Here is a 56812-nt window from a genome sequence, read left to right as displayed (position 1 = left end):
GGTCCTTGCCGGTACCGGCGAGCTTGATGTCGTCGATGCTCGAGGCGTTCATGTACGGCGCGGGGCCACCGAGCGACGCGGGTGGCACGCCGGTGCCGATGTTGAGCGCCTGGGTGGGGGAGTCCGAGCCGTCAGGCAGGCCGATCAGCCGGTTCAGCCAGCCGGTCCGGGTCGACGACCCGGGCGCGGCGTCCTCGAGCTCCTCCATCGCGGAGAAGTGCGAGCGGTTGGGGGCCGGCAAGCCGGAGGCGTGGACCCAACCCAGCTTGCCGGAGCTCCAGAGCGGCATGAGCGGCGCCAGCGCCGGGTGCATGCCGAAGAAGCCGTCCGCACCGATCAGCGACGCCTGCGGGATCGCGATCTTGGGACGGGCCTCGTAGTAGACGGGGTCGCCGTGGGGGACCACCAGGCTCATGCCGTCGGCTGCGCCCCGGAGGGACAGCACGACGAGGACGCCGCGGGCCGTTCGTCCCGGGACGGCGGCGGCGGTGCTCATCACGGCCTCGCCGATCACGGTGGTGGAGCCGGCGACGAGGGCGCCCTTCAGCAGGCTGCGCCGCGAGGCCGAGAGACGCGCGTACTCGTCGCAGCAGGCGTCCTGGCCCGGCCCGTTGTCCATGAGGGTCACCCGGGTCACCGCTGGAAGAACTCAGGAGAGTCCAGGATGGTCGTCAGCAGGGTCGAGATGCCGTAGAGGCGGACGGGGTGCCTCCGGTCGATCGCCTCGTCGGCGTCGTACCCGACCGCCGTGCAGGCGGCCTTCACGAGCACGGGAGTGGCGTGCTGGTGGAGGAGCTGCTGGCAGAGGTGGTCGACGAGCTGGTCGAGGCGCAGCGTCTTCTGCGGGACCCACGACTTGAGGGCGCGGTACACCACGCCCTGGGAGGCGGTGGGCCACCAGCCACCGGCCATCGAGTGGTGCAGGTCGAAGCTGGCGATCATCCGCGAGGGCGTGCACCAGGGGTCGTTCACCAGGGGAGCGCCGTCGGGGCGCGGCCACATGAACGGCATCAGGCCGAGGCTGTCGGTCTGCCAGAGGATCGTGTTCGCGGCCGAGGCCGGGCCCGTCGGGCGGCGTACCTGCGCACCGAGCGTCCGCCAGACGGCCACCACCTCCTCGGTGGCGTCGCGGACCTTGGTGCCGGCGGCGCGGGCGAACTCGGGGGAGGCGACCAGCGCACGCAGCACCGGGACGATCGCGGTGTCGTTGGCCAGGTAGACCTGGGCGAGCCGCGCGACGAGGGCGGCGGACGCGTCGTCGCGGACGAACTTGAGCACGAGCTTGGTCGCGATCCGCCGCGCGGTCATCGGGTGGTGGGCCAGGTAGGAGACGTAGCGACGGGTCAGGTCGCGGCCGTCGGCGTCGCCGTTCGGGTCGGTGAACGCCATCACCCGCACCGGGCCGAGCGAGTGGTCGCCGGGGATGTACGACGCGTTCCAGGTGGGCGTCCTGTTGCCCTGCTGGGTGTCCACGCGCCAGCCGGTGAGGATCCGCGCCGACTCCTTCACGTCGTCCTCGGTGTAGTTGCCGAGGCCGACCGTGTGCAGCTCGAGCAGCTCGCGGCCGAGGTTCTCGTTGGGGTGCTCGGCGGTGGAGTTCGCGTTGTCGAGGTACACCAGCATCGCGGGGTGCGTGATCGCGGAGAACAGGATGTCCTCGTACCGGCCGAACGCGTTCGAGCGGATCGTCTCGCCGTAGGAGCGGCGGAACAGGTACGACGGCTCGCCGTTGAGCGGGATGTTCAGGTGGTTCTCCCAGAACTCCGTCATCAGCTCCAGGACCTGGCGGTTGGAGTAGATGCGGCGCAGCAGCACGTAGCGCTGGTAGTCCTGGCACACGCCGAAGGCGCGCATCATGCCCATCTTGTCCGCGGCCCACATGTCCTGCGGGGACTGGCTCAGCGAGGGCCACCACGTCGGCAGCTGGTCGGCCCACGCGTCCGGGACCGCGGTCGGGGTGAGCTGACGCTCCCACCAGGCACGAGCGCCGCCGGCCGCCCGGACCTGGCTCGCGAGGGCGGGCGTGACGCCGTAGCTGAACCGCGAGACGAGGTGGCGGTCCCGGCCCTTGAGGAGCGGCTGGCCCTGGTACTTCTGCGGCTTCTTCTTGCCGCGGGCCTGCGCGGGGGCAGCCACCAGCGCCACGCCTGTTCCGGCGACAGCGGCGGCTGACGCCACGAGCGCGCGACGGGATGCCTCGGGTTGGCCGAGTGCCATGAGCTCGCCTTTCGGGGGGCTGCGAGTTCAGTGATGGGGGGTTGTGGGGCCACGGTAGGAGGCCTAGACCGGCATTTGTCAGGGATTTGCCGAAATTTGTCCAAGCGCCGCGTCAGCGGCGAGGGCGTGGATGTCGACCGGCGCCGGGTCAGGACTCCAGCCAGGCCGGTCCGTCGCCGCCGACGACGCCCTGCAGGTGTCGCGCGACGAAGGTCGCGTTCGCCTGCAGCACCTCGAGAGGCACGGCGGGGAGGTTCTCCTCCCAGTCCAGCAACGGTGACCCGCGCATCTGCAGGATCCGCGCCGGCCGGCCGAAGAAGAACAGGTGCAGGTGCGCGCCCCCGTCGCCGTACTTGGCGACCTGCGACCGGCCGACGCTCGGCAGCTGCTCGATCGCGTGGCTGAGCGCGACGGTGAGCCGGCCCAGCTCGGACGCCAGGTCGTCGGGCAGGTCGCCGAGGTCGTGGTGGTCCCGCGGCCCGAGGCTGAGGGAGATGGGCAGCCGCATCGACGTGTTGAGGGACAGCGTCCAGCGCTCGTTGCTCCACACCCGCCGCGCCTCGTTGGCCGGGTCGGGCTCGTGGGCGCACCAGCAGTCGTGCGGGTCCTCGCCGCGCCGTGGCGGCTCGGCGTCGGCGAGCGGCTCCAGCGGCTTGATGCGCAGCGAGTCCAGCTCGAACGGGAAGATGTCCCACCCCGGCATGTCGTCGACCGCCACGGCCAGCCGCCGCTCGCCGTCGGTCGCCGCCTCGATCCGCGCGTAGTACTCCTCCGCCGTCTCCGGCGCGTCGGGTGCGCTCATCTGGTCATCGTGTCAGACGGGTTTTCGGGATAGTCCGGTGCGAATGGGTCGTGATTCCAGCTCGGAGACGACCCAAACGCACCGGACTATCCCTCCACGACGGCTTTCAGTCGGGCGACGGAGAGGGCCATGTCGGACTCGAGGGCGTCGGTGTGGCGGGCGATGCCGCCGAGGAAGACGCGGGCGTAGAGGCGGGCGGTGAGGGTGACCCGGCGGGGTACGGGACGGCGGTGCACGACCAGCGTCCCCGTACCTTCCGGCTCGAGCTCCCAGACCCACCGGGCACCGCTGGTGGCCGTGTCCCAGGCGACGACCCGCTCGGGCACCACCTCGGCGACGACGCTGCGGGTCGGCCACACGGCGTACCCGCGGCGGTTCAGGCCGAGGTACCACTGCCCGCGTCGCAGGCCGCCGGGCTTGAGCGGCACCATGCGCACGAGCTCCGGGGAGAGCTCGGGCATCCGGCGTACGTCGGCCAGCACGGCCCACACCTCGCCCGGCGTCGCTTCCACGTGCGCCGACGCGACGAGCTCGCGGTCAACGCTCATCGACGATCCGCTTCATCTTCCCGGTGGAACGCGCGACCGAACCCGGGGCCAGCACCTCGAACCTCACCGAGGCACCCGTCGTGGCCTTGGCCCGCTCGGCGATCCGCTCGGCGATGACGAGCGCCTCGGAGTCGGAGAGGGAGGATCGGCTCTCCACCCGGATCGTGAGCTCGTCGAGCCGCGAGGGCCGGGTCAGCACGCACTGGAAGTGCGGCGACAGCTCGGCCTCCGCGAGGATCAGCTCCTCGAACTGGGTCGGGAACAGGTTCACGCCACGGATGATCATCATGTCGTCGCTGCGGCCGGTGATCTTCTCCATCCGCCGCATCGTCCGCGCCGTACCGGGAAGCAGCCGGGTCAGGTCGCGCGTGCGGTAGCGCACGACCGGCATCGCCTCCTTGGTCAGCGAGGTGAACACCAGCTCGCCGAGCTCGCCGTCCGGCAGCACCGCACCGGTCTCCGGGTCGACGACCTCCGGAAAGAAGTGGTCCTCCCAGACGTGCAGCCCGTCCTTGGTCTCGACGCACTCCTGCGCCACTCCGGGTCCGATCACCTCGGACAGCCCGTAGATGTCGACGGCGTGCATGCCGGCGCGCTCCTCGATCTCGCGGCGCATGTCGGCGGTCCACGGCTCGGCGCCGAAGATGCCGACCTTCAGCGACGACGCCGCCGGGTCGAGGCCCTGGCGCTCCATCTCGTCGAGGATCGCGAGCATGTACGACGGCGTCACCATGATCACCTCGGGCTCGAAGTCCCGGATGAGCGTGACCTGCCGCTCGGTCATCCCGCCGGACACCGGCACCACCGTGCAGCCGAGTCGTTCGGCGCCGTAGTGGGCGCCCAGGCCGCCGGTGAAGAGCCCGTAGCCGTACGCCACGTGGCAGACCATCCCGGGACGCCCACCGGCTGCGCGGATCGACCGGGCCATCACGTCGGCCCAGGTGTCGATGTCGTTGCGCGTGTACCCGACCACGGTCGGCCGGCCCGTCGTACCGGACGACGCGTGCACCCGCACGACCTCGGAGCGCGGCACCGCGAACATCCCGAACGGGTAGTTGTCGCGCAGGTCCGCCTTCGAGGTGAACGGGAACCGCGCGAGGTCCTCCAGCGACCGCACGTCGCCGGGGTGCACGCCGGCCTCGTCGAACGCGCGACGGTAGTGCGGCACGTGCTCGTAGGCGCGTGACAGCGACGACCGCAGACGAGAGAGCTGGAGGGCGGCGAGCTCGTCGCGGGACGCCGTCTCGATCGGCTCCAGGTCACCGGGCCGGGGCGCGAGGTCGGCCAAGCGGGCAGTCGGCTCCATGGCTGCAGTCAACCCGTCAGCGCAACCCGTCGACAGCCCGGGCGACCGCCCGTGCCCGCGCGGCCGGCGTGGTGGTCTTGAGGATCGGCAGGAACACCAGGTACCGCTCGCTCCTGCTCAGGGCCTCGAACGCCGCGGCGGCCGGCGGGTCGGCGGCGAGGGCCGCCGCGAGGTCCTCGGGCACTGCGGCGGTGCTCTGCCGCTCGTACGCCGCGTCCCACCGGCCGTCGGCCCGCGCGGCCTCGACCTCGGCCAGGCCCGACGGGCGCATCCGTCCCTCGGCGGTGAGCCGGGCGACCTTCTCGACGTTCACCTGGGACCACGACGAGCGGGCGCGGCGCGGGCAGTAGCGCTGGAGGAACGACACGTCGTCCAGTCCCTTCCGCTGCCCGTCGATCCACCCGAAGCACAGCGCGCCGTCGAGGGCGTCGCCGATCGAGATGGTCGCCAGCCCGGAGTGCCTCTTGGCGATCCGCAGCCACGCCTCGGACGCCGTGCGGTGGTGGGCCTCCAGCCAGGCCTCCCACGCGGCGACGTCCGGGAGGTCCAGGACGTCATCTCGAAGGGCCACGGCCCGACACTAAGGTGCCGGTGTGAGCGACCTCCCGGAAGGCCCGCTGCGTCTGGGGCCCCTCCTGCGTTTCGTGGACGACACCTCCGCGACCATCTGGGTCGAGACCGCCGAGGCCGCCAGGGTCACCGTCGAGGCCGGCGACGTGACGGCCACTGCACGTACCTTCGCCGCGCACGGCCACCACTACGCCCTGGTGGAGGTGACCGGCCTGCCGCCCGGGACCAAGACGCCGTACCGCGTGCACGTCGACGGCGAGCCGGTCTGGCCGCCCGACGAGCCGGAGTTCGCCGACTTCCCGCCGTCGGTGGTCCCGACGCTGGAGCCGGGCAAGCCGCTGCGGGTCGGCTTCGGGTCCTGCCGGGTGAGCGTGTCGCACGACGAGGAGAGCAACGCCCGGTTCGGCATCGACGCGCTGCGCGCCTACGCGCTGCGGATGGCCGGCCTCACCGGCGAGCCCGACCGCTGGCCCGACGTGGTGGTGTTCCTCGGCGACCAGGTCTACGCCGACGACACCAGCCCGAGGATGAAGGAGTTCATCGCCTCGCGCCGCGACCCCGAGCAGCCGCCCTGGAGCGAGCTGAAGGACTACCAGGAGTACGCCCACCTCTACCGGCTGGCGTGGAGCGACCCGGCCAACCGCTGGCTGCTGTCCACGCTGCCGAGCGCGATGATCTTCGACGACCACGACATCCGCGACGACTGGAACACCAGCTGGACCTGGCGCCAGGAGATGGAGGCCACCAGCTGGTGGCACGAGCGCGTGGTGGCCGGCCTCGGGTCGTACTGGGTCTACCAGCACCTCGGGAACCTCGGGGCCGAGGACCGCGCCGACGACAAGCTGTGGAGCCGGATCGCGGCGTACGACGGGGACGACGAGCTCGACGTGACCGCCGAGCTCGACGAGCTGGCCGACCGCGCCGACCAGGAGCCCACCTCGTACCGGTGGAGCTACTCCCGCGACTTCGGCACCCAGGCCCGCCTCGTGGTCGTGGACTCGCGGGCCGCTCGCGTGCTCGAGCCGGACCATCGCTCGATGCTCGACGACGACGAGATGGCCTGGCTCGACGAGCGGATGCGCGGCGACGTCGACCACCTGCTCGTGGGCACGTCGCTGCCGCTGCTGATGACGCCCAAGCTGCACCACGTCGAGGCGTTCGGCGAGGCGCTGGCCCAGGGCGCGTGGGGCCGGCTGGGCAGCAAGGCCGGGGAGTGGCTGCGCCAGACCGCGGACCTCGAGCACTGGGCGGCGTTCCAGGGCGGGTTCGTGCAGGTGGCCGGGATGGTCGTGGAGGTGGCCTCGGGGGCGCGAGGGCGGGCTCCACGGTCGGTCACGTTCATGTCCGGCGACGTGCACCACAGCTACGTGGCCGAGGCGTGGGCCGACCCGGCGTCGGGCAAGCGGCTGACCAGCGCGGTCGTGCAGGCCACCTGCTCCCCGATCCGCAACCCGCTGCCCCGGATCATGCAGGTGGCGTTCAAGGTGGCGGCGCTCGGGAAGGCACGGCCCACCGGACGGCTGCTCGGCGGCAAGGTGCCGCGCTCGCCGTTGCGGTGGAAGGTCGCGCAGGGACCCTGGTACGACAACAACCTGGCGGTGCTCGAGCTCCAGGAGCACCGGCTGCACTTCTGGTGGTCACGCGGCGAGGTCAACGACGGCGACCACGACCGACCCAAGCTGCACCGGGTGGCGACGGTCGACGTCGCCACCCCGTGACCGCGGGTCAGACGGGCTGCGCCTGCGGCAGGTGGTCCTCCGGGTGCCCCTCGACGTGCAGCTCCGGGAGCCGCCGGCCCAGCCACTCCGGCATCCACCAGTTGGCCCGGCCCAGCAGGTGCATGACCGCAGGGACGAGCAGCATCCGCACGACGGTCGCGTCGATGAAGATCGCCGCCGCCATGCCCACGCCGATGACCTTGAGGATCACGTCGGGGGAGGGGACGAACGCCGCGAACACCGCGACCATGATCGCCGCCGCCGCGGTGATCACCCGGCCGGTGCCGGCGAGACCGCCGAGGATGGCCTGCTCGTTGTCGCCGGTACGCAGCCAGCCCTCGCGCATCCGGCTGACCAGGAACACCTCGTAGTCCATCGACAGCCCGAACAGCACCGCGAACATCAGCACCGGCACGAAGGACGGCAGCGGCGTGTGCGTGTCGATGCCGACCAGCTGGCCGACCCAGCCGCCCTGGAGGACGAGGGCCACGACGCCGTACGCCGCGGCGACCGACAGCAGGTTCATCACGGCCGCCTTGACGGCGACCGCCAGCGACCGGAACGACGCGATGAGCAGCAGCATCGAGAGCAGGACGACGCCACCGATCAGCAGCGGGAGCCGCTTGGTGATGTTGTCCGTGCTGTCGATCGAGGTCGCCGTCACGCCGCCGACGTACACGGACACGTCGCCGCCGGCCGTGGCCTGCGGGAGCACGTCGTCGCGCAGGGTGCGGATGAGGTCCTCGGACTCCTGGTCCTGCGGGCCGGTCGCCGGCACCACCGTCATCACCGCCGCGTCGCCGGTCTCGTTGAGCGTGGCCGGCGCGACGGCGACGACGCCGGGCGTGGCCGACACCGCCTGGGAGACCCCGTCCAGCGCACTGGCGTCGGAACCGGGAGGCAGCTCGGCGACGAGCAGCAGCGGACCGTTCATGCCGGGGCCGAAGCCGTCGGCGAGCATGTCGTAGGCCTGGCGGGTGCTGGTCTCCTCGCGGTTGTTGCCGGCGTCGGGGAACCCGAACTGGACACCGAGGAACGGCGCGGCCAGGGCGAGCAGCGCGGCGGTGCCGACGACGGCGGCCGCGATGCGGTGCCGGTCGACCAGGCGGCTCCAGCCCAGCCAGGCACGCGACGGCTCGACGTGGCCGCCGGCCGCGACGGTGATCTGGTGCCCCCCGCCCATGAACCGGCCGAGCGGGAGCCGCAGCCGGTCGATGTGCTTGCCCAGGTAGCCGAGGAGGGCGGGGAAGAGCGTGACGCTGGCGAGCATCACGATCAGCACGCCCAGGATGGTGACGACGGCGGCGCCGCGCATGAAGGACAGACCCATGGCGAACAGGCCGAGCATGCTGATCACCACGGTGGTGCCGGCGACCATCACCGAGCGGCCTGCGGTGTCGAGCGTGGCGACCGTGGCGGCCTCGGGGTCGAGGCCGGCGGCGCGCCACTCACGGAACCGGGTGACCATCAGTAGCGCGTAGTCGATCCCGATGCCGATGCCCATCATCGTGGCCAGCGAGGTCGACCAGTCCGGGGCGTCGACGAGGGAGATGACGACCGTCGTCAGCGTGCTGCTGACCGCGAGCCCGGCGACGGCGACGACGATCGGCAGCCCGGCGGCCACCACGGAGCCGAACATCAGGAGCAGGATGATGGCGGCCGCGGCCAGGCCGAGGCCCTCGGAACCGATCTCGCCCTGCTCGGCCTGCTGGACCGACTGACCGCCGAGGGCGACGTGGAAGCCGCCGGTCGACGCGGCGTTCGCGATGTCGAGCATCTGCTGGCTGTCGTCGATCGGCATGTCGACGGGGTTCTCGACGTCGAGGCGCAGGTGCGCGACGAGCGTCGTACCGTCCTGGCTGATGCCCGCCGGGTCCTGGAACGGGTCGGAGACCCCGGCCACGTGCGGGACCTTCGCCAGCTCGGCGAGGACGTCCTGGACCTCGGACTGCTTGCCCTGCACGCCACCGTCCGCGCGCACCACCACGTCGACGGTGTCACCGGCCTGCGTGGGGAACCGCTGCTCGAGCAGGGTCTGCGCCTGCTTGGAGTCCGACCCCGGCGCGGAGTAGTCGGCCTTGAACTCGCCGCCGAACGCCGAAGCCAGCCCGACGGCGACGCCGAGCGCGAGCAGCCAGGCCACGACGGTGCGGCCGCGACGGCGGAAGGTGACGCGGGCCAGGCGGCCGAGAGGGCCGATGCGGGGAGTGGTGGCGGCGGGCTCCTGGTGCCGGCCGGGTGACAGGACGGTCATCGCGGTTCTCCTCGGAAGTCAGTTATGGTGCATAACGAACACGATGTGCCGTCACTTGTCAAGTGACTTCACTTGTGTGACGATGCGTTACGCAATCGTCATCCAGTCGTACCCCGGTCCGGGGGAGGAGCACCCGTGAGCATCGCCGAGAGTGGGTCTCTCACCCGCCGTGAGCGCCAGCGCGCCGCGACCGTCGAGGAGATCAAGGAGGTCGCGCGCGGGCTGATGCGCGACCACGGTGCCTCCGAGGTGCGGTTCACCGACATCGCCAAGGAGATGGGGATGACGCCGCCGGCTCTGTACCGGTACTACGCCGACCGCGACGAGCTGCTCACCGACCTGATCGCCGACGGGTACCGCGACCTGGGGCGCACCGTCGCCGCGGCCCGCGAGACCGTCGACCAGGACGACGTGGCCGGACGATGGATCGTGGTGGGGAAGGCCTACCGCGACTGGGCGCGGTCCGAACCGGCCCAGTTCGCGCTGATCCTGGGCATGCCGCTGCCGGGTTACGTCGCCCCGGAGGACGGCCCCACGACCGACGCGGCCAAGGACGCGATGGGGCAGCTGGCCCAGCTGTTCCTGCGCGCGGCCGAGCTTGGCGTGCTCTCCGAGCCGCTCGTGCGCGAGGTGGCCGACGAGCTCGTCGCCCACTTCGAGGAGAAGGACGAGCTGGTCGGCGACGCCATCCCCGCGGCCACTCACCAGGCGATGCTGCACGCCTGGGCGACGCTCCACGGCGTCACCTGCCTCGACGTGTACGGCCAGTTCGACTGGATGGGCGAGGCCGCGCGGGACGCGCTGTTCGAGTCGACGTTGCGCAGTGCCGCGCTGGCCGCGGGCTTCCCCGTCTCCTGACGCGGGAGCATGATCGGCGGGTGCTGAAGACGGCCGCCGTGTGCTCGGTCTTGCTCGGCCTGGGCTTCGGCATCCCGTGCCTGTTCGGGCTGCTGCACTTCGCGCGCACCCACCAGGTGTGGACGTTCCTCGGCTTCCCGACGTACGGCGGTGGGCCGTTCGAGTCGTGGGGCTTCCCGACGTCGGTGCCGCTGCTGGCGGGGTACCTGCTGGTGTGCCTGCTGGAGGTGGCGGTCGGCGTGGCCCTGTGGTTCGGCGCGCCGCACGCCGCGGCGTACTCGCTCGCCCTGCTGCCGTTGGAGGCGGTGTTCTGGGTCGGGTTCGCGCTGCCCCTCGGCCCGCCGTTGGGCATCGCCCGGGTCGTGCTGGCGCTGCTGGCGTGAGCCGGGTTCAGCCCTGGTAGTGCTCCACGGTGCCCGCGTCGCGGACCTCGGCGCCCTCGGGGTCCTGCCCGAACTCGCGACGCGCGCGGCGCTGGCGCAGCAGGTCCCAGCACTGGTCGAGCTCGACCTCGATGCGGGCCAGGTCGGCGTGCTCGTCCTCGCTGCTGATCTCGCCGGCGCCGAGCTTCTGGCGCAGGTCGTGCTCCTGGTCGATGAGTCCCTTGATCCGGGCCTGGATGTCCTCGTCGCTCACGACGCCCACGATAGGCCCGGCGCGCAGGCGCGTCGTGGCCCAGACCACGAGCCCGGCGGCCGCGAGGAGGTAGGCGTTGCCGACGAGGTGCTGCGCGAGGTCCCAGTCGTGCTCGCGACCGTCGCCCCACGGTGGCCAGAGGATCGGCCGGGCCACGAACACCACGGCCCAGGCCAGGGCGACCGCGCGGCTGTGTCGCCAGATGGCCACTGTCAGCGGCACCGCCCACACCCAGTGGTGCGACCACGACACCGGCGAGGCCACCAGCATGGCGAGACCGGCCAGGCCGGTGCCCAGGAGGCGGTCACCCCGTCGCCACCACAGGGCTGCGACCACGAGGACGGCGAGGGCCAGGGGACCGGCGACGAGGACCCAGAGCGCGACCGGCGGTGGCTCGCCGAGGAGCCGGCTGAGTACGCCGTACACCGACTGGTTGTGCGTCAGCTCCGGCGGTCCGACGCGGGTGCCGTCCAGCAGGCGGTGGCTCCAGTACGCCGCCGACTGGCCGGGCATGACCACGAAGCCGAGCGCGACGGTCGCCGCGAAGGTCGCGGCGGTCCGCAGTGCGGCGTCGCGACGTCCGACCATCACGAGGAGGACGACGAACACGAGCGGGGTGAGCTTCACGCCGGCCGCCAGGCCGACCAGCACCCCGGACGCCTTGCGCTCGGGACGCGCGAGGTCGACCAGGACGGCCAGCATCAGCAGCAGGTTGACCTGGCCGAACCTCAGGTCCTGCCACACCGGCTCCATCGCCAGCGCTGCCACCACGAGGACGGGCATCGCCACCACTCGGGCCAGGGCCCCGACGCTGGCCGCCGTCACCAGGGCTCCGGCGAGCGGGAGGCTCACCAGGGCGAGAGGGACCATCACGAGCGCGCCGAACGGCGGGTACGTGAAGGGCAGCCCGGACAGCGGGTCTCGGACGCCGTACAGCGGAAGGCCGTCCAGCGCGGCGCGTCCGCCGTACCGGTACGGCGCGAGGTCGGTCAGGGTGCCGGCGTACGCCGCTCCCACCAGGCCGGCCGCGAGCACCAGCCCGAGGACGACGAGGCCAGCCCGGCGGGTCATCCCACCACTGTGACAACCTCGCGCGAGCGGGACCACTGGACCTTCGGGCGAGCTGCGCCGCCGCGGCTAGCATCCGCGCATGCCTGCGCACGTGCCTGCGTACCTCGACCTGGCCGACCCGGCGTTCGACGTGACGTCCGCGGCGGTGCACGAGGCCCGCGAGCAGGACTGGTACGCCGAGACGCCGTACGGCTGGGCGGTGCTGAGGTACGAGCAGGGCACGGCGGTGCTCAAGGACCGTCGCTTCCAGCAGGGCAACGCCCGGTGGCCGGCGCAGAACGGCGTGCACGACGGGCCATTCGTCGCGTGGTGGGCCGAGACGCTGCTCAGCCTCGAGGGAGCGGACCACCTCCGGCTGCGCCGGTTGCTCGGCCCGGCGTTCCGGAGCCGGGCGATCGAGGCGATGCGGCCGCAGTTCCAGCAGCTCGCCGGGGAGCTGGTCGACGCGTTCGCGGGGCGAGGGACGTGCGAGTTCGTGTCGGAGTTCGCCGAGCCGTACGCCGCCCGGGTGCTGTGCCTGCTGCTCGGGCTGCCCGAGTCGGAGTGGCCGCAGGTCGCGCACTGGGCCGACGACCTGGGGAAGTCCTTCGGGATCCAGCTGAAGCGCGACCTGCCGCGCATCGAGGCCGCGCTGGCGGGCCTGACCGGGTACGTCGAGGAGGTGGTCGCCGACCGGCGTACCTCTCCTCGGGACGACCTGGTCAGCACCCTCGTCCTCGCGCACGACCAGGACGACGCCCTCTCGCAGCGCGAGCTGGTCGTGGGACTGGTGTTCCTGGCGTTCGCCGGCATGGAGACGACCCGCAACCAGCTCGGCCTGGCCCTGCAGACGTTCCTGCGGCACCCCGACCAGTGGGCGCTGCTCGCGGCGCGACCCGAGCTCGGCGCGGCGGCGGTCGAGGAGGTGATGCGGGTCAACCCGACGGTCACCTGGGTGACCCGCGAGGCGGTTGAGGACGTCGACCTGTTCGGACTCCACGTCCCCGCCGGCGGCATCGTGCAGGTGCTCTCGCACGCGTCCGGCACCGACCCGCGGGCCATGGGGGAGCAGCCCGGGTTCGACATCACGGCGGCCGACCGGCCGCCGCACAGCGGGTTCGGAGGAGGCGTGCACCACTGCCTCGGGCACTTCGTGGCCCGGACCGACATGAGCGTCGCCCTGCCGCTGCTGGCCCGACGGATGCCGGAGGTCGAGGCCGACGGTCCCGGCGAGTGGCTCCCGGTGTCGGGCAACACCGGTCCGGTCCGGTTCCCGCTCCGGTTTCGAGCGAACGACCGCGACGAGGCCGTCGATGACGCATGATGCGCGGCATGCGTGCACTCTCGGGGGCCCTGCTCACCCTGGTCTGTGCCCTGGGCCTCTCCGGGTGCGGTGACCAGACGTCGTCCTCGTCGGCCTCGTCGCCGGACATCACGTCGAACGCCACGTCGAACGCCACGCCTGGCACGAACCCGTCCCCGGCGACGGCGACGACCGCCTCGTCGGGCGCCGTGGAGCCCGAGGAGAGCCCGACACCGTCCGGTTCCGGGTCGCCTCCCGAGCCGGTGTCGACGGAGGTCGTGGAGGCCACGCCCGCGACCCTGGACGGCTACCGCGCCCTCGCGACCGGTCTCACGGCGTTCTTCGTCAGGGCCGAGCAGGTGGAGAAGAGCCACCCCGGGGCGGACCCGCAGAGCGCCGACGAGGTCGACGAGCTGCTGGGGGACGTGTACCCCGACGGCGTCGACCTGGTGGTCTTCTCTCCGGCACAGGACGCACTCACCGTCTGCCTGACCGGGCCCGCGGACACCTTCATGGTGCTGGCCGGGCACGGCGACGGCATCCGGCAGACCCTCGGCCCGGGCGACTGCGAGAACGCCGGGCAGGTCCGCACGCTCGACGACGGTGACGTCGTCGTCGACATCGACTTCGGGTTCGACGACGCCGACGACGGCCAGCCCCGGGCCTACTACAGGCCCCGCGTGGTGAAGGGCCAGAACCTCGCCGACCAGATCCCGGACCTCGACGCCTTCCTGGACGTGCTCAACCGGGCCGCCGACGGCTAGGTCTGCCAGGCTGGCCGCGTGGAGATCTTCGAGGCCGCCGGCCGCTGGTTCACCCCCGACGACACCGGGGCGTCGTACGAGGAGCACCTGAGCGTCCCGGACCTGAGCCTGGGCACGTACTGCCTGGCCGCCGGCGCCACCGACACCCAGACGCCTCACGACGAGGACGAGGTGTACGTCGTGACCTCGGGCCGCGCGAAGTTCACCGGCGGCGACCGGACGGTCGACGTCTCGGCCGGCTCGACGTTCTTCGTGCCGGCTCGCGAGGAGCACCGGTTCCACGACATCACCGAGGACCTGACGGTGCTGGTGTTCTTCGGGCCTGCGGAGGGCACCCGCTCCTCCTGAGTCCCGCCTGGCCGATTCGCCGATAACTGACATTATGTCAAGTTACGCAGAGCCGCCCTCTCCCCGGATCCACGAGTAACCACCCCTTCTGATGACCAACCACCCGTCATGAGGGGTGGGGAGTCACGATCTGGGGTGGTTACCCGTCAACGGGTCAGTGCCAGTCGCTGATCTGGACGTCGTGCGGGTGTGGAGCACCGGTGCCGGTCTCGACGAGCTCCTTGAGGCTCATCAGGAACTGGCCCCACTTGGTGCTGCAGTGGTTCATGAACTCGACCGGCTCGCGCCAGCCCTCGTGCTTGAACAGCACGATCGTGTAGTCGCCGTCCTGGCGCAGGTCGAAGTCGACGGTGGTGCCGAGCCACTCCTCGGGGCCGTCGGCGACCCGCCAGGTGACCTTCTCGTGGGGCCGCACGTCGACGACCTCCATGTCGAAGCCCCCGACGCCCGGGAACCGGAACTCGATCACGCCACCGGCGTCGGTCTTCCCCGTCGTCGACGTGGTCCACCAGCCGGCGAGCCCGTCGATGGTCGTGAGCGCGTCGTACACCTTCTCCGGCGTCGGCGTCCGCACGCCGATCCGGTGCAGGATGTCAGCCATTGTCCTTCTCCTTCGTGTGCGTGTTCTTCTCGATCGATTCCGCGAGCTTCTTGATGCGCTGGAGGCGGGCGTCCCAGGCGGAACCCACGGACTCCAGCTGGGCGGCGGCCCTGGCGAGCTGCGCCTCGTCGACGCGGTACCGCTTCTCCCGCCCGGCGGCCGTGCCGTGCACGAGGCCGACCCGGTCCAGGACGGTCAGGTGCTTGGCCACCGCCTGCCGGGTGACCGGCACGCGGGCGGCGAGCGTCGTGGCGGTGCCTCCCCCGTCGGCCAGCAGGATGTCGAGCAGCGCCCGGCGCGTCGGGTCCCCGATGGCGGACCAGAGGTCGTCGTCGGCGGTCATGACGCGTCCAAGGAAGCGGCGTACGTCGCCAGCCGCGGCAGGAAGTGGTCCCACCCGGTCTCGTGCTCGCGGTACTGCTGCTCCAGCACGGCGACCTCCCAGCCCATCTCGCGGAACCCGGTCTCGGTCATCCGCAGCCGGGTCCCCCCGCCCTCCGGGGTCAGCGCGAAGGTGACGAGCAGCGAGTTGCCCTCGACCCCGGTCTCCCCGGGCGCCTGGGTCCAGCGGAAGGTGAACGACCGCGGCCGGTCCACCTCCAGCACGGTCAGCGCGACCACTCCTCCCCCGGCCTCCGGGTCGCCGAACACGATCTGACCGGTCGCGCCGGGCGTGACGTCGTACGACGCCTCGTCGGGCCACCACTCCCGGACGTGCTTCGGGTCGCTGACGACGTCGAACACCGTCTCGGGCGTCGCGTCGACGTAGATCTCCCTCTCGAGGGTGCCCAGCTCGACGGCCTGGTCCATGAGGTCCTCCTGTTATGCAACGTTTGGTTGCACAAGAGGCTAGCCGCACCCCCAGAGAAATGCAACCTTTGGTTGCAACAAGGTCAGGACTCCCCCACGACGGCGATCGCGAAGCCGTCCCAGCCCTTCACACCGACGGTCTGGAGGACCGTCCCCGAGAGTCTCGGATCGGCGGCCACCATGTCGGTGAACGCCCGGACCCCGGCCACCCGTGGGTCGTCGCTCCCGGCGTCCGCGACGGCGCCGTTGCGCACGACGTTGTCGCACACGATGACGGTCCCTGGCCGGCTGAGCCGCAGGGCAAGGGCGAGGTACGTCGGGTTGCTCGGCTTGTCGGCGTCGATGAAGACCAGGTCGAAGGGCTCGGCTCCGGCGTCCACGAGCGCCTCCGCGGAGACCGCTGCCGGACCCACGACCAGGTCCACGACGTCCGAGACGCCGGCGCGCACGAAGTTCTCCCGGGCGACCTCGGCGGTCGGCTCGTCGATCTCGAGGGTCACGACGCATCCGTCCTGCCCGACGGCCCGGGCCAGCCAGATCGTCGAGTACCCGGCGAGGGTGCCGAACTCGAGCACCCTCCGGGCCCCGCACATCCGGGCCACCAGCGCCAGGAACGCACCCTGGTTGGGGGCGACGTCGGCCATCGGCAGGACGGTCCGGACCGAGCTCTCCCGCGCTGCCCGCAGGGCATCGTCCTCGTCGACGAGCAGTCCGGTGAAGTACTCGTCGACCGCGCGCCAGCCCTCCATGGACAATGAGCGTGCCATGGCCACCCAGTTCCCCGCCCTCACCGAGCGCCACGAGAAGTTCATCGCCAAGCAGCAGATGTTCTTCGTGGCCACCGCGGCCCGCGACGGTCGCGTGAACCTCTCCCCGAAGGGCCTGGACGCGTTCCGGGTCCTCGGCCCCCACCGCGTCGTCTGGCTCAACGGCACCGGCAGCGGCAACGAGACCGCCGCCCATGTGCTCGACTCGCCGCGGATGACCGTCATGTTCTGCTCGTTCGCGCGCGAGCCGCAGATCCTGCGCTTGTACGGCGAGGCGCGAGCGGTGCACCCGCGCGACGCCGAGTGGGACGAGCTCGCCGGTCTGTTCCCGCCGATCCGCGGCGCACGCAACATCTTCGTCCTCGACGTCGACCTGGTGCAGACGTCGTGCGGCTACGGCGTCCCGCTCTACCAGCCCGCCGGTCAGCGCACGCTGATGGACGGCTGGGCGGAGAAGAAGGGCGACGACGGCATCGCCGCCTACTGGCAGGAGAAGAACCTGCTCAGCCTCGACGGCCGGCCGACCGGTCTGGAGACCTCCTAGAAGACCCGCCACGCTCCCAGGCACGGCTCAGCCTGCGAACGTCACCTCGGCGGCGTCGCGGACGGCGGCGACGCGACCCGGGGCGCTCTGCTCCTGCCAGTAGAGGTTGGTGTGGGCGATGACCTGGCCGGGCGGCGGTGCGCCGTAGTCGGAGAGGTCCTCGGTGGTGTGCGCGTCGCCCACCAGGGTCACGTCGTAGCCCCGGGTGAAGGCCCCGTGGATGGTGGAGCGGATGCAGGCGTCGGTCTGGGCGCCGGCGACGACGACGTGCCCGATGCCCGCGGCCGCCAGGACGTCCTCGAGGTCGGTGCCCTCGAAGGAGTCGCCGAACCGCTTGTGCACCACCGGCTCGGACTCGCCCTGCGGCAGCTCCGGGACGTAGGCCCACTTCTCGCTGCCCATCGGCAGGTTGTCGGCGTTGTGCTGCACCCACACGACCGGCACGCCGTCCGCCCGGGCCCGGTCCACCAGGCCGGCCACGTTGGCCACGACCTCGTCGCGGTTGAAGGCGTCCTCGACGACGCCGTTCTGCACGTCGATGACCAGCAGCGCCGTGTGCGGGCGGTCGGTGAAGGTGCTCATGACACACACGCTAGGCACGACCATCGACAGCTACCTTGAGCCCATGTCGTCCGGCCCGCGCACGCCGTACCTCGTGGTGGACGTGCCGCGGATGGAGGCGAACATCTCCCGGACCGCCACGGCGGCGGCCTCGGCCGGTGTGCTGCTGCGTCCGCACGTGAAGACCCACAAGTGCGTGGAGATCGCGACCCGGCAGCTGGAGGCGGGCGCGACGGGCATCACGGTCGCGACCGTCGGGGAGGCCGAGGTCTTCGTCGACCACGGCTTCGACGACGTGTTCGTCGCCTACCCGCTGTGGCCGGACGAGCACCGAGGCGCCCGGCTCCGGGCGCTCGCGGAGCGGGCCACGCTCGCCGTGGGCGTCGACGGCGTGGAGTCCGCCGAGCGCCTCGGCCGGCTGGTGCCCGGGCTCGCGGTCCTGGTCGAGGTCGACAGCGGGCAGCACCGAAGCGGCGGCCCGCCCGGTCAGGCGGGCACCGTCGCGGCCGCTGCCGCGCGGAGCGGGCTCGACGTGCGCGGGGCGTTCACCTTCCCCGGTCACGGGTACGACCCCGTCGGCCGCGAGTCCGCGGCGCGCGACGAGGCCGCGGCCCTGGAGGCGGCGGCCCGGTCCATGCGGGCAGAGGGTGTGGAGCCTCGGGTCCTCAGCGGCGGCTCGACGCCGACCCTCGAGGGCGGCCTGCAGGCCGGGGTCGCGACCGAGCTGCGTCCAGGGGTGTACGCGCTGAACGACGCGCAGCAGTGGGAGCTCGGCGTAGCGAGTCCCGACGAGCTGGCGATCACCTGTCGCGCCACCGTGGTCAGCAACGCCGGCGGCCGGTGGGTGCTCGACTCCGGAGCCAAGGCGCTCGGCGCCGACCGCGCGGCGTACAACACCGGCTTCGGGCGGCTGCTCGACCGGCCAGGCGCCCGGATCGTGCAGCTCTCGGAGCACCACGCGGTCGTGGAGGGGTACGCCGACCCGCCGCCGCTGGGCGGCGAGGTGCGCGTGGTGCCCAACCACGTGTGCGTCGCGGTGAACCTGGCCGACACACTGTGGGCCGACCACGGAACCGGCGAGCTGGAGCCCTGGGCCGTCGCCGCTCGCGGCCGCAACTCCTGAAACCCTCTCAGGAACCCCACGGACCCCGCCCGTACCATGCACGCCATGCCGAATCCCCTGTCCCTGCTACCCGCTGCTCTCGCGGTCGCCGCCCTCGCCCTGACCTCGTGCGGTGGCGACGACGGGTCCACGGCGGTCGACGCGGGCTCGGACGTCTCCACGACCTCCTGCGACTACCCGTCCGACGGCCAGCCCGCCGCGAAGCAGGTCGACCCGCCGTCGAGCACGGCGCCCGACACCGGCGACGTGGACGTCACGATCTCCACGTCGGTCGGCGACCTGAAGGCGACGCTGGGTCGCGACACGACGCCCTGCACCGTGAACTCGTTCCTCTCCCTGGCCGACCAGGGGTACTTCGACGACACCCCGTGCCACCGGCTGACGACCGCGGGCATCTTCGTGCTCCAGTGCGGCGACCCGACCGGCGTCGGCAACGGCGGTCCCGGCTACTCCTTCGCCGACGAGCTCGACGGCACCGAGACCTACCCCACCGGTACGCTGGCCATGGCCAACGCCGGGCCGGACACCAACGGCAGCCAGTTCTTCATCGTGTACGCCGACTCGTCGCTGCCGGCCAGCTACACGGTGTTCGGGCACGTCGACGACGCGGCCGTGAAGACCGTCGAGGACGTCGCGAAGAAGGGCGTCGTCGGCGGCCAGGGCGACGGCGCCCCGAAGGAGGCCGTCACGATCTCGTCGGTCAGCGCCGACTGATCTCCAGGGCGGAGAGGTCCTCCTCGACGTACTCGACCGGCTCACCGAGCGCGACCGTCCGGCCGACGGTGCAGAGCCGGTCGCGGGTCTGCTGGATCGCCCGCGGCAGCATCTCCCGCGCGTGGTCACCGTCCGGGCCGTCCGGGAACCGGACGTCCACGTGGATGGTGAGCCCCACCAGGTGGCTGCCGCTCTCGTCGCGGACCTTGTGACCCGTCGTGCGCAGGTCGAACGTCGTCGCGTCGACGCGCTTGCCGGTGATCAGGTCGATGTCGACGGCCGCGCAGCCGGCCAGGGCGGCGAGCAGCAGCTCGACCGGCGTGAAGTCGGGGTCGTCCCCCGACCCCACGGGCAGCACTCCCCCGCGCCGGTTGGTCGCCTTGTAGCGCTCCTTGCCCATGCGCGTCAGGTCGACGTGGCGCAGGGTCGGGTCCGGGCTCTGGTCCGGGGTCTCGTCCGCCGAGGAGGTCATGGCGTCAGCGTGCCAGACGGCCGGCGAAGGTCAGCGTGCGCGCAGCATCCTGCGCGAACGGCGCTCCTGAGCGAGCGCGATCTCCGCCGACCTCACCACTGCGGGGTCCTGGTCGGAGTGGATCATGCCGGCGGCGATCCCACGGGCCAGGTACAGCTGCGAGGTCATCGGTATCCCATCCTTAGGTAATGAACATTATCGCGGTCACGACCCTTACATTCTACGGATGTCGAAGGTCCCTTCCAAGTCACCGCGGGCGTGATCCCGAGCACCTGTCGGGGACCGGCGGACGGTGCGAGGATCGGGGGCATGACGACGCGGACGAGGGAGATCCACCTGGCCGCCAGGCCGGTCGGCTGGCCGACCCACGACGACTTCCGCACGGTGGAGACCGAGCTGCCCGATCCCGGGGACGGGCAGGTGCTCGTGCGCAACACGTTCCTGTCGGTGGACCCCTACATGCGCGGCCGGATGGACGACCGCCGGTCCTACGTCCCGCCGTTCCGGCTGGACGCCCCGATGGACGGCGGCGCGGTGGGCGAGGTGCTGGAGTCGGGCGACCGGTCCGTGCCCGTCGGGGCGACCGTGCTGCACCAGGCGGGTTGGCGCGAGCACGCACTTCTGCCCGCGGCCCAGGTCCGGGTCGTCGACACCGGCTCCGTGCCCGCCTCGGCGTACCTCGGTGCCCTCGGGATGCCGGGCATGACGGCGTACGTCGGCCTCACCCGCATCGCCCCGGTCAAGGAGGGCGAGACCGTGTTCGTCTCCGGAGCGGCCGGGGCTGTGGGCTCGGCGGCCGGCCAGATGGCCCGGTTGCTCGGCGCGAGCAAGGTGGTGGGGTCCGCGGGCTCGCCCGACAAGGTCGCCTGGGTCACCGGTGAGCTGGGGTTCGACGCGGCCTTCGACTACCACGACGGTCCGGTGTCCCAGCTGCTGGCCGAGCACGCGCCGGTCGACGTGTACTTCGACAACGTCGGCGGCGAGCACCTCGAGGCGGCCATCACGGCGATGGCGGACTTCGGCCGGGTAGCGGCCTGCGGGGCCATCGCGACGTACAACGAGACCGATCCCTCCCCCGGTCCGCGCAACATGTTCCTGGTCGTCACCAAGCGGCTGAGCATCCGCGGGTTCATCGTGATGGACCACGGCGACGTCGCTTCGGAGTTCTACCGGACCGCCGGTGCCTGGCTCGCCGACGGCCGGCTGAAGTACCGGGAGACCGTGGTCGACGGGCTCGACGGGGCCGTCGAGGCGTTCCTCGACCTGCACCGCGGGACCAACACGGGCAAGATGCTGGTGCGGCTCTGAGGGTCCGATGACGCGCACCGACCCCAGGCCCAACCCCCTCCGAGTGGGGTATGGACGTGGGGTCAGCGAAGGGTAGATTGACCCCGGACAGCACTCGGACGGGGGAATCCCGATGCGCGATCGTCGCGCGGACCCGGTGCGCTGTCTCCTCCCGACACGGTGAAGACCCAGGCCCGCCGACGTGCGTCGGTAGGCCGTGCGGACGCCGCCGTTCGCGGCCACACCCCCTCCGCTGCGAACGGCGGCCCCCGGAGCGGAGCCCTCGCAGGCGACCACCACACCGGTCCGGCCACGCGGTGGGCCAAGATGGTCACGTGCCGCACCGCCGGGTCGCCGTTGCCGCCACCGGACAGCAAGCGCTGGACGCCGGGCTGGCCGTCGCGGCCGACGGTGGGAACGCCGTCGACGCCGCCCTCGTGACCGCCTTCGTCGCGCTCGCCACCGAGCCCGGCATGGTGAGCTTCGGCGGCGGGGCGTTCGTGAACGTCTGGCCGGTCGGCGGTGATCCCGTGGTGGTGGACGGCAACGTCGAGATGCCGGGCCGCGGTGCGGATCCCGCCCGCTTCGGCCGGGGCGTGCGCGAGGTCGTCACCGCGTACGGCGGCGGGGTGACGATGCACGCGGGGCACGGCTCGGTGGCCACGCCAGGCATCGTGCCGGCGTTCGCGGTCGCGGCCGAGCGGTACGCCGCGCTCCCCTGGACCCGCTTGGTCGAGCCGGCCGCGGAGGCAGCCGGCTCCTACCCGATGGGGGCGGCGGCGTCGAGGTACCTGGCGTTCGTGGCCGACACGCTCTTCGCCGAGGACGAGGAGGCGCGAGCCCTGGTGACCGGGGAGGGTGGCGCGCAGCTCTCCGGCGGGGAGGAGCGGGCGAATCCGGCGCTGGCCGAGGTGCTGGGCCGGCTGGCGGCCGAGGGCCCGGACCTGTTCTCCACCGGGGACGTCGGGCAGGCACTGGCGGCAACGATGGCCGAGCACGACGGGCTCGTCACGGCGGCCGACCTCGCGTCGTACCAGCCGATCGTCCGCCCCGCCCACCTGACGCGGGCCGGTGGCTGGGACGTCGCGGTGAACCCGCCGCCCGCCGTCGGCGGGCCGATGTTGGCCGTCATGCTCGGCGAGCTGGCCAAGAGGCACGGAGCCAGCGGCGACTGGACGTGGGACGACGTCATCGAGATCCAGCGCGCGGTGCTGTCGTACCGCACCTCGGTCCACGACTTCTCCCGCGACCTGGAGGCCGACGGCGTCGACCTGCTCGCCCGGGTGGACGAGCATGGGCTGACGGCCATGCACGGGTCGTCGTCGACGGCCAACGTGTCGGCCGTCGACTCCGACGGCAACGCGTGCACGATCACCATGAGCAGCGGCTACAGCGCCGGGCTGGTCGTGCCGGGCACGGGCATCCTGCTGAACAACGCCCTCGGCGAGGTGGAGCTGAACCGCCTGGGCATCCACGCCCTCGAGCCGGGCACCCGGCTCGCCTCGAACATGGCGCCGACGACGGCGCGCACCGAGGCCGGGAGGGTGCTCGCGATCGGCTCCCCCGGGGCGGACCGGATCACGACCGCGCTGATGCTGGTGCTCGGCCAGGGCTGCCTGCACGACCGCGACCTGCGCGCGTCGATCGCCTCACCGCGCGTGCACCTGCGGCAGGTCGACGACGGGTTCGTGGTCGAGCACGAGCGGGACGAGGAGGTCGCGGCGGCTGTCGCCCGGTCCGGGCTGCCGAGCCACGAGTACGCCGAGCCGCACATGTACTTCGGTGGCGTCGGCGCGGCCGCCGTCGCACCGTCCGGGGACCTGGTGGCCGCCGGGGACGCCCGCCGCGAGGCCGCGACGGGCGTCTCCCAGTGATCTGACGGACGTCCCGTTACTGCACGAACACCTTCACCCGGAGGCTGCCCGAGATGACGCGGTCCGCGGGAGCGGTCTTCTTCGACAGGTCGATCGAGCCGGTCGGCGCGAAGAACGACAGGTCACCGCGGACCTGGTCGGTCCGGACCATGTTCCGCAGCAGCTTCTTGATCCCGGCCAGCGTGGTCGGCGGCGCGTCCTGCTCGAACGGGAACGAGAAGCCGGGGTTGAGGAACAGCTTGCCCCGCTGCCCGACGGCGCTCTTCGGGATCTCGTAGCTCAGCGGCACCACCGCGTTGCCGGCGGTGTTGGTGAGCACCAGCCGAAGCCGGAGCGTCTTGCCGGCCTTGGCGCGGGCCGGCGTGTCCTTGCTCAGCTTCACCCACGCGCCGCCGGTCCACTGCTCGGCCCGGGCGAGCTGGAAGACCGACGCGTCGTCGGTGACCACGGCCGTGCCGCGCACCGAGTCGATGGTCACGTCGGGCACGAAGCCGAGGATCCACACCAGGTCGGGCAGGTCCCACTGGGCCATGCCGGTGATGTCGTTGGCGTCGGCGTACCTGTTCCCGGCGTGCAGCGTGAACGGCGTGGCGCCCTGGTGACCGGTGATCGTCCAGGCCTGCTGCTCGGCGCCGGGCGGGAAGGCGTCCAGCACGCGCTGGTGGTTGACCACCAGGGCGTAGTTGGTCGTCTGCGCGAGGGCCTCCTGCACGGTGACCGTGCTGGAGCTGATCCGCGTGGTTGCGCCGTGCGTCAGGATCGAGGTGACGGTCGCGCCGGTCGGCAGCGTGCCCAGCGGGCCGGAGACGCCGGTCGTGCGGTCCTGGTTGATGGTGCCGACGGGCGGGCCGAAGTTGGCCACCGTGAACGGCGGGCCGACCGGGTCCTCCTGGATGTAGAGCGTGTCGGCACCGGTCATCGCGTAGGTCGTCTGGCCGAGCAGGTTGAACGGGTGGCCGAAGCCGCGGACCAGGCCGTTGCAGACCGAGGTCACGGTGCCGAAGGCGCCCTGGGTGATGTCGCCGGTCGAATACGTGACGCCGAGGTTGCCGCCGGCCACGATGTTGTCGGCCGTCGGCGCGGCCGGAGCGGCACTCGCGTTGCCCACCGGGTAGGCCGCCTTGGGCTGGTAGGGCCTGGTGGGCTTGCGGTTGAGGATGCTGGCCGAGACGCCGCCCACGGCGAGCGGGGTGGGCAGCTGCTCGAAGCCCTGCTGCGCGGCGGTCCTGCTCACACCGGCCTGGCGCGCCAGCAGGCGAGCGGTCTTGCCGCCGATCGAGATCGTGCGGGGCATGCCGCGGTTGAGCGCGGCCTGCATCTGCGGGAAGGGCGTGATGCCCGCGACCGGCGAGGCGCCGAACGAGAAGCCGTAGGCGACGGCCCCGATCAGCCGGCCGTCCGCGGCGTACACCGGCGAGCCCGACATGCCTTGCCAGATGCCGCCGACGCGGTCGATCTCGGTCGAGGTGAGGCGCGCCATCACCAGGTCGATGCCCGGCAGGATGCCGTCCTTGAGCACACCGAGGACCTCACCGGTGAACGCCGTCGGCGCCGTCCCCTGGGTGACGGTCAGCCCGTGCACCGCCTGGCCGGCGGTCACCTCGGCGGTGGGGTACGCCACCGCGCAGTCCCCGGTCGGTGCCGCCGAGCTGGCCGGGGTGGTCAGCCCCGCCTCGATCGCGACGGTCGGTACGGCGAGCGCCAGACCGGTCAGCAGGGCGACCGTGGCCTTCCCCCGGACATGTGGACGTCTCATGCGCTGTTCCCTCTCACTGAGATGACCCGTGCGACCCCCGTGGTCCCCGGTCATGTGTGGCGCTCAGTCTGACGCCCCACCGAGGCATTTGGTTGCTGCGGACGCCGAGGATCCTCGGCCCGTCCTCCGCCGACCGTTCTAGTCTGGCCGGGTGAGCCCGCACACGAACCCGTCCGGACCGCCCCGGAGCCTGAGGCACGCCGAGGCCGTGGAGCGGGCCGCTCTCCTGGACGTCACGGCGTACGACGTGACGCTGGACCTGGACCGCGGCGACGACACGTTCTCCTCGCTGGCCACGATCGACCTGGTCTCCGGCGGCGGACCGACGTTCCTCGACGTGCAGCCGGTGACGCTGAGGTCGGTGACGGTCAACGGCTCCCCGGTCGACGTCGGGCTGCTCGACCGGGGCCGGCTGCCGATCACGACCGAGGCCGGTGAGAACCGTGTCGTGGTCGAGGCGGAGATGCGCTACCGCAACGACGGCGAGGGACTGCACCGTGCCGTCGATCCCGCCGACGGGCGCCACTACGCCTATGCGATGACGTTCCTGGACGCCGCACCGAGCATCTTCGGCTGCTTCGACCAGCCCGACCTCAAGTCGGTGTGGACGCTGCACGTGCGCGCGCCGCGCGAGTGGGTGGTGATGGGCAACTCCCCCGCCACCCAGGTGGAGCCGGGCCGGTGGGAGCTGTCGCCGACCCTGCCGCTGCCGACGTACCTGGTCGCCCTGGTCGCCGGTCCCTACCACGTGCTGCGCTCCGAGCACGACGGTATCCCGCTCGGGCTCAGCGTGCGCGGGTCGATGGCCCGCCACCTCGACCACGACGCCGAGGAGCTGTTCACCCTCACCGGGCAGTGCTTCGACGAGTTCCACCGGCTCTTCGGGATGCGCTACCCGTTCGGTGATTACCACCAGGCGTTCGTGCCGGAGTTCAACGCCGGGGCGATGGAGAGCGCCGGGTGCGTGACGTTCCGCGACGAGTACGTCTTCGAGAGCCGGACCGTGCGCAGCCAGCACATCTTCCGCGCCAACGTGGTGGCCCACGAGATGGCGCACATGTGGTTCGGCGACATCGTCACGCCGCAGTGGTGGGACGACCTGTGGCTCAACGAGTCGTTCGCGGAGTACATGGGCGCGCGCGTCACCGCGGACGTCACGGAGTACTCCGACGCCTGGCTGCACGACGCCTACTCCCGTCACCAGTGGGGCCTCACCGCCGACCAGCGCCCGAGCACGCACCCGATCGCCGGCAACGGCGCGAGCGACTCCTCCGTGGCGCTGCAGAATTTCGACGGCATCTCCTACGCCAAGGGCGCGGTCGTCATCAAGCAGCTCAACCACCGGCTGGGCGACGAGGTGTTCTTCCGCGGCGTGGCCGACCACTTCCAGCGCCACGAGTACGGCAACGCCACGATGGCCGATCTCGTCGAGTCGTGGGAGCGTGCCGGCGCCGGTGACCTGTCCGCGTTCCGCGACGGCTGGCTGCTCACCGCGGGACCCGACCGGCTCGACCTGGACCGCCCCGCCGGTGTCGTGCGCCGTACGCCGCTCGAGGGCCACCCCGCGCGGCGCGAGCACACCCTCATGGTCGCGCGGTCCGACGCCCCGGGCGGCGCCTGGACGCTGGACCGGGTCGTCATCGACGCCGACGAGGTACCGGTCACCGTCGGTGCCGGTCCCGTGGTCATCGACCCGCACCTGGAGACGTGGGCCGTGACCACGCTGGACGCCGAGACGATGGCCGGGCTGGCCGCGTCCCTTCCTCGGACCGAGGACCCGATGCTGCGCGCGAGTGCGTGGAACAGCCTGCGCAACGGCTACTACCACGCCGAGGTCGACCCGGCGGTCGCCCTCGACCTGCTCGAGGCCGCGATGCCGAGCGAGGACACCGACGACGGCGTCGGGTTCACCCTCAACTGGGCGCTGGGCGCCGTCGTCCCGCTCGCCGCCGACCCCGAGTCCGCGCGCTCGCGGATGCACGACGTGGCGGCGCGCCGCGTCGCCTCCGCTCCGGCGGGCTCCACGCTCCAGCTGTCGGCGTTCCGCGCGCAGGTCTCGGCCAGCAGCGCGACCGACGAGCTGCGTGGCTGGCTGGGCGGCGCCTCGCTCCCGGACGGGCTCGTCGTCGACCTCGAGCTGCGCTGGCGCATCCTGTACCGCCTCGCCGTCGCGGGTGCCGCCGGACGCGACGAGCTCGCCGCGGCACTCGCCGACGAGCCGACCGCCATCTCGCAGGTGTGGCACGCGCGGGCACTGGCCGCGATCCCCGACGCGGAGGCCAAGGCGTGGGCCTGGCAGCGCTTCACCGGCGAGGTGGACGTGCCCAACCACGAGCTGGAGGCCGTCGGCACCGGGCTGTGGCAGCTCGGCCAGGAGCCGCTCACCGACCCGTACGTGGCGCGGTACTTCGAGGACCTGCCGGCCACCGCCGAGGTGCGCGGGGTGCAGATGCTCGCCGCGGTGGCGAGCGGCTTCTACCCCGTGCTGGCGGTCTCGGAGGACACGGTCGCCCGCGCTCACACGCTGCTGGCCGACCCCGACCTGCACTCCACCCTGCACCGCGAGGTCGTCGACGGGACCTCGGACCTCGAGCACCGGCTCGCCATCAAGCAGAGGTACGGGCCGCGATGAGCCGGGCCGGGTCCCGGGTGGGGATGGACCGCGCCCGGCGTCCGGGACCGACGGTCCGCACACGGGTGCGGGAGTACGGCGAGGGCACCGAACGCTCACGCGAGGACCGGCTGGCCACCGAGGAGCCGCTGGAGATCCGGATGACCTGGCCCGGGTCTCCCCCGCAACGGGTCTGGGTGACCATGCGCACGCCCGGCCACGACTTCGAGCTGGCGGCGGGATTCTGTTGTCACGAGGGCATGGCGGCTCCTTCCTCCATCCACGGGATCGCCTACTGCACCGACGTCGACCTCACCCCGGAGCAGGAGCTCAACGTCGTGACGGTGACCCTGACAGAGGCCACCGACATCGGTCACCGGCACACCGGGCTGAGCGTCGGTTCGTCGGCCTGCGGCGTGTGCGGCAAGGACTCCGTGACGGCGGTCCTCGACACCGTCCGCCTCGCCGGGAGCACGACCACCTGGGCCGGCCCGCTGCCGTCACCGGACGTCGTACGCCGCCTGCCCGCCCTGCTCCGTGAGGGCCAGGCCGTCTTCGGGCGCACCGGCGGGGTGCACGCCGCCGGGCTCTTCACCGCCGAGGGCCGGTGCCTGGTCGTGCGCGAGGACGTGGGCCGGCACAACGCCGTCGACAAGGTGACCGGCGCCCGCGTGCTCGCGGGCGAGAGCCCCGCCGAGGCCTGCCTCGTCGTCAGCGGGCGGGCCGGCTTCGAGCTGGTGCAGAAGGCCGTCGCCGCCGGCGTGGGTGCCCTGGTCGCGGTCGGCGCCCCCTCGAGCCTCGCCGTGTCGCTGGCCGAGGAGGCGGGCCTCGCGGTGTACGGGTTCACGCGCGAGGACCGCACCGTCCGCTACGCCTGACGCCCGCCCCGGGGTCGTCCGCGTGGCGGCCCGGTTGTGTCGGCGTGGCCTTCTACCGTCGTGACATGCGCATCCTGCACACCTCCGACTGGCACCTGGGCCGGTCGTTCCACCGCGAGGGGATGCTCACGCACCAGGCGGCGTACGTCGACCACCTGCTCGCCGTGGTCGAGTCGGAGCGGGTGGACCTCGTCGTGGTGGCCGGGGACGTCTACGACCGCGCGCTCCCCCAGGTCGACGCGGTGCGGCTGGCCGACGAGTCGCTGGTCCGGCTGGCCCGCTCGCGGGCCCAGGTCGTGCTGACCTCCGGCAACCACGACTCCGCTCAGCGGCTCGGGTTCAGCTCGCGGCTGATCGACGCGGCAGGGGTCTTCATCCGCACCGACGCCGCGACCGTCGGCACGCCCGTCGGGCTCGCCGACGAGCACGGCCCGGTGGCGGTCTACGGCCTGCCCTACCTCGACCCGCTGGCCCTCGCCGAGCCCTGGGCGCTGGAGGTCCGCTCGCACGAGGCGGCCCTGGCCACCGCGATGGGGAAGGTACGTCGGGACCTCACGTCGCGGCCCGGCACCAGGTCCGTGGTGCTCGCGCACGCGTTCGTCGCCGGCGGCCAGCCCAGCGAGTCCGAGCGGGACATCAGCGTGGGCGGGGTGTCGCGCGTGTCGACGTCGGTGTTCGACGGAGTCGACTACGCCGCCCTGGGACACCTGCACGGGGCACAGACCCTGACCGACCGCGTCCGCTACAGTGGCTCGCCGCTCGCCTACTCCTTCTCCGAGACCCACCAGACCAAGGGCTCGTGGCTCGTCGACCTCGCGGCCGACGGGTCGGTGACCGCCGAGCTCGTCGAGGCCCCGGTCCCGCGCAGGCTGGCGCGCATCACCGGCGATCTCGAGACGCTGCTCGCCGACCCGGACCTCGACCACGCCGAGGCCTGCTGGGTGCACGTCACGATCACCGACGCCGTGCGCCCGGCCCACCCGATGGAGCGGCTGCGCCGCCGGTTCCCGCACACGCTGGTGCTGGCGTTCGAGCCGCGCGGGGCCGACGTACCGTCCGTGCCCACGGCCCGCCCCGGCGCCCGGTCCGACCACGACATCGCCCTCGAGTTCGTGCGTGAGCTGCGCGGCAGCTCCGCCACGCCCGCGGAGTCCGCCCTCCTCCAGCAGGCCTGCGACGCGTGCACGGACGACTCCGACGTCGACACCCTGCTGTCGGTGGGTGCCCGGTGAGTGACAGGTGAGTGACCGGTGAGGCTGCACCGGCTGGAGGTCACCGCCTTCGGCCCGTTCGCCGACACCGCCACCGTGGACTTCGACGCGCTGAGCGCGGCGGGACTGTTCCTGCTGTCCGGCGCCACGGGGGCCGGCAAGACCAGCGTGCTCGACGCGGTGTGCTTCGCGCTCTACGGCGCCGTGCCCGGCGAGCGCAACGACGCCAAGCGGCTGCGCGCGGACCAGGCCGACGCCTCCGCGACGCCCCGGGTCACCCTGGAGGCGACGCTGGCGGGGCGGCGGTTCCGGATCGCCCGATCCCCCGCGTGGCAGCGTCCGAAGAAGCGCGGCACCGGGGTCACGCCGCAGCAGGCGTCGGTCGTGGTCAGCGAGCACGTCGACGGCGCGTGGCAGCCGCTGACCACCCGCCTCGACGAGGCGGGACACCTGGTCACCGGTCTCGTCGGCATGAACCTCACCCAGTTCACGCAGGTGGCCATGCTGCCGCAGGGGCGGTTCCAGGCGTTCCTGCGCGCCTCCTCACAGGAGCGCCACCAGCTCCTCCAGCAGCTCTTCCGCACCGAGCGGTTCGAGCAGGTGGAGACGTGGCTGCGTGACCGGAGGCTGGCTCTCCACCGCCGCAGCCTGGAGCACGAGCGCGCCGTCGCCGGGCTCGTGCACCGGATCAGCGAGACGGCCGAGGCGTCGGCCCCGGACCTCGCCGAGGCACCACTCGCCTGGAGCAGCGGCCTGGCCGACTCCGCGAGCGACCTGGCCGAGACCTTGGCTGCCGCGCTCCCCGCGCTGCGGGAGGCGGAGGCGGCCGCTCGCGCGGAGCTCGAGTCGGCCCGCCGGGTCGCCGCCCTGCGCGCCCGTCACGCCGCCGCAGCACGCGACCACGCCGCCCTGCTGGCACGGGGCGGCCAGGTCGCCGACCTGCGCACCCGCCTGGCCGAGGCCTCGCGGGCCCGGGCGGTCGGGCCGGTGCATCGCGTGCTGGTCCGGGCGCAGGCCGCGCACGAGGCCGCCGGAGGGCGAGCCGACCGGGACCGCGCAGCGGCGGCGGAGCTGCTCGGCGTACCTCCCGACGCGCTGTCCGCCGACGCCCTCCCGGGCCTGCTCTCGGCAGCCACGGACGCCGCCGCGTCGGCGCGCGCTCTGCTGCCGCGCGAGCGGGAGCGTGCCGAGGTCGTCGCCCGGCTGGTCGCGGCGCGGGCCGAGCGTGGCGACGTCGAGCTCGGCGTCCTCCGCAACCGCGCCGCTGGTGCGCGAGCCGCGGCGATGCGGCTCCCGGTCGAGGCCGCCGCTCGTGACGATGCCGTACGCCGCGTGGAGGCGTGCCGGGAGCTGCAGTCGGTCCGCAACGACCTGGTCACCGCCCAGCTCGACCTCAACCAGGTGGTGTCCGCGCGGCTGGCTCTGGTCGAGGAGCTGGTGACCCTCCAACAGGCCCGGCTCGACGGGATGGCCGCCGAGATCGCCGGCCGTCTGGCGGTGGGCGGCGGGAGCTGCCCCGTGTGCGGCTCCGAGCACCACCCGCACCTCGCGACGCCGGCGCCCGACGCCCCGGACGCCGCCTCGGAGAAGGCCCTGCGCCGGCGGCTGGACGACGCCGCGGCCGAGGAGCACGCCCGTGCACGGCACGCCGCCGACCTGGAGACCCACGCCGCGGTCGTGCTCCAGGCCGCCGGCAGCGACGACCTCGACCAGCTCCAGGAGGCCCTGGGGGCGACGGCGACGAGGCTGACGGCCACCGAGGCCGCGGCCGCCGAGGCCGACGCCCTGGAGCGGGCCGTGGCCCGGTCGGCCGAGCTCGACACCACGATCGCCGCTCTCGACGAGCGGCTGGGCGCGCTGACCGCCGAGCTCGACCAGGCCCGCGGCGAGCACCCCGACCTCCCGTCCCTGGTCTCCCACCGCGAGGCCGAGGCCCGCGCGCTGACCGCGCTGCGCGAGGCCCACGCACTGCTGGACGCCGCGGCGCTGGCCCGCGACGAGGCCGACCAGGCGCTCGCGGCGACGGCCGCCGAGGCCGGGTTCGCCGACGTGGCGGCCGCCCTGGTCGCGGCCATGACCGACGAGGAGGTCGACGCCGCCCAGCGCGCGATCGACGACCACGCCCGCGCCTTGGCCACCGCCGACGCCGTGCTGGGCGACGACGAGCACGCCGCGGCCGCGCGGGCCGACGCGCCGGACGTCGACGCCCTGACGCGGGCGCACGACACGGCCGCCGCCGAGCTCACCGAGGGTCACGCCGCCGAACGCCGTGAGACCTCCCGCGCCACCCGGCTGGCCCAGCTGGACGGACGGCTCGGCGCCGCCGCGTCCGCGTGGGCGCCGGTCCGGGCCGAGCTCGACCTGGTGGCCGGGCTGGCGTCGTTCGCCGAGGGGAAGTCGCCCGACAACACCCTGCAGATGCGGCTGTCGGCGTACGTCCTCGGCTTCCGGCTCTCCCAGGTCGTCGACGCGGCCAACCAACGGCTGGCCACCATGAGCGACCGGCGCTACTCCCTCGAGCACACCGGCCGGCGTGGAGCCGGCGAGCGACGCGGCGGCCTGAGCCTGCTGGTGCGCGACGACTGGTCCGGCGAGAGCCGGGACCCGGCCACGCTGTCGGGTGGCGAGACGTTCGTGGTCTCGCTCGCGCTGGCCCTCGGCCTGGCCGACGTGATCATGCACGAGGTCGGCGGCGCGACGCTCGACACGCTGTTCGTCGACGAGGGGTTCGGGTCGCTGGACGCCGACACCCTGGACGACGTCATGGACACCCTCGACTCCTTGCGCGACGGCGGTCGCGTCGTGGGTGTCGTCAGCCACGTCGCCGAGATGCGCGACCGCATCCCCACCCAGCTCGTGGTGACGAAGGCGCGCAGCGGCTCCACCCTGCGGCTGCGTGGGTGACGCAGGCCACACGGTCCGTCTCCAACCTGCTCCCGGGTGCCCGCGTCTTGGTCTCGACATCGACAGCGAACATCCCAGGGAGCACACCACCATGAACACCAAGACCAGTCGCGGCCTCGCCGCCGCCGGCCTCCTCGCCACCGCCCTCGTCGGCATCGCCGGCTCGGGCTCCGCCGCCCACGCCGACACCCCGCAGTGGCAGAGGGAGCGCGGCATCGTCCTCGAGTGCACCGGGGACGCCCACGGCGTCCAGGTCTACGCCTCGCTGTACGAGAACCAGCGCTACGGCAACACCCTCCAGGTCGTCCTCGGCGACCCCGACGGCGGCAACGGCGCCTCCAAGGAGACCGACCAGAAGTTCGTCGTCGACTCGGTCGTCAAGGCGTCGGTCAAGGTCAACGGCAAGCGCGTCCTCATCGAGGGCGTCGCCGAGCGCCACGGCCCCCGGACCAAGGTGTACGACGAGCACGAGGACGCCGGGTACCTCATCAAGACCCGCGGCTACCACCGCCAGATCGTCACCGACATGGGCGCCCGGTACGCCGGCAAGTCCGTCCCCCTCGCCTGCGACACCGCCTTCTTCTACGACCTCGAGGTCAAGAAGATCCCGATCGTCTGACGTGGCGTTCCGGGATAGTCCCCGACGAATGGGTCCTCAACCGCTGTGGACATGGGCCCGAACGTCGGGGACTATCCCCATGTCAGGCCGGATGACCCCCGGGGATGGGGACGTCGGGGTCGTAGGGGATGCGCGTGTAGACGAATGTCGCGCAGACGAGGTGGGAGACGGAGCCGTCGGGGCGGCGGTGCACGTGCATCGTCTCGCCCCGGTGGTAGCCGACGGTCCCCACGATGGTGCCGTCCGCACGTACCTCGAACTCGTAGGCGTCCCGTACCTCGCCGGGCTGGTGCAGCCGGAGCACCCCGTGGTGCCAGCGCAGCTCGAGGGCGGTGTGGCCCCAGAACCAGAGCCCGGGCAGGCCGGTCACGGCCTCGGGGACGACGGTCGTCGGGACCCAGGGCTCGGCCCGCGGCGGCGCGTGCTCGCCGAGCAGCAGTCGCGGCACCGACTCCGCGGGCAGCCCGGTGGTGGCGTTGGCCAGCGCGACCACGCCGTCGCGCCTGGACCGGTCGACGAACAGCGACGCCAGGAAGCCCGGCATCGAGCCGGTGTGACCGGCGTACGCGGTGCCCCGCACGTCCATCAGCCGCAGCCCGAGCCCGTAGCCCTCGGCCGGCGCCTGGAGCGTCGCCATCTCGTCGAGCGTCTCCCGCGCGAGCACGGTCTCGTGACCCGTCGCCAGGAAGTCCGCCCACCGCGCGAGGTCGGCGACCGTGCTCCACGCCTGCCCGGCGGGCGCCATCGCACCGGTGTCCTGGTGCGGCTCCTCGGTGAGCGTCTCGTGGAAGTGGTCGACGCTGTACCCCTGCGCGTGCGGGGCGACGGGCAGGTACGACGTGCGGGTCATGCCCAGCGGAACCAGCAGCTCGTCGGCCACCACCTCGAACCAGGGTCGACCCCGCAGGCGGGCCACCGCCTCGCCCAGCAGCGCGAAGCCGAGGTTCGAGTAGTGGTAGTAGGACCCGGTGTCCGCCACCCGGCCGGCGGAGGTGTTGGCCGCGAGCAGGTCGGGCACCGGGACGCCCGGCGACCGCTCCCACCACGACCCGACCGGCTCGCTCTGCATCCCGGACACGTGCGCGAGCAGGTCACGCACCGACGCCTCGGCGTACCCCGCCTCCGGCACGAACCGGCCGATCGGGTCGGTCAGCGCCAGCAGGCCCTCGTCCCGGAGCCGCATCACGGTGACGGCGACGAGCGTCTTGGTGATCGAGCCGATCCGGTACTGCGTGTCGTCCGGCGGTCCGGGTACCTCGCCCGCGCCGCCGACCCAGGTCAACGAGCCGGCCGACAGCACGCCGGCGACCACCGAGGGCAGCCGTCCGCGGCCCTGCAGCCGGGACAGCCGCTCGTCGAGGTCGATCACCCGTCGGTTGCCTCGGCGAAGGCCTCCGGCGGCGGGCACGAGCAGACCAGGTTGCGGTCGCCGTACGCCTGGTCGATGCGCGCGACCGGCGGCCAGTACTTGTCCGGGTCCAGGCCGGCCGGGAAGGCCCCGATCTCGCGGTCGTAGGGCCGCTCCCACTTGTCGACGATCGCCCGCGTGGTGTGGGGCGCGTTGCGCAGGGGCGAGTCCTCGGCGGTCCACTCCCCCGCGGCCACCCGGTCGATCTCGCCCTTGATCGCGATCATCGCGTCGCAGAACCGGTCGATCTCGCCGAGGTCCTCGGACTCCGTCGGCTCGACCATCAGGGTGCCCGCGACCGGGAACGACATGGTCGGCGCGTGGAAGCCGTAGTCGATGAGCCGCTTCGCGACGTCGTCGACGGTCACGCCGGTCTCCTTGGTGATGGCGCGGACGTCGAGGATGCACTCGTGCGCGACGAGACCGTCCTCGCCGCGGTACAGCACCGGGAAGTGCTCGCCCAGCCGCTTCGCCACGTAGTTGGCCGCCAGCACTGCGCTGGCCGTGGCCCGGGTCAGGCCGTCGGGACCCATCATCCGCACGTAGGCCCACGAGATCGGCAGGATGCCCGTCGAGCCGTACGGCGCCGCGCTGATCGGGCCGATGCCCTCGCGCTTCTCCGGCTCGGGGTGCATCGGGTGCGAGGGCAGGTACGGAGCGAGGTGCGCGCGCACCCCGATCGGGCCGACGCCGGGACCGCCGCCACCGTGCGGGATGCAGAACGTCTTGTGCAGGTTGAGGTGCGAGACGTCCCCGCCGAACTCGCCGGGCCGGGCGTACCCCAGCAGCGCGTTGAGGTTGGCGCCGTCGACGTACACCTGGCCGCCGTGGTCGTGCACGATCGCGCAGAGGTCCTTGATGGTGTCCTCGTAGACGCCGTGCGTCGACGGGTAGGTCACCATGATCGCCGCGAGGTCGTCGTGGTGCGCCTCGCACTGGGCGCGCAGGTCGTCGAGGTCGACCGAGCCGTTCTCGGTGGCCTTCACGACCACGACCTTCATCCCGGCCATCACCGCGGAGGCGGCGTTCGTGCCGTGCGCCGACGACGGGATCAGGCAGACGGTCCGGCCCTCGTCGCCGTTCGCGCGGTGGAAGCCGCGGATCGCCAGCAGGCCGGCCAGCTCCCCCTGCGAGCCGGCGTTCGGCTGGATGGACACCTTGTCGTAGCCGGTCACCTCGGCCAGCCAGCCCTCGAGGTCGGCGACCAGCCGCCGGTAGCCGCCGGCGTCCTCGGCCGGCGCAAACGGATGCAGGTCGGCGAAGCCCGGCAGCGAGATGGGCTCCATCTCGGTCGTCGCGTTGAGCTTCATGGTGCACGAGCCGAGCGGGATCATGCCGAGGTCCAGCGCGTAGTCGCGGTCGCTCAGCCGGCGCAGGTACCGCAGCATCCGGGTCTCGGTGCGGTGGGTCGAGAACACCGCGTGGGTGAGGTACGGCGTCGCGCGGCGCAGGTCCGCGGGCAGGCTGGCCGCGGGCTCGTCCTCGAGGCGGGAGACCCCGAACGCCTCGAGCACGGCTTCGAGAGACGCCGGGGTCGCGGACTCCCCCACGCTGATGCCCACGTGGTCGTCGTCGACGAGGCGCAGGTGCGCGCCGCCCTCGCGGGCGGCCGCGACGACGTCCGCGGCCCGACCGGGCACGCGGGTCAGGACGGTGTCGAAGAACTGCTCGTGCACGACCTCGACGCCGCCGGCCGACAGCGACGCGGCGAGGCCGCGGGCCTTCTCGTTGACCTCCGTCGCGATCGCCGCGAGGCCATCGGGGCCGTGGTAGACGGCGTACATCGAGGCCACCACCGCCAGCAGCACCTGGGCCGTGCAGATGTTGGACGTCGCCTTGTCGCGGCGGATGTGCTGCTCCCGGGTCTGGAGGGCCAGGCGGTACGCCGGACGTCCCTCGACGTCGACCGAGACCCCGACGAGGCGGCCGGGGAGGTGACGCTCGAGGCCGGCCGCGACGGCCATGAAGCCGGCGTGCGGGCCGCCGTAGAAGAGCGGGACACCGAAGCGCTGCGACGACCCGATCACCACGTCGGCGCCGAGCTCCCCGGGCGCCTCGAGGAGGGTGAGGGCCAGCAGGTCGGACGCGACGACGACGAGGGCGTCGCGCCCGTGGGCGGCGTCGACGAGCGGGCGCGGGTCGACGATGCGGCCCGACGCACCGGGGTACGACACGAGCAGCCCGGACAGCTCACCGTCCGGGAGCCCGTCGGTCAGGTCGGCCACCACGACCTCGATGCCCATCGCCTCGGCGCGGGTGCGCACCACGGCGATGGTCTGCGGCAGGGAGTCCGCGTCGACCACGAACGGGCCGGACGCCTTGCGGTTGGCGCGACGTACGAGCGTCATCGCCTCCGCGGCCGCGGTGCCCTCGTCGAGGAGCGACGCGTTGGCCGTCGGCAGGCCGCTGAGGTCGGCGACGACCGTCTGGAAGTTGATCAGTGCCTCGAGGCGCCCCTGGGAGATCTCGGGTTGGTACGGCGTGTACGCGGTGTACCAACTCGGGTCCTCCAGCACGTTGCGGCGGATGACGGCGGGCGTGATCGTGCCGTGGTAGCCGAGCCCGATCATCGGCTCGGCCGGCCGGTTGTCAGCAGCGAGCGCGCGCAGCTCGGCGGCTGCCTCCTGCTCCGAGGCCGCCGCGGGGAGGTCGAGCGCGGTGGTGCGGATCGCGGACGGCACGGCCTCGCCCATCAACGCCTCGAGGGAGTCGTAGCCGACGGTCTTCAGCATCGTCGTGACGTCGTCGGCGTTCAGGCCGATGTGGCGGTCGGCGAAGGGGATGGTCACGAAGGTGGCTCCTCGACGGTCGGGTCTAGGTGGCCTCCCCCTCTGTCACCCCGGGCCGCCTGGTGGACGGCCGGCCGCTCCAGAGCTGCCTGGTCCGCGCGGTCCTGGTGCCTGAGAGGTTCCGGGGAGGAATTGCCCCTTCGGCGCTGGTGTCCAGCTCTCCCGCGCGGGTTCGCCGGCTGTTGCTGTGCCGTCAAACTACCACCGGCCTGTTGCGGGGACCGCAACGACTCGGCGTACCGATGACGCACAACGGCCCGCGTCTCGATCGACGCGGGCCGCTGAGGAGTCTGGGTCGTGCGGATCTAGCTGGAGCGGAGCATCCGCCGTGCCGCGAGCTCGTCGCCGGGGGTCGGCTCGGCCGCCGCGTCTTCGACGGTGCGCTCGCTGGGCAGCTCGGCGAGGGTGCCCTCGATCTCGCGCCAGACGCCGCCGATCGCGATGCCGAAGACGCCCTGACCGCCCTGGAGCAGGTCGATGACCTCGTCGTTGCTGGTGCACTCGTAGACCGTCGCGCCGTCGCTCATCAGCGTGACGCGGGTCAGGTCGTCGGTGCCGCGCTGCCGCAGGTGCTGGACGGCGGTACGGATCTGCTGGAGCGAGATGCCGGCGTCGAGCAGGCGCTTGATGATCTTGAGGATGAGGATGTCGCGGAAGGAGTAGAGCCGCTGGCTGCCGGACCCGGTCGCGGAGCGCACGGTCGGCTCGACGAGGCCGGTGCGCGCCCAGTAGTCCAGTTGGCGGTAGGTGATGCCGGCGGCGTTGCACGCCGTCGGCCCGCGGTAGCCGAGGTCGCTCGGCAGCGGCGAGACGTCATCGGTGAAGAGCAGCCCCTGCTCCTCGGCGACCTCCGCCGCCTGCTCGACCGCGTGGTCGGTGGGGTTCTGCTGCTCGTGCTCGTTCACGTGCTGCTCCTCAAGGGTCCGCTCCGCTGCGTGCACTCCCGGGGAAGACCGGATCGTCCCAGGCTAGCCCGGGCGGACCACAGCGGTGGAGTTACACCGAAGACAGTTCACCGTAGGGCTCTGCCTGAGGGTGGTCAAAGACTCGCCCGGCGTGTCGCAACCCTCAACCTCAAGTTGAGAGTTAGCCGTCGGTGCGCTCGAAGTCCTCGGGACTGACGTGGTCGAGGAACTCGCGGAACCGCTCGACCTCGTCCTCCTGCTCGGCCGGCACGGCCAGGCCGACCTCGTCGAGGACCTCCTCGGAGCACACGATCCGGCTGCCGGTGCGCAGCGCCAGCGCGATCGAGTCGCTCGGCCGGGCCCCCACCTCGACGCCGGACCCGAACACCAGGTTGGCGTAGAAGACGCCGTCCTTCATGTCGGTGATCTGCACCTCGGTGAGCTCCTGGCCCATGGCCTCGAGCAGGTCCTTCATCAGGTCGTGGGTCAGCGGGCGCGGCGGGACGACGCCCTGCTGGGCGAACGCGATCGCGGTGGCCTCCACGGCACCGATCCAGATCGGGAGGTACCGCTCCCCCGACACCTCGCGCAGCAGCACGATCGGCTGGTTGGAGGGCATCTCCACCCGGACTCCCATGACATCCACCTCGCGCACGCACCAACCCTACTCCGGGGGTGGGACACCCTCACGGGCCGACCTTTGGCGTCGTTCCTGTCGCCTTGGCGTCGTTGCAACGACGCCAAACGTCCGGGATACCCGCTCGAGCGGGTGTCCCTGCCCGCACCGATCAGCCCCGCTTCAACCCCGTCTTCACGAGCGTCGCGTGGAGGCGGACCGACAGGGCGGCGATCTCGGAGACGGTCTCCTCGGCACGCGCGTGGGCGGCGGCGTCGCGGCCGCGCTTCTGGGGGGCGATGACCTGCTCGACCAGGCCGACCTCGCGGTCGGCGGCGGTCTTGAAGGCACGCAGGTGGCGCGGCTCGAACCCGAACTCCGCCAGCTCGCGGGCGGTCTGGGCGATCACCAGGGCGTCGGTGTCGTAGTGGCCGGTGCCGCGCAGAGGGGTGATGAGGCCGTACTGCTCCAGCTCCTCGAGGAGTGAAGAGGTGATCTCGGCGATCTTCAGCAGCTCGTTGCGCGAGAGCCGCAGGTGGTCGCGACGGGCGAACGACGAGGCGCTGGGCATCCCGTCGGCGGCCAGCGACACCTTCGGCACCGTCGGGACGACGGGGTCGAGCGGCGGCGGCTCCATGCCGCGGTCGATGGCGTCGAGGTGCTCGCCGATGACCTTGAGCGGGAGGTAGTGGTCGCGCTGCATGCGCAGCACGTACCTGAGCCGGTCGACGTCGTCGGCGGAGAACTTGCGGTAGCCCGACGGCGTGCGCTCGGGCTTGATCAGCCCCTTGTCCTCGAGGAACCGGATCTTGGGGATCGTCACGCCCGGGAAGTCCTGGCGCAGCTCGTCGAGCACCTGCCCGATGTTCAGGCGCGGGGCCCGCGAGTCCGCCCGCGCGTCTGCCCGCGAGTCAGCCCGCGACTCGGCCCGCTGCGAGACCCCGATGCCGTCCCCGTGCTCGGCCATCCGGCGGTCAACCCGCCGCTGCGGCGCCGGTGTGACCGGCGAAGAACACCAGGCGGTACTTGCCGATCTGGACCTCGTCGGAGTCCTTCAGGATGACCTTGTCGATGCGGTCCCGGTTGACGTAGGTGCCGTTGAGGCTGCCCGCGTCGGCCACGGAGAACTCCGAGCCGTCCCGCGTGAACACCGCGTGGCGGCGCGACACGGTCACGTCGTCGAGGAAGATCTCGCTGTCGTTGTGGCGTCCCGCGGTGACCTCGTCCTGGTCGAGGAGGAAGCGGCTGCCCGCGCTCGGGCCCTTCTGCACCACGAGCATCGCGCTGCCCGGCGGCAGCGCGTCGACGGCGGCCGCGTCGACGGGGCTCAGGTGCCGGTCGGAGGTGTCGGCCTTCTCGGGCGTCCCGATGCTGATCGTCGCGGTCGCCTCGTCCAGCGGAGCAGCACCCTCGCCGTCGCCGAGCAGCTTGGTGCCGCACTGGGCACAGAAGCGGGCGTCGTCGGGGTTCTGCTTGCCACAGGCGGTGCAGAACGGCATCGGCAGCGCTCCTCGGGTCGTGCGGACGTTCGGGCCAACCCTCACCAGACGGTTGAGGGTGATGGTCCGTCCGAACCTACCAGCCGCGCCCCGGTGATCAACCTGCGTTCAGCGGGATCGCGCGCGAGTGGGAGAGGTCAGCCCTCGAGGGTCGCCTGGTACGCCGCGGAGTCGAGCAGCGCGTCCAGCGACGAGGCGTCACTGACGGTCACGTCGAACAGCCAGCCGCCGCCGTACGGGTCGTTGTTGACCAGCTCGGGCGTCGCGTCGAGCGCCTCGTTGCGGGCGACGACGGTGCCCGAGACGGGGGCGTAGAGGTCGCTGACCGACTTCGTGGACTCCAGCTCGCCGCACGTCGTGCCGGCCTGGAGCTCCTCGCCCACCTCGGGCAGGGAGACGTAGACGATGTCGCCCAGGGCGTCCTGCGCGAAGTGCGTGATGCCGACCCTCACCGACCCCTCCGTCTCGCCGGGGGTGCGGACCCACTCGTGCTCAGTGGTGTACTTCAGGTCGTCGGGATACACCGGTGACTCCTCACGTGCCGCGGACGGTCCGGACCGAACCTAGCGAATCACTCGGGCTGGGCGAACTCCGGCCGGTCCGACTCCACGACGGACTCGATGTCGATCGTCTCCAGCTCGGTGATCTCGACCGCGGCCCCGTCGTCGCGCAGCTGGTCGAACGGCCCGTCCTTGAAGACCATCGCCTGGTGCAGGCCGTGGGGGTCGCCGATGACGTCGATGGCGTTCGTCTCCGGCGCGCGCTTGGAGGTCTGCACCGCCGCGATCGCCACGAGCACGCCGAAGACCGCCATCACCGCTGCCGCCACCCGGCGGGGTCGGACCCGGGGCGGTCCGACCGGAGCCGCCCGCCGGCCGGCCGGTCGCCTCGCCTGCCGCTGCGCCTCGCGCCGGGCGACGACCTGGTAGTCCTCGTCGAGGGACTGCCGGACGATGCGGTCCAGCAGCGGCATCATCACCTGGTCGGGCAGGTCCGGCCGTGGCGCGTCGGGGATCCGGGCGCGCGCCTGACGCGGGCGCGTGCGGGTCTCAGGCATCGCCACCCACCTCCCCCGTCACGGGGTTCGCCCGGTGCGGCTGGTAGCGCTCCGTCGTCCGTAGCAGCTTGATCACCTGGTAGGCGTAGAGGATCCCGGCCCACCAGTAGAGGCCGATCCCCCACCACGCGAACGCCCAGCCGAACACCTTGGCCAGGGTCGCGACGACGCCCTCGCCGTCACCGAGCAGCAGCAGGGGGAAGGCGTAGAGCAGGTTGAACGTCGCCGCCTTGCCGAGGAAGTGCACGGGCAGGGCGCTGTAGCCGCGGGTGCGCAGCAGCGGCACCAGCACCCACAGGAGGAGGTCGCGCAGGGGCAGGATCAGGGCCACCCACCACGGGATGATGTCGCGGATGCCCAGCCCCACGACGACGGCCAGGATGTAGAGGCGGTCGGCCACCGGGTCGAGGATCTGGCCGAGCTGCGAGGTCTGGTTCAGCCGCCGGGCGAGGTAGCCGTCGAGGTAGTCGGTGACGCCGGACACCATCAGCAGCGCGAGCGCCCAGGCGTCGGCCTCGGGGCCGAGGACCAGCCACAGGAAGACGGGCACGCCGGCGAGCCGGACCATGCTGAGGAGGTTCGGCAGCGTCCACACACGGGTGGTGCGCGTCGCTTCGTCCTCCACCGTGTCCTGCATCCTCGTGAGTTGCCGATCGTCCGAGGGCGAGGCGTGCAGCCGTCCCGGTAGGCCACCCCCGCCGCGACCCAACCCTATCCGGCGGCACCGCCCGAACCCGACAACCGGGCTGGTCAGGAGGCTGCTACTCCTCCAGGTGCGCGGCGTCCCTGATCTCGCCGACCAGCTCCTCGATGACGTCCTCGAGCGTGGCCAGCCCGACGAACGCGCCGTCGTCGTCGGACACCGTGGCCAGGTGGGCTCCGCGGCGCTGCAGGATCTCCAGCGCGTCGTGGAGGGAGTCGCTGGACCGCACCGGTGCGAAGGGCCGGATCCAGCGGGGCTCGATGGTCCGGTTGCGTCGTTCCTCGTCGGGTTCCAGCACGTCCTTGATGTGGAGGTACCCGACGAGGGTCCCGTCCTCACCGGTGACCGGGAAGCGGCTGTAGCCGGTCTCCGCGCACACGTCCTCGACCTCGGCGACCGTCGCGGTGCGCGGCACCGTGGTCAGCGTCTCGGGCGGCATCAGCACGGCCGCGACGGTGCGCTCGGTGAAGCCCAGGGCGCCGGCCAGCCGGTCGTACTCGTCCTCCTGGAGCAGCCCCTCGCCGCGCGACTCCTCGACGAGGGCGGCGACCTCCTCACGCGTGTACGTCGAGCTGACCTCGTCCATGAGGCTCACGCCCACGACCCGCAGCAGGCTCCGTGCGACGGCGTTGATCACCCGGATCACCGGCCGCATCACCGTGACGATCGCCCACACCGGGGTCCCGAGCACGAGGGCGGCGCGGTCCGGCCCGGCCAGCGCGATGTTCTTCGGGATCATCTCGCCCATCACCACGTGGAGGTACACCACGATCGACAGGCCGATGACGAAGGAGATCGGGTGCAGGAACGACTCGGGCGCGTACAGCGCGTGCACCACCGGCTCGACGAGGTGCGCGACCGTCGGCTCGGCCACGGCGCCGAGCACCAGGGAGCACACGGTGATGCCGAGCTGGTTGACCGCGATGACCTCCGACATGTTCTCCATCGCCCGCAGGGTGTTGCGGGCGAACCGGTTGCCGGCCTCGGCGCGGGGCTCGATCTGGCTACGCCGTGCGGAGACCAGGGCGAACTCCGCGGCGACGAAGAACGCGTTGCCCAGCAGGAGGAAGACCGCCAGCAGCAGGGCGGTGCCGCTGTTCATGCGTGCGTCTCCGGTCCGTCGCCGGTCAGCACCTTCATCGCCACCCGGTCGATACGCAGTCCGTCCATGTGGGTGACGGTGAGCGTCGCGAGCCGGCGGCCGGCCTCGGGCAGGTCGTGCTGCTCGCCACCGCGGTCGGGCAGCCAGACCTCGGCCACGTCGCCGACGGCCGGCATCTTGCCCAGCACCTGGAGCACGAGGCCGGCGATGGTGTCGTAGTCCTCGTCCTCGGGCAGCTCGACGTCGGTCAGGTCGGCGACCTCGTCGGGCCGCAGCAGGCCGGAGAGGGACCACGAGCCGTCGCGCAGCTGCCGGGCCTGTTGCGAGCGCACGTCGTGCTCGTCGGCGATGTCGCCGACGATCTCCTCCACGACGTCCTCGAGGGTGACGACGCCCGCGTGGCTGCCGTACTCGTCGAGCACCACGGCCATCTGGAACCCGTCCTCGCGCAGGAGAGCCAGCAGCGGGTCGAGCCGCAGCGTGTCCGGGACCACGATGGGCTTGACCATCAGGTGCTTCACGCGGGTCGTGTGCCGCTCCCGCGGCGGCAGCGCGACGGCGTGCTTGACGTGCACGGTGCCGACGACGTTCTCGTCCTGGTCGAGCACCGGAAAGCGTGAGTGGCCCGAGTCCCGGGCTGCCTCGAGGACGTCGACGGCGCGGTCGTTCACGTCCAGGCTGATCGTGCGCACGCGCGGGGTCATGATCTCGCCGGCGTTGCGCTGACCGAACTCCACCGAGCGCTCCATCAGCTCGGCGGTGTCGGCGTCGAGGGTGCCCTGGTCGGCCGACCGGGCGATCAGGGAGGCCAGCTCGGTCGACGACCTCGCCGAGCGCAGCTCCTCCTGGGGCTCCATGCCCAGGGCGCGCACGAAGGCGTTGGCCGAGCCGTTCAGCAGCCGGATGGGCCACGTGGTCGCGGTGGTGAACAACCGCATGAACCGCTGCGTCGCGCGGGCGGTCTCCATCGGCCGCGCGATGGCCAGGTTCTTGGGGACCAGCTCGCCGAAGATCATCGTCAGCACCGACCCGATGACCAACCCGAGGCCGACGGCCAGCGGATGGACGACGTTCGCCGGGACGTCCCACCGGTCCAGCGGAGGACCGATCAGGTCGGCGACGGCCGGCTCGGCCAGGAACCCGATGGCCAGGTTGGTGATGGTGATGCCCACCTGGGCGCCGGACAGCTGGGTGGACAGCGAGCGCAGGGCGGTGAGCACACCCTTCGCGCCCGAGTCACCCTCGGCCGCGGCCTGCTCGACCTTCGAGCGGTCGACGGTGACGAAGGCGAACTCCGCCGCCACGAAGACCCCGCACAGCGCGATGAGGACGAGGGACGCGGCGATCAGGAGCCACGCGGTCATCCGGAGTCCCCGGTCAGGCGCCGGCGTGGATGGTGGGGCCGATGAAGAGGGCCGTCCATGGGCGGCGGGCGCGTCCTTCGTGCAGGGAAGTGGTGCGATGACGTGGTGCCGTCACTGTAGTGGCAGCCGGTCGATTCCCCGGCCACGGGCGCCTCGGGACCCCTACGATGCTGGCACCCCCTCCCTGGAAGCCCGACCATGACGACTCCCCCCTCAAGCCGTCGCGCCCTCGTCGGCGGCGCCCTCGCGGCCTCGGCCGTGGCCGCCACGTCGACCGTGCCGGCGTACGCCGGCAGCGGCAAGCACGACGTACCCCTCCTCTCACCCGCCGACCGGCACCTGGTGCAGCGCTTCTCCTACGGCCTCACCACCGACCTGGCGAAGACGGTGCGCAAGGCCGGCGGCGCCGGCGCGTGGTTCGAGCGCCAGCTGAAGCCGGCCTCGGTCGACGACCGCGACGCCAAGAAGGTCGACGGCTGGTGGCCGGAGCTGTCGTACTCCCCGTCGAAGCTGTGGCAGCGCCAGATCATGGGGATGCAGGGCGGCTGGGAGGTGATGGCCAACTACCAGCGCCGCGCGCTGCAGCGCCGCATGCGCACCAACCGGCCGGTGCTCGAGCTGATGACGGAGTTCTGGGAGAACCACTTCAACGTCCCGGTGAACGGCGACGCCCAGTTCACCTACCGGGCGGCCTACGGCGACAGGATCCGGGAGAACGCCCTGGGCCGGTTCTCCGACCTGCTGCTCGGGGCCGTCACGCACCCCGCGATGCTGATCTACCTGAACCAGGCCGAGTCCACCAAGCGGCACCCCAACGAGAACCTCGCGCGTGAGCTCCTCGAGTGCCACACGGTCGGCGTGGGCCAGTACGGCGAGGACGACGTGAAGGCCTCCGCCCGGATCCTCACCGGCTACACGGTCGACATGTGGGAGACCTGGCAGGCGCTGTACGACCCGGAGGAGCACTGGCGCGGCCCGGTCAGGGTGATGGGCTTCCGCGACAAGAACAAGAAGAAGGACGGACAGGACCTCACCCACCGGTACCTCGAGTACCTCGCCCACCACCCGGCCACCGCGCGCCGGATCGCCTGGAAGCTCGCGATGAAGTTCGTCAGCGACACCCCGTCGGCAGCGCTGGTGAGCCACCTCTCGAAGGTCTACCGCAAGAACGACACGGAGATCGCCCCGGTGCTCCACGCGCTCGTGGCGTCGCGCGAGTTCCAACGGGCGGCCGGCAAGAAGGTCCGCGATCCCGGCGAGGACATCGTGGCGACGTACCGGGTCCTCGGCATCCACATGGACCAGCCGCACGCCGACGACTCGGGCGTGAACGCGCTGCTGTGGCAGGCCGGCAGCATCGGGATCTACCCGTTGGCGTGGCCGCGCCCGGACGGGCAGCCGATCGACAACGTCTCGTGGTCCTCACCGGGACGCCTGATGGCGTCGATGAACGTCCACTACACCGTGAGCAACGGCTGGTGGCCGACCAAGGGCGTGCACTACCGCGAGCCGAAGGACTGGCTGCCGAAGGTGCGCGTGAAGTTCGTGGACCTCGTCGACCACCTCTCCCGCGAGCTGCTCCACACCCCGGCGAGCGACCGCATGGTGGCGGCCTGCTGCCAGGTCACCGGCTACTCGAAACACGAGATCATCGACCCGGAGCACGAGCTCGTCCAGTGGGGCATGGGCCGGGTCCTCACCACCTTCCTCGACTCCCCCGAATTCATGAGCAGGTGACCGGCCCGATGACTGGTATGGACGAGAGCTGCTGCTGCCCCGAGTACGCCGCGATGAGCCGTCGCAGCCTGCTGAAGACCGCGCTGGTCGCCGGCGCCTCCACGACCATGGTCGGCACCGCCGTGGTGACCGCGTCCCCCGCCTCGGCGGCGCCCGCTCCCTCGGTGCTCGTCGTGGTGTCCCTGCGCGGTGCCTGCGACGGGCTGTCGCTGGTCGTCCCGCACGCCGACCCGGCGTACTACGCCGCGCGTCCCGGCATCGCCATCGCCCCCGACGTCCTGCTCGCCAAGGACGCCATGTTCGGCCTACACCCGGCCTTCGAGCCGCTGCTGCCGTTCTGGACGGCGGGCAAGGTCGCGGCCGTGCACGCCACCGGACTTCCCGCGCCGAACCGGTCGCACTTCGCCGCCATGGAGGAGGTGGAGGACGCCAACCCGGGCTCGTCGGTCCGGTCCGGCTGGCTCAACCGCCTCGTCGGGACCGACGCCGACCCCAACCCGCTGCAGGGCCTCGGCCTGGGCACGGGCGTCGCGCCGGCGTCGCTGTACGGTCCGCAACCCGTCATGTCCGCCGGCAGCATCGGCTCGCTCGGTGTCGCCGGCGACGACGACGGACCGTCCGGTGCCCGTCGCATGCGCTCGCTGCACACGCTCTGGGACCGCGAGCAGTCCGTCCTCGGCCGGTCGATGCGGTCGACGTTCGGCGCGGTGGCCTCCTTCCAGGTCGTCAAGGACAGCGCCGACGAGCCCGCGAACGGCGCGGAGTACCCGGGCAACGACCTCGGCCAGGCCTTGAAGCAGGTCGCCCGCGTCATCAAGTCCGACGTCGGCGTCGCGGTCCTCACCGTCGACCAGGGCGACTGGGACCACCACACCGACATGGGCAACGTGGGCGGCGGGCTGCTGGTCCAGAACGCCACCGGGCTGGCCGACTCCCTGACCGCGTTCCTCACCGACCTCGGCACGTGGGCGGACAAGGTCACCGTCGTGACGATCAGCGAGTTCGGGCGCCGGGTCCAGGAGAACGCCAGCGGCGGCACCGACCACGGCTACGGCAACGTCATGTTCCTCGCCGGTGCTGGCGTCAAGGGCGGCGCGTACTACGGCAGGTGGCCCGGCCTCTCGAACACCCTCGACGGCGACCTCCTGGTCACCACCGACTACCGGTCCGTGCTGTCCGAGGTCGTCGCCTCCCGGTTCGGCGCGAGCACGGCGACGGTGTTCCCCGGCTTCGTCCGCTCGGCCGTCGGGGTGATGGCCGGCGCGTAGCTCCGGCGGTCTGCGGGCGTGCTCGGGGCTGCTGATCATCGCGCGATCGCGCCGGTACGACAGATTTCCGCGCTGCGGACCTGCTGTTCGGCTGCGATCGCGCGATTACTGGCACCCACCGCCGCCGTCGCCCGCGGGGCTCAGACGGTGGGGGCTCAGACGGTGGGGGCTCAGACGGTGGGACGCCGGCGCCGGCCCTGCTGGGTCGACTGCGTGGAGGACGGCGGGGTGACCGGCGGGTTGGCGAGGAGCGCCAGCAGGTCGGGGTCGTCGGCGGACAGGCCGGTGTGCTGGACCAGGCATTCGGCCATGGCGACCAGGTCGGTCGGTACGACGCCGGCCGTCAGGCAGTCGGCCCAGGCCTTCAGCAGCACGGCGGCCTTGTCGGGCTCGCCGGGATCACCCGGGTCGGTCGGGGGGTCCGTCGGGGGGCCCGTCGGGGTGCCCGTCGGAGTGTCGGTCGGAGTGTCCGTCGGCCCACCCGTCGGCCCACCCGTCGGCGTACCCGTCGGCGTCCCGGAGGGCTCGGAGGTCGGGGTCGCCTCGGAGGTCGGGGTCGCGTCCGCGGTGGGGTCCGAGGTGGGAGACGGGTCCCTCGTCGGCGGGACCGACGGAGTCGACGACGGCGTCACCGAGGGCGTGGGCGAAGCGGTGGCGGACGTCGTCGGCGTCGGCTTGGACGTCGGCACCGGCGTCGCCGTCGCGGTCGGGTCCTTGGTCGGCACCACCTCGAAAGTGGGCTGGCCCGACGGACTCGGTTCAGCTCCAGGTCCGCGCGTACCCGTCGGCGGGAGGTACGCCGGCCCGGCGAGGATGCCGGAGAAGCCGGGACCGGCGGCGAGGTAGCCGTCCATGATCTGAAGCACCAGGTCGACGTACGCCTTGCTGTGGTTGTAGCGGTGCACCGCGGCTCGCTGGCCGGCGGTCGTCGAGAGATCGTCCGAGCCGCTGCAGAGGTAGACCGCGGTGGCCAGGCTGGCGTCGTCGATGTCCTGCGGGTCCCGCCGGCCGTCGCCGTCGGCGTCCACGCCGACGACGGTCCAGGTCGACGGGATGAACTGCATCGGTCCGACCGCCCGGTCGAAGCGCGAGTCCTCGTCGAGCGACCCGGCGTCGGTGTCCGCGATCCGCGACGTCTGGTGCTGACCGGTCAACCGGGGACCGAGGATCGCCGGGTGCACGATGCCGTCGGGCGTCATGAGGGCGCCACCGAACCGGCCGTGGTTGCTCTCCACCTTGCCGATGGCCGCGATGAGCTGCCAGGTCACGTGGCAGGAGGGGTCGGCCGACAGCATCACCGTCTCGGCACGCTGGTAGGCCGCGAGGGCCCGCGACGGGATCGCCTCGAGAGCGGCGTACCTGGCGTCGAGCACGACCCCCAGACCCGGCAGCTCGTCACGGATGCGGTCGGTGACCGACGCCGGCGCGCGCACCAGGCCCGGCAAGGTCGGCGTGAAGGGCACGGAAGGAGCAGCCGCTTCGGCGGGCGAGGCCCCCAGGGCCACGCGCTCGATCGTGCTCGGCTCGGACCTCATCAGGCCCGAGGAGGCGATGACCGTCAGCGGCGCGAGGACGGCCAGGACCGTCAGCCGGCGGACGAGTCCCGTGCTCGCCGACGGCTGCTCCCCTGTCCCCCAGGATGGCCGCTTCATCGTTCCCCCTGACGCCGGCCGGCTGCCGATCCTCGTGGCTGCCCGGCCTGGCCCCGATGCCCGTCCCGCACAGGCTACCCTCCCTCTACCCGACTCGATCCAGGAGCACTCTCCCGCTCGCGGGATACTCCCGGGGACGCGCCGCCGACCGGGTCGCGACGATTGGGTGATCGGCCGGTGTCCCCTGATACCTTAAGTCACCTAGATCGGTAGACAATGAGGGGTGGGTCAGATGCGCGGTGGCGAGGGCGACTGCTGTGTGGTGGTGGTCGGTGCCGGTGCGGGCGGAGCACTGACGGCCGCACACCTGGTGACCGGGCTCTCGTCCCGGTTCCGCGTCGAGCTCGTCGACCCGAGCCCGGCGACCGGTCGTGGGACGGCGTACTCCACCGACGACGACCGCCACCTCCTCAACGTCCCCGCCAGCGGCATGAGCGCGTTCCCGCGCGACCCCGACCACTTCTACCGCTGGGTCCGCCAGCACCACGACCGGCAGGCCCAGCCGCAGGACTTCATCCCGCGCCGGGTGTACGGCGAGTACGTCGAGGGGCTGCTGCGCACCGCCGCCGAGTACCCCGCCAACGCCCGGCTGGTCCGCCGCGAAACCCGGGTGCTCGGCATCGACCGCCGCGGCGACCGCCTGGTCGTGCGCCTCGACGAGGGCGGCACCATCGTCGCCCGCGCTGTGGTGCTGGCCACGGGCGCTCAGCCGGGCGTCGACTGGGCACCCGTCGAGCTGGTCGAGTCCGGGCGCCTGGTCGCCGACCCCTGGGCCGAGGAGCTGCCCGACGGCGACCTGCTGCTCGTCGGCACCGGACTGACCATGGTCGACATCGCGATCTCGGCCGACCGGCCGGGACGCACCCTCCACTCCGTGTCGCGGCACGACCTGGTGCCGGCGCGGCACGTGCTCCCCACCACGCCACCCGTGCCGCCGCCGCCCGGCATCACGCGTCTCGGCTCCCTCGGCGAGCTCCGGGCGACGATGCGCGCCCACGTCGCGCGCACGGTCCAGGAGACCGGCGACTGGCGCGCCGCCGTCGACGGGATGCGCCCCGTGACGGCGCAGCTCTGGCGGGCCCTCTCCGAGGACGAGCGGCGCGAGTTCCTCCAGGAGGACGCCCGCGACTGGGAGGTCAGCCGCCACCGCATGCCGCCCATCACGGCCCGCCGGCTCGCCGCGATCGACGAGGCCGGTCGCTGGACCCGGCACACCGGCACGGTGGCCACGGCAGTGCCGGCCGACGACGCCGTCACCGTCGGCCTCAGTGACGGCACCGAGGTCACCGTCGCCGCGGTGGTCAACTGCACCGGCCCGGTGGCCGCTCCCTCGAAGGACCCGCTGCTCGCGTCGCTCACCCGCACCGGACTGGTCCGCCCCGGCCCGTCCGGCCTCGGCATCGACACCGCCGACGACGGCCGCGTGCTCGGCGTGCTGCCCCCGAGCGTGCCGCTGTACGCCGTCGGCACGCTGCGCCGCGGCAACCTCTACGAGACCACCGCGATGCCCGAGATCCGCGAGCAGGCGTACGACGTCGCGCGCGCGGTGGTGCGCGCGCTGCACGGCGAGACCCGGCGCCGGCCGGTCGACCGCTACGGCCTGACCCTGACCACCAGCAAGCAGGCGGCCGAGGCCTACAACGGCGCGCTCGGCCGGCTGCTCTGCCTGCAGGACGGCGTCGAGGACGGCCTCGAGGCGGCCGTCGCCGCCGACCCCGGGTTCGCCCAGGCGCACGCCGCCCTGGCCCTGCTCGGCCACGAGTGGGGTGCCGTCGGCTCCTGGCGCACCGCCCTCCAGGCGGCCCACGCCGCAGCCGCCGACCGGGACCTCGACGACCGTGAGGTCAGCTTCCTCGACGCCGTGACCATCCGGCTCCGCTCCGACGAGGAGACCGGCGCCGCCGCACTGCTCCGCCACATCCGGCTGTTCCCCCGCGACGCGCTCGCCGTCAGCGTGGCCGTGCCGACCGTGGCCTTCGGCGGCCTCACCTCCGGCCGGCAGACCGCCGAGCTAGTGGAGGGCCTGGGCCGCAGCTACGGCGACGACTGGTGGTACGCCGGCCAGCTGGCCTTCGTCCGCCAGGACCAGGAGCGCTGGGCGGAGGCCGAGGACCTCGCGTCGTACGCGCTCTCGGTCGAGCCGTCCTCGGGCCACGCCGTCCACGCCCGGGCCCACGTCTACTACGAGACCGGCAACCACACCGAGGGCCTCGCCTGGCTCGACGGGTGGATCCAGAGCCGCGGGCCGCAGGCCAACCACCGCTCGCACTTCTCGTGGCACGCCGCGCTGCACGAGCTGATGCAGTGCGACGTGGACGCCGTACGCCGCCGCTACGACCGCGAGCTCGCGCCGCCGCAGATCACGGGCTCGCGGGCGCTCGTCGACGCCGGCGCCCTGCTGTGGCGCTGCCACGTGACGGGCACGTGGGAGGGCCGGCTCCCGAGCCAGGCGGTCTGCTCGGCCGCCCCGGACGGCTGGCTGCTGAACCCGCCCACCGCCTTCATCGCGATGCACGCCGCGGTCAGCCTGGCCGCCGAGGGCGACGACGTGGGCCTGGCGGCGCTGCGCACCATCGCGCTGGCCCACCACGACCCGGTCTTCCGCGACCAGGTCGCGACGCTGTGCGGCGCCCTCCAGGCGGTCGTCGAGGGCGACTTCGCGACCGGCGCCGAGCGGTTGACGGGGCTGCTGCCCCGGGCGGGGGTCTTCGGCGGCAGCATGGCCCAGCGCGAGGTCATCGAGGACACGCTGGTCTACGCCCTGGCGCGGTCCGGCCAGGGCGAGCGCGCGGCCGAGGTGCTCGACCGCCGGCTGAGTCGTCGCGCCTCGGCCCTCGACGCCCGCCGTCGCGCGGCCCTGGACGTCAAGAGCGGTGGGACGACAACCTGATCGGTCCCAGGAACGGGTCGCTGTCCCACCGCTTTGGTCGCAGTGTGGCACCGCGCGGGCACCGCTGGCGACGGGCGACCCCAGGTTGTCTCACCCGTTGGTGACCCGTGTCCTCGGGCACGATGATGGCCCCGTGTCCGGTCCCTTCGACGTCGTCGCACCGACCGACGCGGAGCGTGCCCGCACGCTGCCGGGCGACGACCGCGTGCATGCCGACGTGCAGATGGACCGGGCCTTCGACCTCCCCGCCAAGCCGTCCGACGTGTGGCCCTGGCTGGTGCAGCTGGGCAAGGGGCGCGCCGGCTGGTACCTCCCCCGGTCGGCCGAGCGGTTCGTGCCGCCGTCGCGCCGCGCCGTACGCCGTCTGGTCCCCGACCTGCAGCATCTGCGGGTCGGGGAGACCATCCCCGACTGGGGCGGGCGACGTGCGACGCTCACGCTCGCCGCGATGGACCGCGACCGCTACCTGTTGCACACCTCGCGCCGCGGCACCGTGGACGTCACGTGGGCCGTCGTCCTCACACCTGCCGGGCGCGGCGGGACCCGCGTCCAGTCCCGCGTCCGGCTCGGGCCGGTGCGCCGCCGCTGGCTCGCGGAGCACGCCGGTGGGCCGCTCGACCTGGTGACGATCCTCGGCCTCGCCCACGGTCTGCGCGAGCGGCTCGAGGAGCAGGCGGGCTAGGCCCCGTCGAAGCCGCTCAGCAACAGGAAGAACACCACGATCCCGAGCACGAGCATGGCCACGCCGACGGCCGCGCCGATGAGGGCGCCGCGCTGCTGGGTCGCCCCCGCTCCGGCCAGCCCGGGCAGCATCGAGCCGACGACCGCGCCGATCACGGCCATCAGCGCCACGGCCACCGGCACGATCCAGTTCTCGGTGCCCTCGCCGTCGAAGAACGCCGCCGTCACCGGCAGGCTCAGCACGCCCAGCACCAGCAGGATCACGACCGCCAGCCAGCGCTGACCGGTCACGCTCGTCCCCGCCATCTCACCCTCCCCCAAGGGGCCGGCGACGGCCCCGATGCGCGGAGACTAGTGGCGGGCCTAGTGCGTCGGCTAGGGCGTGTCCTACGGTCCGGGGTACGGCGTGGAGCGGGCGATGCTGAGCGCGCGCTGCTGGTCCCAGCCCTGCGCCTGGTTGTACAGCCACGGCCGTCCGAACCACAGGTACGCGTCGACGTACGCCGAGGCGGCGGCCGCCGCGTCCGACGGCAGACCCCAGGCAGGGTCGGCGACGTCGGTGGTCGGCGGGATGCCCAGCGTCACGCACCGGGCGTCGTCGCGGTCGGCGCACGCCCGCGCGTTGTCGTAGTTGGGGCCGTCGTACTCGTAGCCCGTGAACGGCTTGCCGTTCTGGGCGGTGTTCACCACGGCGTACTTGCCCGGGATCCCGCGGGCCGCCAGCGCCTGGGAGATCGCTGCCGCGAACCGCACCTGACGCTCGGTCGAGTCGTAGTGCGTGCTGTTGAGCGCGAACCCGCGCGCGGACCGGATGCCCGCGGGCAGCAGGATCTTCAGCGCCTTGGACACGTCGTCGCGCAGCCAGTCGGCGGCGCCGGCCTCGATGTAGACGCTGGTGTTGGGCTGGCCGGCGAACCGCTCGGTGGCGTAGCGCATGAGGTCGAGGAAGACGTCCGAGCCGTGGGGCGCGCACAGGGCGAACGGCGCGTCCGGTTGGAGCACGAGGGCGACGTGCGCCTGGCCGATGCCGGCGGCGACCTGGTCGACCCACTGCTTGTAGGTGTTCTGCTCGGCGGTCGACGGGAGTCGGTCGCAGGCCTCGCCCTCCCACGGCTGGAGGGCGAACACGGCCATCTGCACCAGCGCCTCGGGATCGCCGTGCTGGCTGTTCGCGACGTACTCGGCGACGTTCTTGTGGACCCGGTCGGTGCGCAGCCAGTGGCCGAACCAGGTGGCCTTGGGTCGCAGGGCGATCTTGGCCAGCTGCGTTCGTTGGGCGCCGCTGGCGGTGCGGTAGGCGCGCCAGGAGTGTTCCAGCGGGCCGCGGTAGACGCCCCAGTGGCGGCCGGCCAGCGGGTTGTCGGCGGTCAGGGACGCCACCGGTCGCGCACCCGGAGGGGATGCGGCGGCCGCTGCGTCGAGGGTGGTCGTGGGGACGCTGAGGGGGGCAACGGCGAAGAGAGCCACGAGACTCGAGAAGAGGACATGACGAAACTTCTGCCCGGCGGGGGGAACCGGCATGCGACCAGGCTAGCCAGATCTTTGCGAAACGGTGAATCACCCGTTCGGGCGGGACCCTGCCCCAGGCGTGTCATTCGGCCCGGAAACACGTACGTGGACCACTCCCGCGCGCATCCTGAGAGGCATGAGACGACCACGCTCCGACAGGTGGCTCCAGCGCGCCGCCGACGGTGCGTTGTGGCTGCTCTTCCGCGCGTCGCGGGTGCGCTCCTAGCGCTCCTCCGGCACCCCTCGCAGCGGGAAACAGGCCCTGCCCGACCCTTGGCCCGGCCTGCGCGCCGCCGTACTCTCGAAGGGTCGAGACTCGTCCCGGACACCCCGTTGCCGGGGCGTGTCACGACGGGGGGGACCTACCCAGTCCCTGGGCCGCCCGCTCTCGTCTGCATCGGGGGCGGGCGGATCCCTGGGAGGGGCTCCGTCAGCCGCTCGCGCGCAGGAGACTCAGGGTCAGCGCCTCGGCCACCGTGACCAGCTCGGTCACCGGCACCGACTCGTTCGGGCCGTGGGCGAGCCGCACGTCGCCGGGGCCGTAGTGCAGGGTCGGCAGGCCGGCGTCCGCGTACAGCCGCAGGTCGCTGCCGTACGGCGCGCCGCGCTCGCGTGGCGCGGGTCCGGCGGTGACGTCGGCATGAGCCCGGGCCACGATGCCCGCCAGGTGACCGTCGTCGCCGGCGTAGCGGCCACTGGCGAACTGCCCGCCCGTCCAGGTCACGGCCGGCGCGTGGTCGCGCAGCCACGGGTGGGTGCTCGCCACCTGCGCGACGACCTCCTCCAGGGCGGTGCGCGCGAGGGCCGGGTCCTCGTCGAGCGCCACGCCCAGCCTGCCCTCGGCCACCAGCCGGTCCGGCACGCTGCTGGCCCAGTCACCACAGGTCACGCGGCCGACGGACAAGGGGTAGGCCAGCGGGTACTCGCTCATCAGCGGGTGCACCCGGTCGTTGCGGCGCCGCTCGAGGTCGGAGAGTGCCTCGTGGACGGCGAGGTAGGCGTCGAACGCGCTGACGCCGGCGTACGACGTGCTTGCGTGCGTCGCGAGCCCGGGGACGACGATCTCGAACGTGAGGGCGCCGGCGTTGGCCGTCGTCAGGGTGCCGCTGGTGGGCTCCGCGATGATGCACGCGTCTCCTCGGTGCCCACGCGCCAGGGTCCCGAAGGCGCCGAGGCCGCCGTCCTCCTCCCCCACGACCAGGTGCAGCGCGTACGGACGGCGCAGCCGCACACCGGCGGCCCGCACGGCCCGGACGGCGGCGATCGCCGCGACCACCCCGCCCTTCATGTCCACCGTCCCGCGTCCGTGCACGCGCCCGTCCGCGAGGTACGGCGCGAACGGCTCGCCCTTCCACCGCGACAGGTCACCGGGCGGCACCACGTCCACGTGGCCCTGGAGGACGAGCGCCGGCGTACTCGTCTCGCGGCTGTCCGCGGCCGTCGCCACGAGGCCCCACGCCTCGGTGCGCGGCACCTCCCAGCCCGGGAAGTCCGGGCGCGCCGTCAGCGCCGGCAGGTCCAGCGGCCACAGGTCCAGCTCCAGGTCCAGCGCACCGAGGCGCTCGGCGAGCGCGTGCACGATGTCGCTCTCGGCGTCGTGGCCGCTGACCGACGGGACGGCGACCAGCTCGACCAGGTCGCGCACGATCTCGCGCTCGTCCACGAACGCCAGTGCCCGCAGCTCCACGTCGTCGAGGTCCCTCACCCTCACCCCTTTCGACCGGCGGTGGTCACAGTAGGCGAGAGACTCGGAGGCGTCAGCCCGACGCCTTCTTATCCGCAGCCGCCCGCACGGCCCGGACGGCGTCGCGCTGGTCCCTGATCGGGGCGGCGGCGTCGGAACCTCCCAGCGATCGAGCCACCTGTTGCGCCTCGGCGAGCGGCTGGTCCGCGGCCTGCATCCAGCGCCCGATGAACAGCCGAGTGGCCACCCAGCCGCCCATCAGGCCGCAGGCGAAGGAGTAGACGAGCAGGCATGCGGAGAAGGTGGTCGCGGACGGGCCGCCTCCCATGGCGTCGCCGGTCCGCGTGAACAGGAAGCCCAGTGCCGTGTCGGCCTTGCCGATCTGGATCAGCGTCACGCCCACGATGATCTTGGTCAGCCAGTCGGAGACGTCCTCGAGGTTGGTGTTGGGGCGCACGGTGATCGCCACGGTGGTGTTGCCTGACGACCCGGCCACGGTGGTGCTCCGGGGCAGGGCGAACAAGAAGCCGAGCAGCCCCCCGGACACGAATCCCGCCGCGGAGATCACGATCCCGACCGCGAACACCGACCAACGGCCGTGCTCGAGGTTCGAGGAGAACATCAGGATGGCCAGCGCCGGGACGGCGCACATCACGAGGACGGACAACAGGAACGTCGTCTGGGCGGCCCCGAACACGGTGTTCACCAGCTTGGGGATGCCTCGTTCGGGGGGTCTGCCCTCGCGGGTGTCGGCGCCGACAGGCTGGGCGCGCGACGATGGGGTCGGCGCGGGGGGATCGGCCTCGAAGGGACCCCACTCCTCGTCGCCCGACGGTGGCTCA

Annotated in this window: 52 protein-coding genes and 1 riboswitch (2 of these 53 only partly in view); of the genes, 20 read left to right on the top strand and 32 right to left on the bottom strand. The window is 72.5% G+C overall.

The window, feature by feature from the left end; translation table 11 throughout:
* From ISU07_RS18705 to ISU07_RS24910, 6 genes are all read right to left on the bottom strand, one after another.
* On the bottom strand, positions 1-637 hold the start of the coding sequence (locus tag ISU07_RS18705; protein WP_194708351.1) for a DUF1501 domain-containing protein. 641 nt of this gene lie to the left of the window's left edge; only the first 637 of its 1278 coding nucleotides appear in the window; the start codon lies at positions 635-637; the stop codon falls past the left edge of the window.
* Entirely contained in the window at positions 634-2136 is a 1503-nt protein-coding gene (locus ISU07_RS18700) for a DUF1800 domain-containing protein (protein WP_194708350.1), read from the bottom strand. The genes ISU07_RS18705 and ISU07_RS18700 overlap by 4 nt, the downstream gene beginning before the upstream one ends.
* Positions 2137-2365: 229 nt before the next feature.
* Entirely contained in the window at positions 2366-3019 is a 654-nt protein-coding gene (locus ISU07_RS18695; RefSeq protein WP_194708349.1) for a hypothetical protein, read from the bottom strand.
* A gap of 86 nt (positions 3020-3105) precedes the next feature.
* Complete coding sequence (locus ISU07_RS18690) at positions 3106-3567, bottom strand: SRPBCC family protein (protein WP_194708348.1); 462 nt, start codon at positions 3565-3567, stop codon at positions 3106-3108.
* The gene (gene paaK, locus ISU07_RS18685) at positions 3557-4873 is read right to left on the bottom strand and encodes a phenylacetate--CoA ligase PaaK (protein WP_228522168.1); all 1317 of its coding nucleotides are present in this window, start codon (positions 4871-4873) and stop codon (positions 3557-3559) included. Before paaK ends, ISU07_RS18690 begins: the two co-directional genes overlap by 11 nt.
* A 16-nt stretch (positions 4874-4889) precedes the next feature.
* The gene (locus ISU07_RS24910) at positions 4890-5444 is read right to left on the bottom strand and encodes a YdeI/OmpD-associated family protein (RefSeq protein ID WP_194708347.1); all 555 of its coding nucleotides are present in this window, start codon (positions 5442-5444) and stop codon (positions 4890-4892) included.
* Between the two features lie 22 nt (positions 5445-5466).
* Between ISU07_RS24910 and ISU07_RS18675 the strand changes: the two genes are divergently transcribed.
* Positions 5467-7161 carry an alkaline phosphatase D family protein gene (locus ISU07_RS18675; RefSeq protein ID WP_194708346.1) on the top strand — a complete coding sequence of 565 codons (1695 nt, stop codon included), beginning with the start codon at positions 5467-5469 and terminating at the stop codon, positions 7159-7161.
* A gap of 7 nt (positions 7162-7168) precedes the next feature.
* On the opposite strand, the gene ISU07_RS18670 is transcribed toward ISU07_RS18675, so the two are convergent.
* Positions 7169-9415, bottom strand: a complete 2247-nt coding sequence (locus ISU07_RS18670; protein WP_194708345.1) for an MMPL family transporter — start codon at positions 9413-9415, stop codon at positions 7169-7171.
* A 135-nt stretch (positions 9416-9550) separates the two neighbouring features.
* Here ISU07_RS18670 and ISU07_RS18665 point away from each other — a divergent pair, with 135 nt between their 5' ends.
* The gene (locus ISU07_RS18665; protein WP_194708344.1) at positions 9551-10273 is read left to right on the top strand and encodes a TetR/AcrR family transcriptional regulator; all 723 of its coding nucleotides are present in this window, start codon (positions 9551-9553) and stop codon (positions 10271-10273) included.
* Positions 10274-10293: 20 nt separating this feature from the next.
* Positions 10294-10656, top strand: a complete 363-nt coding sequence (locus tag ISU07_RS18660) for a hypothetical protein (protein ID WP_194708343.1) — start codon at positions 10294-10296, stop codon at positions 10654-10656.
* A gap of 7 nt (positions 10657-10663) precedes the next feature.
* On the opposite strand, the gene ISU07_RS18655 is transcribed toward ISU07_RS18660, so the two are convergent.
* Positions 10664-11980, bottom strand: a complete 1317-nt coding sequence (locus ISU07_RS18655) for a DUF2630 family protein (RefSeq protein ID WP_194708342.1) — start codon at positions 11978-11980, stop codon at positions 10664-10666.
* A 79-nt stretch (positions 11981-12059) separates the two neighbouring features.
* Here ISU07_RS18655 and ISU07_RS18650 point away from each other — a divergent pair, with 79 nt between their 5' ends.
* Genes ISU07_RS18650 through ISU07_RS18640 form a run of 3 tightly spaced genes read left to right on the top strand, consistent with a single transcriptional unit; the run spans position 12060 to position 14374 of the window.
* Positions 12060-13283: a cytochrome P450 gene (locus tag ISU07_RS18650; RefSeq protein ID WP_194708341.1), complete on the top strand. Its 1224-nt coding sequence runs from the start codon at positions 12060-12062 to the stop codon at positions 13281-13283.
* Between the two features lie 8 nt (positions 13284-13291).
* On the top strand, positions 13292-14026 hold the full coding sequence (locus ISU07_RS18645) for a hypothetical protein (protein ID WP_194708340.1): 735 nt from the start codon (positions 13292-13294) through the stop codon (positions 14024-14026).
* Between the two features lie 18 nt (positions 14027-14044).
* Positions 14045-14374 carry a cupin domain-containing protein gene (locus tag ISU07_RS18640; RefSeq protein WP_323742703.1) on the top strand — a complete coding sequence of 110 codons (330 nt, stop codon included), beginning with the start codon at positions 14045-14047 and terminating at the stop codon, positions 14372-14374.
* A 154-nt stretch (positions 14375-14528) separates the two neighbouring features.
* On the opposite strand, the gene ISU07_RS18635 is transcribed toward ISU07_RS18640, so the two are convergent.
* The 4 genes from ISU07_RS18635 to ISU07_RS18620 all read right to left on the bottom strand — a co-directional run bounded on the left by ISU07_RS18635 (position 14529) and on the right by ISU07_RS18620 (position 16534).
* Positions 14529-14975: an SRPBCC family protein gene (locus ISU07_RS18635; protein WP_194708339.1), complete on the bottom strand. Its 447-nt coding sequence runs from the start codon at positions 14973-14975 to the stop codon at positions 14529-14531.
* Positions 14968-15318, bottom strand: a complete 351-nt coding sequence (locus ISU07_RS18630) for an ArsR/SmtB family transcription factor (protein WP_194708338.1) — start codon at positions 15316-15318, stop codon at positions 14968-14970. The genes ISU07_RS18635 and ISU07_RS18630 overlap by 8 nt, the downstream gene beginning before the upstream one ends.
* Entirely contained in the window at positions 15315-15785 is a 471-nt protein-coding gene (locus ISU07_RS18625; protein WP_194708337.1) for an SRPBCC family protein, read from the bottom strand. The genes ISU07_RS18630 and ISU07_RS18625 overlap by 4 nt, the downstream gene beginning before the upstream one ends.
* Before the next feature lie 83 nt (positions 15786-15868).
* Positions 15869-16534: an O-methyltransferase gene (locus ISU07_RS18620; protein WP_228522166.1), complete on the bottom strand. Its 666-nt coding sequence runs from the start codon at positions 16532-16534 to the stop codon at positions 15869-15871.
* Between the two features lie 16 nt (positions 16535-16550).
* Here ISU07_RS18620 and ISU07_RS18615 point away from each other — a divergent pair, with 16 nt between their 5' ends.
* Positions 16551-17096: a pyridoxamine 5'-phosphate oxidase family protein gene (locus tag ISU07_RS18615; RefSeq protein WP_194708335.1), complete on the top strand. Its 546-nt coding sequence runs from the start codon at positions 16551-16553 to the stop codon at positions 17094-17096.
* 27 nt (positions 17097-17123) lie between these two features.
* On the opposite strand, the gene ISU07_RS18610 is transcribed toward ISU07_RS18615, so the two are convergent.
* Positions 17124-17678 (bottom strand): cysteine hydrolase family protein, encoded by a 555-nt coding sequence (locus ISU07_RS18610; protein WP_194708334.1) that lies wholly within the window; start codon positions 17676-17678, stop codon positions 17124-17126.
* 43 nt (positions 17679-17721) lie between these two features.
* Between ISU07_RS18610 and ISU07_RS18605 the strand changes: the two genes are divergently transcribed.
* Both ISU07_RS18605 and ISU07_RS24555 read left to right on the top strand, forming a co-directional pair.
* Positions 17722-18780 (top strand): alanine racemase, encoded by a 1059-nt coding sequence (locus ISU07_RS18605; protein ID WP_194708333.1) that lies wholly within the window; start codon positions 17722-17724, stop codon positions 18778-18780.
* A 45-nt stretch (positions 18781-18825) separates the two neighbouring features.
* Positions 18826-19494, top strand: a complete 669-nt coding sequence (locus ISU07_RS24555; RefSeq protein ID WP_194708332.1) for a peptidylprolyl isomerase — start codon at positions 18826-18828, stop codon at positions 19492-19494.
* On the opposite strand, the gene ISU07_RS18595 is transcribed toward ISU07_RS24555, so the two are convergent.
* Positions 19481-19966, bottom strand: a complete 486-nt coding sequence (locus ISU07_RS18595; protein WP_194708331.1) for an OsmC family protein — start codon at positions 19964-19966, stop codon at positions 19481-19483. The two genes, ISU07_RS24555 and ISU07_RS18595, sit on opposite strands and share 14 nt — an antisense overlap.
* Before the next feature lie 30 nt (positions 19967-19996).
* Positions 19997-20134, bottom strand: a complete 138-nt coding sequence (locus ISU07_RS18590; protein WP_194708330.1) for a hypothetical protein — start codon at positions 20132-20134, stop codon at positions 19997-19999.
* 141 nt (positions 20135-20275) lie between these two features.
* On the opposite strand from ISU07_RS18590, the gene ISU07_RS18585 reads away from it, so the two are divergent.
* Together ISU07_RS18585 and ISU07_RS18580 are read left to right on the top strand one after the other, a co-directional pair.
* Positions 20276-21274 (top strand): NADP-dependent oxidoreductase, encoded by a 999-nt coding sequence (locus ISU07_RS18585; RefSeq protein ID WP_194708329.1) that lies wholly within the window; start codon positions 20276-20278, stop codon positions 21272-21274.
* A gap of 314 nt (positions 21275-21588) precedes the next feature.
* Complete coding sequence (locus ISU07_RS18580) at positions 21589-23127, top strand: gamma-glutamyltransferase (protein WP_323742702.1); 1539 nt, start codon at positions 21589-21591, stop codon at positions 23125-23127.
* 16 nt (positions 23128-23143) lie between these two features.
* On the opposite strand, the gene ISU07_RS18575 is transcribed toward ISU07_RS18580, so the two are convergent.
* Positions 23144-24883 carry a SpoIVB peptidase S55 domain-containing protein gene (locus ISU07_RS18575; RefSeq protein ID WP_194708327.1) on the bottom strand — a complete coding sequence of 580 codons (1740 nt, stop codon included), beginning with the start codon at positions 24881-24883 and terminating at the stop codon, positions 23144-23146.
* A 151-nt stretch (positions 24884-25034) separates the two neighbouring features.
* Here ISU07_RS18575 and pepN point away from each other — a divergent pair, with 151 nt between their 5' ends.
* From pepN to ISU07_RS18550, 5 genes are all read left to right on the top strand, one after another.
* Positions 25035-27515: an aminopeptidase N gene (gene pepN, locus ISU07_RS18570; protein ID WP_194708326.1), complete on the top strand. Its 2481-nt coding sequence runs from the start codon at positions 25035-25037 to the stop codon at positions 27513-27515.
* Positions 27512-28372: a formate dehydrogenase accessory sulfurtransferase FdhD gene (locus tag ISU07_RS18565; protein ID WP_228522165.1), complete on the top strand. Its 861-nt coding sequence runs from the start codon at positions 27512-27514 to the stop codon at positions 28370-28372. Before pepN ends, ISU07_RS18565 begins: the two co-directional genes overlap by 4 nt.
* 65 nt (positions 28373-28437) lie before the next feature.
* Positions 28438-29604, top strand: coding sequence for an exonuclease SbcCD subunit D (locus ISU07_RS18560; protein WP_194708325.1), 1167 nt, complete (start codon positions 28438-28440; stop codon positions 29602-29604).
* A gap of 18 nt (positions 29605-29622) precedes the next feature.
* Positions 29623-32487: an AAA family ATPase gene (locus ISU07_RS24550; protein WP_194708324.1), complete on the top strand. Its 2865-nt coding sequence runs from the start codon at positions 29623-29625 to the stop codon at positions 32485-32487.
* Positions 32488-32578: 91 nt separating this feature from the next.
* Positions 32579-33106, top strand: coding sequence for a hypothetical protein (locus ISU07_RS18550; RefSeq protein ID WP_194708323.1), 528 nt, complete (start codon positions 32579-32581; stop codon positions 33104-33106).
* A gap of 82 nt (positions 33107-33188) precedes the next feature.
* On the opposite strand, the gene ISU07_RS18545 is transcribed toward ISU07_RS18550, so the two are convergent.
* The 11 genes from ISU07_RS18545 to ISU07_RS18495 form a co-directional block, all read right to left on the bottom strand.
* Complete coding sequence (locus ISU07_RS18545; RefSeq protein WP_323742701.1) at positions 33189-34475, bottom strand: serine hydrolase domain-containing protein; 1287 nt, start codon at positions 34473-34475, stop codon at positions 33189-33191.
* Complete coding sequence (gcvP, locus tag ISU07_RS18540) at positions 34472-37303, bottom strand: aminomethyl-transferring glycine dehydrogenase (protein ID WP_194708322.1); 2832 nt, start codon at positions 37301-37303, stop codon at positions 34472-34474. Before gcvP ends, ISU07_RS18545 begins: the two co-directional genes overlap by 4 nt.
* An 89-nt stretch (positions 37304-37392) precedes the next feature.
* Positions 37393-37478, bottom strand: a riboswitch (glycine riboswitch).
* Positions 37479-37608: 130 nt separating this feature from the next.
* Complete coding sequence (locus tag ISU07_RS18535; RefSeq protein WP_194708321.1) at positions 37609-38208, bottom strand: MerR family transcriptional regulator; 600 nt, start codon at positions 38206-38208, stop codon at positions 37609-37611.
* 181 nt (positions 38209-38389) lie between these two features.
* Complete coding sequence (locus tag ISU07_RS18530) at positions 38390-38863, bottom strand: bifunctional nuclease family protein (RefSeq protein WP_194708320.1); 474 nt, start codon at positions 38861-38863, stop codon at positions 38390-38392.
* 133 nt (positions 38864-38996) lie between these two features.
* Positions 38997-39791 carry a transcriptional regulator FtsR gene (ftsR, locus tag ISU07_RS18525; protein ID WP_194708319.1) on the bottom strand — a complete coding sequence of 265 codons (795 nt, stop codon included), beginning with the start codon at positions 39789-39791 and terminating at the stop codon, positions 38997-38999.
* Between the two features lie 7 nt (positions 39792-39798).
* Positions 39799-40323 (bottom strand): FHA domain-containing protein, encoded by a 525-nt coding sequence (locus tag ISU07_RS18520; RefSeq protein ID WP_194708318.1) that lies wholly within the window; start codon positions 40321-40323, stop codon positions 39799-39801.
* A gap of 137 nt (positions 40324-40460) precedes the next feature.
* The gene (gene gcvH / locus ISU07_RS18515; protein WP_194708317.1) at positions 40461-40847 is read right to left on the bottom strand and encodes a glycine cleavage system protein GcvH; all 387 of its coding nucleotides are present in this window, start codon (positions 40845-40847) and stop codon (positions 40461-40463) included.
* Between the two features lie 47 nt (positions 40848-40894).
* Complete coding sequence (locus ISU07_RS18510; RefSeq protein WP_194708316.1) at positions 40895-41380, bottom strand: hypothetical protein; 486 nt, start codon at positions 41378-41380, stop codon at positions 40895-40897.
* Entirely contained in the window at positions 41373-42017 is a 645-nt protein-coding gene (locus ISU07_RS18505) for a CDP-alcohol phosphatidyltransferase family protein (RefSeq protein WP_194708315.1), read from the bottom strand. The genes ISU07_RS18510 and ISU07_RS18505 overlap by 8 nt, the downstream gene beginning before the upstream one ends.
* Positions 42018-42141: 124 nt before the next feature.
* A complete protein-coding gene (locus tag ISU07_RS18500; protein WP_194708314.1) occupies positions 42142-43185 on the bottom strand; it encodes a hemolysin family protein in 1044 nt (347 codons plus the stop codon).
* Entirely contained in the window at positions 43182-44549 is a 1368-nt protein-coding gene (locus ISU07_RS18495; protein ID WP_194708313.1) for a hemolysin family protein, read from the bottom strand. Before ISU07_RS18495 ends, ISU07_RS18500 begins: the two co-directional genes overlap by 4 nt.
* Before the next feature lie 198 nt (positions 44550-44747).
* On the opposite strand from ISU07_RS18495, the gene ISU07_RS18490 reads away from it, so the two are divergent.
* Together ISU07_RS18490 and ISU07_RS18485 are read left to right on the top strand one after the other, a co-directional pair.
* Positions 44748-46286 (top strand): DUF1800 domain-containing protein, encoded by a 1539-nt coding sequence (locus tag ISU07_RS18490; protein WP_194708312.1) that lies wholly within the window; start codon positions 44748-44750, stop codon positions 46284-46286.
* Between the two features lie 8 nt (positions 46287-46294).
* Positions 46295-47554, top strand: coding sequence for a DUF1501 domain-containing protein (locus tag ISU07_RS18485; RefSeq protein WP_194708311.1), 1260 nt, complete (start codon positions 46295-46297; stop codon positions 47552-47554).
* A 170-nt stretch (positions 47555-47724) separates the two neighbouring features.
* Here the strand turns inward: ISU07_RS18485 and ISU07_RS24905 are convergent, their stop codons facing one another.
* Complete coding sequence (locus ISU07_RS24905; protein WP_323742700.1) at positions 47725-49206, bottom strand: lytic transglycosylase domain-containing protein; 1482 nt, start codon at positions 49204-49206, stop codon at positions 47725-47727.
* A 232-nt stretch (positions 49207-49438) separates the two neighbouring features.
* Here ISU07_RS24905 and ISU07_RS18475 point away from each other — a divergent pair, with 232 nt between their 5' ends.
* Entirely contained in the window at positions 49439-52096 is a 2658-nt protein-coding gene (locus ISU07_RS18475; protein ID WP_194708310.1) for an FAD/NAD(P)-binding protein, read from the top strand.
* Between the two features lie 133 nt (positions 52097-52229).
* Positions 52230-52778 (top strand): hypothetical protein, encoded by a 549-nt coding sequence (locus ISU07_RS18470; protein WP_194708309.1) that lies wholly within the window; start codon positions 52230-52232, stop codon positions 52776-52778.
* On the opposite strand, the gene ISU07_RS18465 is transcribed toward ISU07_RS18470, so the two are convergent.
* The 4 genes from ISU07_RS18465 to ISU07_RS18450 form a co-directional block, all read right to left on the bottom strand.
* Positions 52775-53083 (bottom strand): hypothetical protein, encoded by a 309-nt coding sequence (locus tag ISU07_RS18465; protein ID WP_194708308.1) that lies wholly within the window; start codon positions 53081-53083, stop codon positions 52775-52777. The genes ISU07_RS18470 and ISU07_RS18465 overlap by 4 nt on opposite strands.
* A gap of 81 nt (positions 53084-53164) precedes the next feature.
* Positions 53165-54298 (bottom strand): glycoside hydrolase family 6 protein, encoded by a 1134-nt coding sequence (locus ISU07_RS18460; protein WP_194708307.1) that lies wholly within the window; start codon positions 54296-54298, stop codon positions 53165-53167.
* Positions 54299-54716: 418 nt separating this feature from the next.
* Positions 54717-55991, bottom strand: coding sequence for an ArgE/DapE family deacylase (locus ISU07_RS18455; RefSeq protein WP_323742699.1), 1275 nt, complete (start codon positions 55989-55991; stop codon positions 54717-54719).
* Between the two features lie 52 nt (positions 55992-56043).
* On the bottom strand, positions 56044-56812 hold the 3' portion of the coding sequence (locus ISU07_RS18450) for a hypothetical protein (protein ID WP_194708306.1). 29 nt of this gene lie beyond the right edge of the window; only the last 769 of its 798 coding nucleotides appear in the window; its start codon lies beyond the right edge, outside the window; its stop codon occupies positions 56044-56046.

Source organism: Nocardioides islandensis (assembly GCF_015352455.1).
Taxonomy (GTDB): Bacteria; Actinomycetota; Actinomycetes; order Propionibacteriales; family Nocardioidaceae; genus Nocardioides; species Nocardioides islandensis.
The sequence above is the reverse complement of the archived record's forward strand: the minus strand, read 5'-3'. Positions and strand labels throughout refer to the sequence as shown.

Excerpts from the sequence above, each read along its gene's own strand:
- ISU07_RS18695 (WP_194708349.1), bottom strand. The coding sequence starts at position 3,019 with ATGAGCGCACCCGACGCGCCGGAGACGGCGGAGGAGTACTACGCGCGG.
- ISU07_RS18690 (WP_194708348.1), bottom strand. The coding sequence starts at position 3,567 with ATGAGCGTTGACCGCGAGCTCGTCGCGTCGGCGCACGTGGAAGCGACG.
- paaK (WP_228522168.1), bottom strand. The coding sequence starts at position 4,873 with ATGGAGCCGACTGCCCGCTTGGCCGACCTCGCGCCCCGGCCCGGTGAC.
- ISU07_RS18670 (WP_194708345.1), bottom strand. The coding sequence starts at position 9,415 with ATGACCGTCCTGTCACCCGGCCGGCACCAGGAGCCCGCCGCCACCACT.
- ISU07_RS18655 (WP_194708342.1), bottom strand. The coding sequence starts at position 11,980 with ATGACCCGCCGGGCTGGCCTCGTCGTCCTCGGGCTGGTGCTCGCGGCC.
- ISU07_RS18650 (WP_194708341.1), top strand. The coding sequence starts at position 12,060 with ATGCCTGCGCACGTGCCTGCGTACCTCGACCTGGCCGACCCGGCGTTC.
- ISU07_RS18645 (WP_194708340.1), top strand. The coding sequence starts at position 13,292 with ATGCGTGCACTCTCGGGGGCCCTGCTCACCCTGGTCTGTGCCCTGGGC.
- ISU07_RS18635 (WP_194708339.1), bottom strand. The coding sequence starts at position 14,975 with ATGGCTGACATCCTGCACCGGATCGGCGTGCGGACGCCGACGCCGGAG.
- ISU07_RS18630 (WP_194708338.1), bottom strand. The coding sequence starts at position 15,318 with ATGACCGCCGACGACGACCTCTGGTCCGCCATCGGGGACCCGACGCGC.
- ISU07_RS18625 (WP_194708337.1), bottom strand. The coding sequence starts at position 15,785 with ATGGACCAGGCCGTCGAGCTGGGCACCCTCGAGAGGGAGATCTACGTC.
- ISU07_RS18620 (WP_228522166.1), bottom strand. The coding sequence starts at position 16,534 with ATGGAGGGCTGGCGCGCGGTCGACGAGTACTTCACCGGACTGCTCGTC.
- ISU07_RS18615 (WP_194708335.1), top strand. The coding sequence starts at position 16,551 with ATGGCCACCCAGTTCCCCGCCCTCACCGAGCGCCACGAGAAGTTCATC.
- ISU07_RS18610 (WP_194708334.1), bottom strand. The coding sequence starts at position 17,678 with ATGAGCACCTTCACCGACCGCCCGCACACGGCGCTGCTGGTCATCGAC.
- ISU07_RS18605 (WP_194708333.1), top strand. The coding sequence starts at position 17,722 with ATGTCGTCCGGCCCGCGCACGCCGTACCTCGTGGTGGACGTGCCGCGG.
- ISU07_RS24555 (WP_194708332.1), top strand. The coding sequence starts at position 18,826 with ATGCCGAATCCCCTGTCCCTGCTACCCGCTGCTCTCGCGGTCGCCGCC.
- ISU07_RS18595 (WP_194708331.1), bottom strand. The coding sequence starts at position 19,966 with ATGACCTCCTCGGCGGACGAGACCCCGGACCAGAGCCCGGACCCGACC.
- ISU07_RS18590 (WP_194708330.1), bottom strand. The coding sequence starts at position 20,134 with ATGACCTCGCAGCTGTACCTGGCCCGTGGGATCGCCGCCGGCATGATC.
- ISU07_RS18585 (WP_194708329.1), top strand. The coding sequence starts at position 20,276 with ATGACGACGCGGACGAGGGAGATCCACCTGGCCGCCAGGCCGGTCGGC.
- ISU07_RS18575 (WP_194708327.1), bottom strand. The coding sequence starts at position 24,883 with ATGAGACGTCCACATGTCCGGGGGAAGGCCACGGTCGCCCTGCTGACC.
- ISU07_RS18565 (WP_228522165.1), top strand. The coding sequence starts at position 27,512 with ATGAGCCGGGCCGGGTCCCGGGTGGGGATGGACCGCGCCCGGCGTCCG.
- ISU07_RS18560 (WP_194708325.1), top strand. The coding sequence starts at position 28,438 with ATGCGCATCCTGCACACCTCCGACTGGCACCTGGGCCGGTCGTTCCAC.
- ISU07_RS18550 (WP_194708323.1), top strand. The coding sequence starts at position 32,579 with ATGAACACCAAGACCAGTCGCGGCCTCGCCGCCGCCGGCCTCCTCGCC.
- ftsR (WP_194708319.1), bottom strand. The coding sequence starts at position 39,791 with ATGGCCGAGCACGGGGACGGCATCGGGGTCTCGCAGCGGGCCGAGTCG.
- ISU07_RS18520 (WP_194708318.1), bottom strand. The coding sequence starts at position 40,323 with ATGCCGTTCTGCACCGCCTGTGGCAAGCAGAACCCCGACGACGCCCGC.
- ISU07_RS18510 (WP_194708316.1), bottom strand. The coding sequence starts at position 41,380 with ATGCCTGAGACCCGCACGCGCCCGCGTCAGGCGCGCGCCCGGATCCCC.
- ISU07_RS18505 (WP_194708315.1), bottom strand. The coding sequence starts at position 42,017 with ATGCAGGACACGGTGGAGGACGAAGCGACGCGCACCACCCGTGTGTGG.
- ISU07_RS18500 (WP_194708314.1), bottom strand. The coding sequence starts at position 43,185 with ATGAACAGCGGCACCGCCCTGCTGCTGGCGGTCTTCCTCCTGCTGGGC.
- ISU07_RS18495 (WP_194708313.1), bottom strand. The coding sequence starts at position 44,549 with ATGACCGCGTGGCTCCTGATCGCCGCGTCCCTCGTCCTCATCGCGCTG.
- ISU07_RS18490 (WP_194708312.1), top strand. The coding sequence starts at position 44,748 with ATGACGACTCCCCCCTCAAGCCGTCGCGCCCTCGTCGGCGGCGCCCTC.
- ISU07_RS18485 (WP_194708311.1), top strand. The coding sequence starts at position 46,295 with ATGACTGGTATGGACGAGAGCTGCTGCTGCCCCGAGTACGCCGCGATG.
- ISU07_RS24905 (WP_323742700.1), bottom strand. The coding sequence starts at position 49,206 with ATGAAGCGGCCATCCTGGGGGACAGGGGAGCAGCCGTCGGCGAGCACG.
- ISU07_RS18475 (WP_194708310.1), top strand. The coding sequence starts at position 49,439 with ATGCGCGGTGGCGAGGGCGACTGCTGTGTGGTGGTGGTCGGTGCCGGT.
- ISU07_RS18465 (WP_194708308.1), bottom strand. The coding sequence starts at position 53,083 with ATGGCGGGGACGAGCGTGACCGGTCAGCGCTGGCTGGCGGTCGTGATC.
- ISU07_RS18460 (WP_194708307.1), bottom strand. The coding sequence starts at position 54,298 with ATGCCGGTTCCCCCCGCCGGGCAGAAGTTTCGTCATGTCCTCTTCTCG.